Origin of the sequence: Nocardia sp. NPDC004568 (assembly GCF_040609955.1) — a bacterium.
In the GTDB taxonomy this organism is placed as follows: domain Bacteria; phylum Actinomycetota; class Actinomycetes; order Mycobacteriales; family Mycobacteriaceae; genus Nocardia.
Genome location: NZ_JBEXLL010000046.1, coordinates 1 through 55,258 on the forward strand (window position 1 = coordinate 1; position 55,258 = coordinate 55,258).

The following is a 55,258-nucleotide window of genomic DNA, read 5'->3' on the forward strand; positions in this document are numbered from 1 at the left end:
AAAAATACGGGCACAGCTGGCGAACTTCGCCACCAGAGTCCTCGGCTCCCCCCGTACCGGGGTGATCGCCGAGCCCTGACCGAGAATCAGGCGACTTCCGATGGGCAGGACTTCTCATAAATGATCGTTTTTGGGGAGCTTCGGGTGGACGGGGGCCTCGTTGCGCGGGCACGGAAGTACGAAACCGTCGTGGACAGACCATCTGGCCGGGTAAGACCGGCACAAGGCGGTGTCCATCAACCGATGCATTTATGGACACTTACTGCGGCAATAATCGCTGCTCAGCGATGATTTAGGCGCGAATTTCGTCCAAGAACGCCCCATTGATGGATGACAGACTGGGCATGCCGTTTCGCCGGTGTGGGCCCAGTCGGTTCTCATGGAGGTCATCGGGACGCCAGGTCTGGTCGTAGAAGGCGGCCTCGGTGCCGTAGAGGCGTAGCGCGACGAGGAAGTGGCGACCGGGGATGGTTTTGATGTAGGCCGCGGCGGCGACGTCGGCGGGCTGTCGGGGGCCGAACCAGATGTCGATGGGGCCGTCGTTGTTGTGCGGGATGTCGTAGTAGCTGTTGGTCGAGGGGAGCAGCTGGTCGGTTTCGGGCATGGTGCCGTCGGTGATGTTGTAGGCGGTGGTCGCCCAGAACAGCCCGGCCGGCACGTCCACCGGCAGGTGCAGTTTGTAGGTGTGACTGCCGTGCAGGAATTCTCCGTCGGCGTCGTGGTAGCTGAACGGGTATTTCGATCCGGCGCCGGTGGAGTGGATGTTCATCGCGGGGCCGAGGAGTAGGCGTATTGGATGAAGCGTGCGCGGGTGTTGATGTCGAGGTAGGTGTCCTGCACCCATTCGGCGGTGCCGCCGGCCCAGGCGATCTGCCAGTGGCGGTCGTTGTAGTAGTAGTTGTGGTTGTCGTCGCGGCGAGCTGGGCCAGGGCGAGGATCATCCGCGGCGCGTCGGTCACGGCCCGTTCCAGCGCGGCGCGCTGCCAGTCGTCGGGCCGGAACGGCCGGCCTTTGATGATGCCGATCGAGGCCAGAACGCCGCGGGGTTCGGGCTCGATCGCGGAGGTCGGTTCGTAGTCGACGAACTCGGCGAGCTTGGTCCAGTAGGTGAAGTCGGTAGGGTACATCATGTTCAGGCGGCGGCCGCTGGCGTCGGGGAACTGCATGGCCGGCACGTCTTTCTCCGGTGTCCAGAGTGGAAAGACCCGGGTTCGTTCGGCAACCTCGAATCCCGCGGCCGGATCCGGGTGCCCGTCGCCTTCCCCCAGATCCGGATAGCTCATCGAGTAGATGACATCGGCGTTGGGTGTGGGAACCCTGTTACGCGAGTCCATCCGGTCCTTCCCGACCGGCAGGATGTTGTAGCCGCGGCCGAATGCCTCCTCGGACCCGTCGCGCATCCCGATCACATTCAAGGCGGGCTGCATGGTCATGTAAGCGTGGACCGCGCGCTGATAGAACAGCTCCGCACGCAGCGCCTCCTCCTCTACCGCTGGCAGCCAGTTCCTGCCGTTCAGTTGTCGCACCAGAGGTGAGGTGGTCTCCGGGTCGATCGCGTCGGTCGTGTTCGTGGACTCGGGCATGCCCGCCTCCGGTCGATGCGACGACAGCTACGGGACCCACACGGGGGTGGGCAACAGATCCGGCACCCGAAAAGTCACCCCCGGCCGCAGCGTCTCCTCCGCAGAAACACGCGCGGGTGCGACCGTCGTGGCCGGCGCCGTCTCAGCGAAGACACTGTTCATCAACCGATCTTGGGCTCAATCGGTCAGTGCATCACCGCGTGGATGATCATGTCGGCGTGGAGGGTTCGGTGCGGGACTACGGGTTGTCACCCGCTGGTCAGGACGAGTTGTGGAGACGGTGGCGGGCCGGTGAGTCGCTCAGTTCGATGTCGCGGTCACTCGGGATGCCGCTGCAGCATGTGCGCCGGTTCCTGGCTCAGACCGGAGAAGTCCGAAAGCGACCCCGAGTCCGTCAGGGCCGGCATCTGACGCTGGCCGAGCGTGAGGAGATCTCACGGGGCCTGGCTATGGGCTGCTCAGCGCGCATGATCGCGATGTCGCTGGGCGCTCGCCCTCGCACGAAGCGATCTACCTGGCACTGTTCGACCTGCGGCGCAGGGCGATCGACCGCACTCTGACACAGCGGTTACGCACCGGACGCCCGATGCGACACCCGAAACGAGCCCGCAAACCCGACGGGCGAGGCGTGATCCGAGAACTCGTGCCTATCAGCGAACGTCCGGCCGAGGTCGAAACCCGCCAAGTCGCCGGTCATTGGGAAGGTGATCTGGTGATGGGCTCGCGGCCGTCGGTGCTCGCCACGCTGGTGGAGCGGACCAGCCGGTTCACCGTCCTGGTGGCGCTGCCCGACGGCACCGAAGCCGCGCAGGTCACCCCGCACCTGACCCGGGTCCTGCTCGGTCTGCCCGCGTCGATGTGGCGGACCTTGACCTAAGACCGCGGCCGCGAGATCGCCGGCCACCGGGCGATTACCGCGGCGACGCAGGCACCGATCTACCTCTGCAAACCGCGCAGCCCCTGGCAGCGCGGCACCAACGAGAACACCAACCGACTGCTGCGCCAATACCTACCGAAGAGCGCTGAACCGCGCCGATTCGACCAGACCGATCTCGATGCCATCGCCTGCGAACTCAACCATCGACCCCGCAGGATCCACGGATACCGCAAGCCCTGCCGAGGTCTACGCTGAACACCTGAACAGCGGTGATGCACTGACCCTTTGAGACCGCCATCATTTCTTGAACACTCGGGCCGGGCCTCAGTTTCGCTTTCCAAGGACGAGGTCGAGTTGCTGGTCGACGAGTTCGAGGGCCAGCTCGGCTGTTCCGTGGCCTTGGATCATGCCTTGGGCTATCCCGGCGATCGCGGCCGCGATGAGTTCGGCGACGAGTTCGATCCGATTCACCGGCGGTTCGAGTTGGGGCGCTCGCCGGAGTTGGTCGGCGAGGATGGACACCAGAAGGTTCGATGCCGTGAGGGTTTCCTCGGGAGTGATCCCCTGGCCGGTGACCGATCCGGTGCCGAACGCGCCGAGAACGATGGTTTCCTCGCGACGCTGTTCGTCGAGAGGTAATAGCTCGGTCAGTACCGCGTGAATGGCCTCGCGGGGCATCACCTCACCCAAGGCGGTCCAGCGCTGCGCGAATCGGGTACCGACGTTCTCCATCACCGATCGGTGGGTCGCGAGCAGGAGATCCTTCTTGGTTCCGCAGTAGTACTGCACCAGGCTCACCGAGAAGCCGGCTTCGACAGCCACCGATTGGAAAGTGACGGCGTCCAGGCCGCCGCGGACGATGAGCCGCCGCACCGCGCTGGTGATCTGCCGCCGTCGCAGTTCGTGATCGACCAATCGTGGCACCGGCTCGCTCCTCGTCGCTGATATGCGGAACTTCCAGCTTCATAGTATGCCTGTATTATCTAACATAGTATGTACATACTATAAAAACTTGGAGGAGTGAACTCATGCCGAAACTCGGACGATTCACCAGCGACGAGGCGAAAGCCGACTTCCTGCGTATCTACGACTCGTGGGCGCAGCGGTGGCCGATCCCCTCGACCGTCCTCGACGTCGAAACATCGTTCGGGACGACACATGTACGTAAGTCCGGCAGCGGGAAGGGCGCCCCGGTCCTGCTGCTGCCCGGCACCTCGGGCAACGGACTGGTATGGCAGCGATTCATCGAGGACTTCGCCCGCGAACGCGTGGTGTACACACCGGATGTCATCGGGTGGCCCGGCCGCTGCGTGCAGACCGCACCCGTGCGCGACGGCGCCGACGTGGCGAAGTGGGTGATCGAGACCCTCGACGGTCTCGGCGAGAGCCGAGTCCACCTGGCCGGCAATTCGCTCGGTGCCTGGATGGCCACCATGGTCGGGGTCTACCACTCCGACCGCTTGGCCAGCCTCACCATGTTCGAACCCGGCGGGGCCACCTTCGCCAAACCGAAATGGAGCCTTCTGCTCAAATTCCTTGCCGCCGGCCTGCGTCCGACCCCCGAGCGAATGCGCAAACTCAACGCGTGGCTGACGCCCCGAGCCGAGCTCACCGACGAGGAGTTCGCGATGGCGATGGCGGCCTTGAAATTCCGGCCCGGCATGCCGTGGGACCGAGTCGTCACCGACGAAGAGCTGGCGGCCATCACCGCGCCGACGCTGGTGCTGTTCGGAGCCGAAACCGTCGTCAACGATCCCGAAGTCGGGGCAGCCCGCGCTCGGAAACACATTCCGACGGTCGACGTGCAGATCTACCCGGGCATCGGGCACGACCTGCTGTGGGCGAACCAAGAAGCGATCATTCCCCGCTTCCTGAACTTCGCCGACCACCACGATCCAGTTCGAAACTGACCACAGGATGCCCGAGACCCCCCTGCTGTCCGCGCCCGGAGGGGAGACGCGGACACGGCGACCAGTGTCCACAAAGACGTATTCATGAACAGTTCCTGGGCTCCATATATCGCTGACCAGCGTTGATGTCGACGCAGAGTGTCCAGGAATCCGAGCGGTGGAGTGCTCGGTGTAGGGGTCGGACCGGGCGCCCTGTGCGCATCCAATCGACCACCTTCCACCACGCGTAGTGGTCGAGGTAGCTGAAGGTGCGTTTGGACACCCCGTGCTGGAAATAGCCGCACCATCCCCGCAGGACAGGGTTGAGCCGGTGCAGCAGGTCGGCGAGCGTTCGATGCTTGTGTCGGCGCGTCACCATCCTGACCTTGTCGATCACCGACGCGAGCGCCTTCTTCGACGGCCAGGTGTAGACGTATTGCTTCGCCGTGCCTCTTTTGGTCTGCCGCTGGATGCGGAAACCCAGGAACTCGAACCCGTCATCGATGTGGCAGATCTTGGTCTTCTCCGCCGGCAAGCGCAAGCCCATCGGCGCGAGCACTGCCGCGACCTCGTCACGCAGCGCTTCGGTATCGGCCCGGCTGCCGTGGACCATGACGACGAAATCGTCTGCATAGCGGACGATCTTCATCGTGGCCCCACCGGCCCGGCGATACTTGGCGCGTGTCCAATACGGTCCGAGCGCTTCCCATTTGGCGGCGAAATGCTCGTCCAGAACGGACAAGGCGATATTGGCCAGCAGTGGTGACAAGATCCCGCCCTGCGGAGTTCCGGTGGCGTTGCTCCGGAAGGTCAGGTCCTTCGACAGGATTCCCGCCTTCAGAAACAACTTCACCAGGGCCAGAACCCGTTTGTCGGAGACTCTCGCCCGCATCCGCGCCATGAGCGCGGTGTGGTCGATCTCGTCGAAACACGCCTCGATGTCGCCCTCGAACACCCAGTGGTAGGCACGAGTGCCGCTGGCGAGGTAGTGAATCTCGGCGATCGACCTCGCCCATATCGAGGCGGCGAAAGCGTTGCGGCGCGGCAGCATCGGTGTCGTTCGACCGGCACCGGAACCCGAGATCGAGCAACGCAACCTGGGCGACTACGACACCGCACTCGGCATCGAAGGCGGGGTGGCGTGATGCCCGGCCGAACCAGAACCGCCCCGAAACCTCCACCACGACGCGCGATTTCGCTGCGGAACTGAGCTTTCTCACCCGAGCGTTGAAAGCGCCGTCGCTGCGCGAAGCCGCGCAACGGCTGCCCGAACGCGCCCGCGCCGAAAACTGGACCCACGAGGAGTTCCTCGTCGCCTGCCTGCAACGCGAGGTTTCCGCCCGCGAATCCCACGGCGGTGAAGGACGAATCCGCTCGGCCCGCTTCCCTCACCGCAAATCCCTCGAGGAGTTCGACTTCGGTCACGCTCGCGGCCCCAAACGCGACGTGATCGCGCACCTGGGCACCCTGGATTTCGTCACCGCGAAAGAGAACGTGGTATTCCTGGGGCCGCCCGGAACCGGCAAAACCCACCTCGCGATCGGACTGGCCATCCGAGCCTGCCAGGCCGGACACCGAGTCGCGTTCGCCACCGACACCGAATGGGTCTCCCGCCTGGCAGAAGCCCACCACACCGGCCGCCTGCAGGCCGAGCTGACCAAACTCGGCCGCTACCCACTACTGGTCGTCGACGAGGTCGGCTACATCCCGTTCGAGAACGAAGCCGCGAACCTGTTCTTCCAGCTCGTCTCGTCCCGCTACGAACGCGCCTCGCTGATCGTGACCAGCAACAAAGTGTTCGGCCGGTGGGGCGAGGTCTTCGGCGACGACGTCGTCGCCGCGGCCATGATCGACCGCCTCGTCCACCACGCCGAGGTCATCGCATTGAAAGGCGCCAGCTACCGGCTCAAGGACCGCGACCTCGGCCGCGTCCCCACCGCCGGCACAACTGAAGACTGAAACCACCAACCCAACCGGCCAAGTGGTCCAGATTGAACTTCCGTCAGATGGTCCGGCTGGGCATACCTCGCCGCAGCTCACACCGCACAGACCGACCTGTCACATCAACGAGGCTCAGCCAGGTGAAGAGAACTTCGAACATCGGCGCAGCCGACTTCGAACATCGACACGGGAAAGCCCAGGTCGGGCGAAAGCGGTGACTGTTCAAAAAACACGTCGTAAAGTCCAGTTGTTCAACAACCTCGGATCACCTTTTTATGTACGATTATCGGATGGCGGACACCGATGCGCTCGAACCACTCTCGCTCGATGGCAATGCCCTGGATCCGATCGGCGGAGGAGGAGCCCTGATCGGGTACGCCCGCGTCTCGACCCGCGACCAGAACCTCGATCGGCAAACCCGCGGGTTGAAGGCGGCCGGCTGCGAGAAGGTGTTCGCCGACAAGAAGTCCGGCAAGGACGTCGAGCGCGAACAGTTGTCGGCGTGCCTGGACTACATGCGCGCCGGCGACACCCTCGTCGTCGCTTCCCTGGATCGGCTCGGCCGATCCCTGCAGGACCTGATCTCGATCGTGGCCAATCTGCGCCGCCGCGGTATCGGGTTCCGGTCCCTGCACGAAGCCCTCGACACCACCACCCCCGGTGGCCGGCTGGTGTTCCACGTCTTCGCCGCCCTGGCCGAGTTCATCCGCGAACTGATCGTCGACGGTACCCACGAAGGCCTCGTCGCGGCCCGGGCCCGCGGGCAGCGCCTGGGCCGGCCACCGGCCATGAGCGAGGAGCAGGTCCGGCAGGCACGTGCGTTGTTGACTCGGCCGGATGAGTCGGTGTCCTCGATCGCGCGGCTGCTGGGGGTCTCGCGGACCACGCTGTACAAATACCTGCCCGAGCTCACCGCGGGGGCGAAGGCTATGTCGTAACGGCGTTGTGCCCGGCTGCGGCCGGCGATGAAGTTCTCGGACGCTCGTCAGTCGGGCCCTCCGCCGCCACCGCATCCGCCACTGTCTCCGCCACCGCATCCGCTGAAGCCACCATCGAAGCTACTGCTGCCACCGTGGTCAGATACGGATTCCCACCGGGGGGAGCCGTCAGTGGAACCGAGCGCCCGGCGAAGGCGCAGCACAGACGCGATATGGTGGGGGCTTTCGCTCAAGAGTTCGGCGATTTCCGCCACGCCCAAGCCTTCCTTGGTATGGAACTCTCTGATGACGTCGTCCATCTGCCACCTGTAGTGGGCCCGGTTCTCAGGCATGCGGGCGGCTTCGAGTTCAGCATCGATCGCGTCGGACTGCAAAAAGAAGTTCCGTCCAGAATGAGGGTCCGAGTAGGTGCTTTCAAATTCCCTACGTGCCCTGAATCGGGCAGCTTGGCGCTTCTCCAGGGACCAGGTATGCCGCTGGGGAAACAGGATTATCCGAAGCCACTTCCCGATCGCCCAAGTGCCAGGCTTCCATCCGATCGGACCCGGGAACCATGCCAGGAACTCTTCGTATGCCCGCGCCTCACCGTCGTCCTGCGCCTTGCGGAACTGCGCCCAGAGGAGCTTCCGTTCTCCGGTGAGCCGTTCGATCGCAGGCTCGTCCGGTTTCATTCTCCGAGGAGCATCAAGATTTTTGCGCGCCTCCTGGTAGCGCTCTCGAAGTTTGAGGGCACGGTACGACCATTCAGAGTCGTATTCGTATTCGTATTCGTCTTCGGTCACAAGTTTCATTCTCGACCCGCGCGCCTACTGAACCGTCCACTTATCTGGAGAGCAGCGGTGTCGTAGTCGGGGTCGGCTGCCCCGTAGCGTGCCGTAGGAGTCCGGACGGGCTGACTCGTGAACCGTCTGTCGCCTTCGCGGTTGACTTGCCCGCGATCTGTCTACCCGTCCGGTCTCCGTTCACGGTCTGACTCGACAGAGGTGTGACGACAAGCTGCTGTGAGAGGTTCTTGAAGTCGACATGTCGGCCGTAAATTCCCCATCCGATGAGACGAGGAACCGAATCCGATGATGCTGATCGGGATCGATCCGCACAAGTCCAGCCACACCGCGACAGCGGTCGATCCCACGACGAATTCCGACCTCGGATCGGTCCGTGTCGATGCGGGCTTTGCAGGCTATCGGCAGCTCCTGAAGTGGGCGCGGCGATGGCCCCAACGCCGGTGGGCCGTGGAGAACGCCGAGGGACTCGGCCACCACCTCGCGCTGTGGCTGGTTGCGATGGGCGAGATGGTCGTGGACGTGGCGCCGGCCGCGACAGCGCGGGTCCGGCAGCTTTCACGCGGCGGTCGCCGGAAGAATGACCGTATCGACGCTGCCGCGGCGGCTTGCGTCGCGGCGCTGCACGGGGATGCGCGTCCGGTGCACGCGGAAACTCCTGCCGACTCGCTGGCGCTACTCGACGAGCGTCGCAAGAACTCGTCCAGCAACAGGACTCGATCGGTGAACCAGCTTCCTGCGTTGCTGCGCGAGTTGTTGCCCGGCGGTGCGCCGACAGACCTGACTGCAACGAAAGCCGCCATTATCCTGCGCGGCCTGCGTGTGCGTTCGGCGAGGAGCAACCAGAAGCTTTTCGCCTCGTTCTTGTGCATGCTGGTCCGCCAGGTGTAGCCGGGGACCTGCTCACGAATCTCGGCCAGAGCCCGGGTGGCGATACCCCGCCCCCAGAGTCGTTCCCGGACGTCGATGCTGTCTATGTAGCCCCCATCGGCACTCGTGGCATATCCGGTAGCGCCGAGCAGTTGTTGGGCGCCGATGCCGTGCGGATCATGCTGGCGGCCGCCCTGAACCACCCCACACCCGACCGTGCACCCCTCGACGCGCGTGAGGTCGCCGCCCAGGTGGTGAGCCGGGTGGCCGAGACCCGGGCGACCTGGCAGATCAACCACCTGCGCGCCGAGACCGAACGCCGGATCCGGTGCCCGGCTGCAGGTGCGTAAACATCGCAATCATTAATAGGATTGCCGTAGGGTACGCCCATGGATTTCACGTTGGGTGCGACCGCCGCGAAGCTCCGCGGTGAGCTACGCCGGTTGATCGCCGACGAGGTCCCCGCCGACTACCTCGGCGCCTTCACCGACGATCCCGCGGACCTCGCCGTCGCCCAGCGTTTCTGCGCGACCCTGGCCGACCGCGGCCTGCTCTGCCTGGCCTGGCCCGCGGAGTTCGGCGGCCGCGGCGCGTCGATCTGGGAGCGGACCGTGGTCCGCGAATAGATGTGGGCGCAGCACGAACCCCGCGGCGCGCATTACATGGGCGTCAACTGGGTGGGGCCGACCATCATGCGGCACGGCACGCCGGAACAGCAGCGCACACACCTGCCCCCGATCGCGCGCGGCGAGGTCGTCTGGTGCCAGGGCTTCAGCGAACCCGAGGCGGATTCCGATCTGGCCTCGTTGCGCACCACCGCGCGCCCCGACGGCGACGGATGGGCCATTTCCGGCCAGAAGATCTGGACCTCCTACGCCTCCATGGCCCAGTGGTGCTTCCTGCTCGCGCGCACCTCGAACGCCGGGCGCAAACAGCATGGACTCACCGTTTTCCTGCTACCCATGACCGATCCGGGCATCACGGTCCGGCCGATCGCCTCCATGCTGGGGCCGCACCATCTCAACGAGGTCTTCTTCGACGGTGCGCGTGCCACCGAAGCCGATGTACTCGGCGAGGTGGACCAGGGCTGGTCGGTGGTTCAGGAAGTGCTGGCATTCGAACGTGTCGGCATCGCCCGCTACGCCCGTTGCGATCGGCTGCTGCACGCCGCGCCCGAGGTGCTCGGCGAGAGCTGGGACGAGATCCCGGAGACCCTGCGGGGACGCTGGGCTCGCATGCTCACCCGGTGCCGCCGCGCGCGGCTGCTCGCGTACTAGTGCTCCGACCGGAAGCGCGGCCACGACCGTCGTCGGTGGGGCGGCCGCCGGGGTGGAGAGCCGCCATCGGGTGGCGGCGCCGCGCCCGGCGCGCCTCCACGGCCATCGGCGATTCCGCGTCGATGACCGGATCGGCGCCGGAGTACCACCCCGGCCCGGGCAGTGGAGTCCGCGGTGGCGGCGCACCACCGCCGGGGTTGTCGCGGTCGGCGGAGGAGGACAGTGTGAGGACATCGAACAGGCCGGTCGAGGCCGCGCACCAGGTGCGGATCGAACTCGCTCCCGAGGCGCGCGAGTTCGGTCGCGAAGTGGTGCGCGCGCTGGGCGCGGCGGGCGGGGACGAGTTGGCGAGGCGGGCCGAACAGGACCCGCGTGACCGGCAGCGGCTGGTCGAACCCGTGCTCACCGGCCTCGGCGCCTGGGAACTGGCCCCGCGACGGGATGCCGTCGAATTGGAGGCGGCGGCCGCGCTGTGCCGCGGTGCCGGATGCTGGGCGACGCCCTACCCGGTGGCCGAACGACTGGCTCGGCCGGAGGGCCCGGACCACGACGGCCTGCTCCTGGTCGCGGGCACGGAGCCCGCGGCACCGGTGGCGGGACTGGATCTGCGTTGGGCGACCGTGACCGCCACCGGCGCACGGGGTTCCGCGCGACCGTTGCCGCCCGACGGCGCGGTCCGGGACTCGGTATTCGTCACCCCGCTCGAGATCCGGCCACTCGACGGTGACGGCAGTGCGGATCTCGCGCTCGCGCTGACCCTTCCGTGCTGGACACTGCTGGGAATGCTGGACCGGGCCCTGGAACTCGCTCGTACGCACGTGTCACTGCGCGAACAGTTCGGGCGGCCGCTGGCCCAGTTCCAGGGGGTACAGTTCCAGCTCACCGACGCCGAGGTCGAGCGGCGGGGAGTCGACCTGCTGGCCAGATACGCGCTGTGGAGTATCCAGACCGGTCGCCCGGAGGCGGTCGACGACGCGCTGGCGTTACGGCTGGCGGCGCTGGAGGCCGCCGATATCGTGTTCCGGACCGCGCACCAGTTGCACGGCGCGGTCGGGTTCTGCGAGGAGACCACGCTGTCGTGGCGGTCCCGCTACAGCCTGCCGCTGCGCCGGCTCCCGTTCGGCGCGGTGACCACCGAACAACTGTTGACCGGCCGCATCGGCCGGCGCGGCCTGGCGGGTCTGTTCTCCGATCCGGTGGGAGTGTGAGGCACCGTGCTATACGACCTGCCCGATGTGCTCACCGTCACCGCGGAGGGCCCGGTGCGCATCGTCACCATCGATCGGCCGGCGGAACTCAATGCCGTGAACGCCGACCTGCATCGGGCGCTGGCGCGGGTCTGGCGGCAGCTGGCCGCCGACCCCGAGGCGCGGGTGGTGATCCTCACCGGCGCCGGTCGAGCGTTCAGCGCGGGCGGTGACCTGGACTGGATCGCCTCCTTCGTGGACGACCCGGTGGCCCGGGACGAGAGCATCCGCGAGGGCGCGGAGATCATCGAGGAGTTGCTGCGCTTCCCCCTGCCGGTGATCGCCGCGGTGAACGGCCCGGCCGTGGGTCTGGGCGCGAGTATCGCGATCCTGTGCGATATCGTCCTGATCTCCGAACGCGCCCACCTGGCCGATCCGCATATCGCCGCGGGGCTGGCGGCCGGTGACGGGGGCGCGGCCCTCTGGCCGCTGCTCACCCCAGTTCTGCGTTCCCGTGAGTACCTGTACACCGGCGACCGGATCGATGCGGCCACCGCGGTGGATCTCGGTCTGGCCAGCCGGACCGTACCGCCGGAGGAACTGGCGGCCGCGGCCCGCGCACTGGCCGAGCGGCTGGCCGGGCTGCCGCAGCAGGCGCTCAGCAGTACCAAACGGGTGGTGAACATGTATCTTTCGCAGGCGCTGGCCGGTCCGCTGCAGGCCGGTTTCGTCGCCGAAGTTGGTGACCATGCAATCGGCCGACCACAAGACGCGGCTCGCGGCGCTGCGCGAGCGGGCACGCCGATGACGCGGCGGCGACCGTGACCGACAGTGATCTTCGCGGAATTCCGGGATACCGTGCGGCAGTGGTGCCGGGCCAATATCCCCGCCGAGTGGCGGACCGCCCAGACCGGTGCCACCGCCGCGGAATTCGTCGCGTTCCAACGGGAGTGGTTCCAGCGGTTGCGGGCCGCCGGGTACGCCGTACCGCACTGGCCCCGGGAATACGGTATGCCGATTCCGGAGCAGATCGTGCTCTACCAGGAACTCGCCGCGCACGACGCACCGCGGCTGGTCCTGGCATTCGTGGCGATCCACCATGCCGCGGCCACCCTGCTCGCCGGTGGCACTGCCGAACAGCGGCGACGCCATCTGTCCGCGATCCTCGACGGAGAACTGTGGGTGCAGGGATTCTCGGAACCGGGCGCGGGCTCGGATCTGGCCGCACTGCGCACCGCCGTCCGGCGCGACGGCGACGACTATGTGGTGACCGGGCAGAAGGTCTGGGCCAGCGGCGCCCAGTACGCCGACTGGTGCCTGCTGCTGGCGCGCACCGATCCCGTCGCCCCCCGACGACACGGAATCTCCTATTTCCTGATGGATATGCGGACACCCGGGATCGTGGTGCGGCCGATCCGCCAGGCCACCGGTGAATCGCATTTCTGCGAAATCTTCCTGGACGAGGTGCGTATACCGGCCGCGAATCTGATCGGCGCCGAGAACCGGGGTTGGCAGCTGGCCCAGCAGACGCTGGGCGCCGAACGCGGCCTGACCATGCTGGAGCTCGCGGAACGGCTGGGCCATGCCGGATTCGGGTGGCTGGTGCGGGAATGCCGTAAGCCGGACGCGTTCGGGCGGCGCCCGGTCGACGACGGGTATATCGCCGATCGGCTGGCCCGGCTCGAGGTCGAGTTGACCGGCCTGCGCGCGCTGTGCCGCGACCTCGTCGAACGTCACGACACGGGCACCGTCGGCCCGGCCGACGCGTCCGTGGTCAAGTTGTACTACAGCGAACTCCTGCAGCGGATGACCGATTTCGGGGCGGAGATCTGTGGCCTGCCGGGGCAGACGGTCCTGCGCAAACCCATGTCGGGCGGCTGGGAGTCCGGCGCCTGGGTGCTGGATTTCGTCGGCTCGTGGGAGTGGACCGTGCCGGGCGGCAGCAGCGAGATCCAGCGCACCATCATCGGGGAACGGGGTCTGGGTCTGCCCAGGGAGCCGGCGGGAACGTGATGAGCGGCGAATTCACCGAATTCCACGAGGAAATGCGCACCGTGGCCCGGGAACTGCTCGGCAAGAGCGGCACCGGGGGCCGTGTCGACTGGCCCGGACTCGTGCGGGCCGGGTGGCCGGGTGTGGCGGTGGCGGAGGAATACGGGGGAGCCGGGGCCGGTCCGGCCGAGGTCGGCATCCTGCTGGAGGAAGTGGGCCGGGCGGTCGCGCGCACCGCGTATCCGAGTGTGGCCTCGGCGGGTATCGGCGCCCTGACTCTGCTCGAGCCGAACGCCCACCGGGACGCGGTGCTGCGCGAAACCGTCACGGGCGCCGCGATCCCCGTCGCGGCGCTGGGAGGAAATATGGTGCCGGCGGCCGGCGGCGAAACGGCTTGTGCCGGCACCGGAGGCATAGTACCCACCTTCGATATCACTCAAACCATCGAGGGCTTCGAAATCTCCGGAGACGCGGATTTCGTGCCCGACGCGTCGGCGGCGACCATCCTGCTGATCCCCGCTCGAGCTCCCGACGGCTCCGTGCGGGTAGCCGTCGTCGAGCCCGGTGCGCCCGGCTCAGGTATCGAGGATCGCCCGGTGGTGGACGAAACCCGGTCGCTGGGACGAGTGGTGGCGCGGGGCGTACTCCTCGCAACGCGCCACGCTCGACCGCACGTTGTTCGGTTCCCCGGCCGACCACCGCCGCGAACTCGCCGACCGCTACCGCGAGGAAACGCCCGTCCCGGCACCGTCCGTGGGGGAGTGACCGGAATCGAGTAGACCGTCGACCACCCGGTGCACCTTCGCGACGCTGTCCGGCTCGCCGAAGCGCAGGGCGATATTGGCCGCGTTGAGTACGGCGTCGATCTGGAAGACCGCCAGCTCCGTGTCGTCGGCGCCGCGGCCCCCGGCGAGCTCGAACTCCCGCGCGAGCGTGCGCAGCCACGCACCGTGTCCGCGCCGCAGTGCGTCGCGGATCGGACCGGGTCGGCTGTCGAACACCGGGAGGTTCGCGCCCCAGAAGCATCCGCCGGGGAACGGGGGTTGTGCGGCGTAGTCGATCCACCGATCGATCAGCGCGCGCACTCGGGGCGCACCGCACGCGAAACAGTCATGCTGGCAACGGAAATGGGCCGGTCGGCCGCGCTGCGGGCAGCCCGGCACGCCTCGGCGCGGGCCTATCACAGCGCGGACGCGCAGGAGGGGCCGGCGGCGTTCGCGGCGAAGCGGTCGCCGCGGTGGGCAGGGGAGTGAGCGGCGCCCCTGCCGGCGCCGCCCCGGGGTGGCGATGCGGCTCGTGGATCGGGAGTATGCGCGGGCGGGATGTCCGGAAGGTGCCGGCCATCGCGCATCCACCGCAGTGTGACGGCCGGGTCGGCAGCGTACGACGGCCTCATCGAGACAATGACCTCGGGCGAACGCGGGGACGCATCGTATCCGCCGGTTTTCGTGCGGACCGCATTCACGTTCATCGATGGTCCATTCATCACACCGATGCTGCCGCGCGCTCGGACGTCGGCACTGTTGCCCGTCCCCGTCGCGCCGCTTTATAGTGGATGCGAATTCGGGTTGCGTGAAATCTACTTCATCCGCTCACAGCTCTACAACCGATCGGGAGTAAGCTGTATGGCCGATATTCTTTTCGTGGTGACCGGGGCGAGTTATTGGACCCTGAACGACGGCACCCGGCACCCCACCGGGTATTGGGCCGAAGAGTTCGCCGCCCCCTATCGCGCACTGACCGACGCCGGTCATCGGATCGTGGTGGCCACCCCGGGCGGGGTCGTACCCCATGTCGATGTGATGAGCCTGCGACCGTCGATGGCCGGTGGCGAACAGCTCGCCCGGGACCTGGAAGAGACCCTGCGGTCGGCCGAAGAGTTACGCCGCCCGATCGAGCTGGCCGATGCCCGCCCGGGCGACTACGACGCCGTCTACTACCCCGGCGGACACGGTCCCATGGAGGACCTGTGGCGAGACGCCGATTCCGGCAGACTGCTGACCGCGGCGCTCGCCTCGGGTAGGCCGCTGGCCATTGTCTGCCATGCCCCGGTGGCGATCCTGGCGACCAGACGAAACGGCGTCTCGCCCTTCGCCGGATACCGCGTGACCGCGTACACCAATGACGAAGAGGACGCCGTCGGGTTGCGTGCGAAAGCGTTCTGGACGGTCGAGGACGAACTGGTGAAGCTCGGCGTGGATTTCACCCGCGGGGAGATCTGGAAGCCGTACACGGTCGTCGACCGGAATCTTTTCACCGGCCAGAACCCGGCGTCCGCCGGGCCGCTCGCCGACAAAGTCCTCGAGGTACTCGCCTGACGCGATGCATTCGCTCGGCCGGGTCGTCCCGCGTGCGGGAATATCCGCGAGGTGCTCCGGAAGCGTCGATCCCGAGCAGGAAAACGACAGGAGACGGTGACCATGCGTGGAGTCGTCATGTACGCCCCCGGCGACATCCGGGTCGAGGACCGGCCGGACCCCGAGATCGTCGAGCCCACCGACGCGGTCATCCGCATCGCCGCCACCTGCATCTGCGGGTCGGACCTGTGGCCCTATCGCGGCGTGGAGCCGGTCGAGGGCCCTGCCCCGATGGGGCACGAGTACATCGGCGTCGTGGAGGAGGTCGGTCCGGAGGTGGCCGATATCGCTGTCGGCGACTTCGTGGTCGGATCATTCTTCGCCTCCGACAACACCTGCGAGATCTGCCGGGCCGGATATCAGAGCCGCTGTGTGCACAACATCCCGATGGGCTCGATCGGCACCCAGGCCGAGCGGGCCCGCATCCCGCTCGCCGACGGAACCCTGGTGGTCGTCCCCGGATCTCCCGGCCCGGATCGCTACCCCGGTCTGCTCGCGGCCTCCGACGTACTCGGGACCGGTTGGTTCGCCGCCGTCGCCGCCGAGGCCGGCCCGGGGAAAACGGTGGTGGTCGTCGGCGACGGCGCGGTGGGCCTGCTGGCGGTCCTGGCCGCGAAACAACTCGGCGCCGATCGGGTCATCGCCATGAGCCGCCACGCCGACCGGCAGGCTCTGGCCCTCGAGTTCGGCGCGGACGAGCTCGTCGAAGAACGCGGCAAGGCCGGGGTGGCCCGGATCAGGGAACTCACCGGCGGGCTCGGCGCGCATTCGGTGGTCGAGGCGGTCGGCACTCAGGAATCGATGATGCAGGCCATTCGCGCCACCCGTCCCGGCGGGCATGTCGGCTATGTCGGAGTGGCCCACGGTGTCGAACTCGACGGTATGCGGCTGTTCTTCTCCAGCGTCCATCTGCACGGAGGTCCGGCCCCAGTGCGCCGTTTCCTGCCCGAGCTGATCGGCCTCATCGTCCGCGGCGATATCGACCCGGGAGCGGTCTTCGATCTCACCCTTCCGCTGGAGCAGGCCGCGGAGGGCTACCGCGCGATGGACGAGCGTCGCGCCACCAAGGTCCTGCTCACGGTCTGACAGCGGGTCCGATCACTCGTGCGGTGGTGGTCGGACCCGTCGTTGTCCGGCGTCGTCGGGGCACCCCCGATCGGGATGCGCACCTCGGTTCCCGCCTCTGCCGGGCCGGTGGCACCGGTGGTCAGCCCTCCGTGTCGTCGACGATCTCGATCGCCCACTCCGGGCAGGCGTCCTTGGCGGTCAGCACCGCCTCGTACAGATCCTCCGGGATGTCCTCGGCGACCGCCTCGGCGTAGCCGTAGTCGTTGAGCGCGAATACCTCCGGACACAAAGTGGTGCAGATCCCGTGCCCCTTGCAGGAGTCCTCGTCGACGATGACCTTCATGTGGCTCACCCTTCCGTCCGGTCGAATTCCAAGTGCAGCGCGGTGATCCCGCGCAGGATGAAGGTCGGCAGATACTGGTATCTGCGCGCGTCGGCCGGGCCGTGGGCGCTCTCGTCGATACGGATATCGGTGGTGCGCTCCAGCAGGCGTGTGAACGCCACCTTCGCCTCGGTGCGGGCCAGGGGAGCGCCGGGGCAGGTGTGGATACCGCGGCCGAAGGCGATGTGGGAGCGAGCGTTCGACCGCTTCGCGTCGAAGACACTCGGGTTCTCGAAACGCCGCGGGTCGCGGTTGGCGCCGCCGTTGGCGAGCATGAGGACCGTACCCGCCGGGACCTCCACACCGCCGACCGTGGTGGTGGTCTTCGCCAGCCGGAAATCGCCCTTGACCGGGCTTTCCATCCGCAGCATCTCCTCGATGAAGTTGTTGATCCGTTCCGGGTCGCCACGCAGCCACGCCTGCAGTTCCGGGTCCTCGGCGATCAGCTTCATCCCGGAGGACAGCAACCGCACGGTGGTTTCCTGGCCGGCCGAGAAGAGGTTGGCGGCCACCCGGACCACATCGATCACCTCCGGTTGGCTGCCGTCGGGGAAGGTGGCCTCCGCGAGACTGGTCAGCACGTCACCTCGCGGGTTCTTGCGACGGTCCTCGATATAGGTGGAGAACTTCTCGTAGAGGAATTCGATCGGGTTGTGTTCCATGGCGTGGTCGGAGCTCGTGCTGCCGACGGTGCCGGTGCGGTGCGGATCGCGCTGCAACGCGTTGAGGAACTCCTCCTGGTCCTCCGGCGGCACGCCGAGCAGGTCCGCGATCACGTAGAGGGTGAAGGGGCCCGCGAAACCGCGAATGAGTTCCCCTGTCCCGGGCGCCAGGTACTCGTCGAGCATCGTGTCGGCCAGATCCCACATCGCCTCTTCGTTCTCCTTGAGGCGTTTGGGGGTGATCAGCCGCATGAGCAAACCGCGGTGAGCGGTATGGGTCGGCGGGTCCAGGGCCGGGAGCTGGTCGCTGAACGGCAGCGAATCGCGGTGTTCGGCGATGAGGGCGTCGGCGTCGGAGTTCTCGTCGAGGGGGACGGGAAAGCCGGGGAACGGCCCGGTCACCGAGATGCAGGAGGAGAAGCGCTCGGCGTCGTTGAGGACTTCCAGTGCCTCGTCGTAGCCGGTCACCATCATGACGTTGTGGTGCTTCTCGCGGGTCACCGGGCACTGTTCGCGCAGGGCGTCGAAGTACGGATAGGGATCGGCGACCAGCTCCTGCCCGAGGAAGAAGTCCAGATCCTCGAAGTTTTTCACGTGACGGGTTCCCTTCGCTCGGCCGGCACCCACCGCCACGAGCAGCTCCGCCGGTTGACTTTCGCAATTGAGAATAGAACTCTCATCTGTGAATATGAGATTTCCACACGGTGTGCCGTGCGTCAACCGGAGGACCGGCGAACATGACCCTTGATCTCACCGCTGACCAGCGGCTCTTCCAGCAGACAGCCCGGGAATTCCTGGCCGGAACCGTTCCGGTGCCGACAGTACGCGCGCTCGCCGAGGCCGGGACCGGATTCGCGGATCGGTGGTGGCGCTCGGCCGCCGAACTGGGCTGGACCGCCATGCTCGTCGCGGAGGAGTACGGTGGCGGCACCGTGTCCGGGCGCCCGATGACCGAACTGGCGCTGATCGCAACGGAACTCGGCCGGGCCTGCGCGCCGGGGCCGTTCGTCACCACCAACGCGGTACTCGCCGGGCTGGCGAGCGCGGCCGCGGATCTCGGCGAGACGGTCACCGGGATCGCGGCGGGCGCCCTGATCGCCTCCTGGGCCGTCTACCAACCCGGACGCGGTCTCGATATCGTCGACGCGCTGGCCGGCCGCGAAGCGCCCACCGACGGCGAATGGGCACGTGCCGTCCGGGACGGCGCAGGCTACCGGCTCACCGGGGTGAAGGACCGCGTCGAAGCCGGGGACCGCGCCGATATCCTGCTGGTGACCGCGCAGAGCGCGGACGGTCCGGTACAACTGCTGGTGCCCACCGATTCGCCGGGCGTCACCGTCACCCCCACCTGGACCTTGGACCTTGTCCGCCGTACTGCCCGCGTCGAATTCGCCGAGGTGGCGGTACCCGCGGACGCCGTGGTGCACACCGGAGCCGCCGCGGCCGCCGCCGTCCGCGCCCAGTTGCACACCGCCGCGGTACTGACGGCGGCGGAGACGGTGGGCGCCACCGGCAAGGCGATGGAGGCGACTCTGGTCTGGCTCACCGACCGCTTCACCTTCGGTCGTCCGCTCGCCTCGTATCAGGCGCTCAAACATCGGATGGCCGACAACAAGACCTGGTACGAGGCCTGCCGGGCGACCGCCGCCGCCGCGGCGGCGGCCTGTGACGACGATCCGCTGTCCGCAGCGGAAGCGGTGAGCGTCGCGAAATCCTATGTCGGCGCGAAAGCTCCGGTGATCGGCCAGGACTGTGTGCAGTTGCACGGCGGCATCGGGGTCACCTGGGAACACGATCTGCATCTGTATCTGCGGCGGATCGGACTGGGCCGCGCGCTCTACGGCACGCCCGAGGAGCATCGCCGCCGGATCACCGACCTGCTCGTCACCGCCGCGTAGTGCGACCGATCTCTCCTCCGGAAGGCAGTACTCCTATGACGACCGAGCTCGAACCCGTAGCCGAGTTCCGCGAACGCGCCCGGGTCTGGTTGCGCGGCAACCTCCCACCCGCACCACCGGACCAGGGCCCGCCCGACAGCAAAGAGGAGTGGGACCGGGCACGGCAACTGCAGCGGATCCTCCACGACGGTGGTTTCGCGGGTATCTGCTTCCCGGAGGAGTACGGCGGCCTCGGTCTTACCCCCGCCCATCAGCAGGCGTTCACCAAGGAGTCCTACGCCTACGAGATGCCGGTGATCCTCAATGTGCCGACGCTGTCCATCTGCGCGGCCACTCTGCTCGACCTGGGTACCGAGGAACAGAAGCGGGAGCATCTGAGCGCGGTGCTGCGCGGCGACGAGGTGCTGGTGCAGTTGCTGTCCGAGCCGCGCGGTGGTTCGGATCTGGCCGGTCTCACCACCCGGGCCGAGCGGGACGGCGACCGCTGGATCCTCAACGGCTCGAAGATCTGGAGTTCGGGCGCCTACGCGGCGGACTACGGGTTGTGTCTGGCCCGTACCAACTGGGAGGTGCCCAAACACCGTGGGCTCACCCTGTTCCTGGTGCCCATCGCGGCCGCGGGGGTGACCGTGCAGCGGATCAAACAGGTCACCGGATCCACCGAGTTCTGCCAGGAGTTCTTCGACGATGTGGTGCTCGGCGACGAGGCCGTGATCGGCCGGGTCGACGACGGCTGGGGGGCCGCGTCCCGGCTGCTCTACCACGAGCGATCGGCGATCGGCGGGACGTCGCCGTACCTCAGCGGCGCCCGGCCGCATATCGGCGGCGAGGAGTCCCCGATCCTGGATATCGCCCGGGACAGTGGACAGCTCGACGATATCCGGGTCCGCGAGGATATCGGTGAGGCGCGGGCCATGCAGGTGGTGCGCGATCAGCTCATCGACCACATCACCCGTGGTGTGCTCGCCGGGGAGCTGCCGCCTGCCGCCGGTTCCATCACGCGCCTGTTCAGCGCCGAGAACTCATGGCTGCAAACCGATCTGGCGGTGAAGGTCGCCGGCGCGGCCGCCGCGACGTACGCCCCCGGCGATCCGGTCGACACCGCGCGTATCGGCACCGACTTCCTGTTCCGCGCCGCCTGGAGTCTGGCGGGCGGCAGCACCGAGATCGCGCGCAATGTGATCAGTGAACGGGTGCTCGGGATGCCGCGCGAGTACGCCGCCGACCGGGACGTGCCGTTCAACGAGGTGAAACGTGGACGGTGACGCCCGAGCGAGGACACGGAGGTAGCGATGCGGTTCATCTTCCACTATCCCGAAACCGGCGGCGTGGCAGGCGATGTGCTCGACCCGGGGCCGCTGGGCGAAGTCGCGCGAGCGGCCGAGCGGGCCGGATTCGCCGGATTCTCGCTCAGTGAGCATCCGGCGCCGGGCGCCCGCTGGCTGGGGGCCGGCGGGCATCAGACCCTGGACCCCTTCGTGTCTCTCGGCTACGCGGCGGCGCTGACCGAACGGATCCGCCTGATCACCTACCTGTCGGTGGCGCCCTACCGGAATCCGATGCTGCTGGCCAAAGCGGCGGCCACCCTGGACAAACTGTCCGGCGGCCGAGCCGTCCTGGGGATCGGCACCGGGTACCTGAAGGGGGAATTCCACGCGGTCGGAGTGGATTTCGAGGAGCGCAACATCCTGTTCGACGAAGCCCTGGACGTGCTGCCGCTGCACTGGAAAGGCGAGGCGTTCAGCTATACCGGGAAACATTTCAGCGCCCGCGACGTGCAGGCCCGGCCGACCCCGATCCAGCAGCCCATCCCCATCTGGATCGGCGGTAATTCCGCGTTGAGCCGGCGCCGGGTGGCCCGGGCGGCCCAGGGCTGGATCCCGATGTCCGGGGGCGCCGAACTCAGCGGCACCGCCCGGACGCCGGAGCTGGGCACGATCGCGGAGCTGGCCCGCAAGATCGCCGAGGTGCGGTCGGCGGCCGCGGGCAGCGGCCGTACCGGCCATATCGACCTGGTGTATTCCTACAACCACACCGGGCTCACCGGCCCCGGCACCGATCCGGGAAGCGTTCGACGAATTGGCGCGGGCCGGGGTCGACTGGATCACCGTCTCCACCCGCGCCGGTGTACACGACACCCTCGACCCGGCGGTCACCTTCGATTTCCTGGCGTCCTTCGGCGCGGACTACATCGGTTAGCGAGGCGGATCGCAATGGGCTGGTTCGAGGAACGCGGCGGTCTCGCCGGGACGGTCGCGGTGGTGACCGGCGGGGCGGGCGGTCTGGGCCGGGCGATCGTGGCGGATCTGGTCGCGAACGGTGTACATCCGGCGGTAGTGGATCTCGACCCCGCCGGGTCGCGGAGCTCCGGGATTCGCCGGCCGGGCAGGAGGCCGTCGTACACCACGGCGATGCCCGCGACCCGGCGGTCCTGACGGCGCTGTTCGACGCCGCCGACGCGCGGTGGGGACGCCTCGACACTCTGGTGAATGTGGTCGGCGGCACCTTCCGCGCTCCCTTCACCGAGACCGGCCCGAAGGGCTGGGACGCGCTGCTGCGGACCAATCTGACCCATGTCCTGCACGCCTGTCATCTGGCCGTGCCGCGCATGCGCGCCGGGGGCCGCGGCGGCAGCGTCATCAACATCACGACGATCGAAGCGCATCGTGCCGCACCGGGGTTCGCGGTGTACTCGGCGGCGAAGGCCGCGGTGGAACAGTTCGCGCGGACGCTGGCCGTAGAGGTGGCCCCGGACGGAATCCGCGTGAACAACATCGCCCCCGATTTCGTGCCCACGCCGAATCTGGAACGCATCGGGACCGGTGACAACGCCATGACCGATCCGGACGGCGTGAAAGTGGCCATCCCCATGGGCCGGGCCGGGCACCTCACCGATATCTCGCAGTGTGCGGTGTTCCTGGCTTCCCGGCTGTCGTCCTACCTCACCGGGACCACCCTGCATCCCGACGGCGGGACGTGGGCGTCCGCCGGGTGGTTCAACTGGCCGGCGGAAGGTTGGGCGAATCACCCGCCGTTGCGGGTGCTGCGGGCGAGCGACGACGCGTAGTGACCGGGCCGGCGTGCCCGCTCGGTTCGTGGGCGCGCAGGCCCGGCGTGCCCGCCGAGCGCACGGTGCGATGGTTCGGGGGTGCCGGCGAGGAGACCGCACGGCGTCCGGTGGTCCGTGCCGACCGGCATCGTATATACCGCGCAAGTTGCACCGAGCGACACCGAAATCGGTGGACCGCTTCGTCGACATCCTCGACCGCGGGACGCCGATCCGTATCGTCCGCTCGGTCGGCCGCGGCGGTGCCGCCGGGGCGATCGGCCACCGCCGGCCGGTCGGGAAGAACCACGGGGCGCCGTCAGTCGTTGCTGTCCGGTGCCGGATCCCGGGGGAACGCGGTCAGGATGCGCAGTGCGTTGAGGAAACCGCGGCGGTCGGCGGCGGGCAGCTGCTCGAGAACCTGTTCGTTCTCACGCGCCTGGATCTCGGCCTGCACCGCGGCCGCGATCCGGTGGCCCTCCGCCGTCAACTCCAGCAGCCGGGCCCGGCGGTCGGCGGGGTCGGGGGTGCGTTCGATGAGGCCGCGGTCCTGGAGGTCGTCGAGGACCGCGATGATCCGGGTCTTGTCCGCGCCGATCTCCTGGGCGAGTACACCCTGCCCGCGTGCGGTACCCCGGCTCAGCGCGATCAGGACCGTGTAGGCCCACATGGTCAGTCCGTGGGCTTCGAGGATCGGGCGTTCCAGGGCGATGAGGGTGCGGGTCAGCGGCGCGAGCATCGCGGCCAGATCCGGTCGGTCCGTGGTTCCCATGAGTAGAACCTACCCATTCGAAAATAATAAGCGTTGACGTATGATAAGCGTCTGCGTACTGTTGCGGTCATGACCACAGACCTCGTCGAACTCGACCGCCGAGCGGTGCTCACCACCGTGACCACCGCCGAACTCGTGACCCCCGACCAGCTCGGCCTGCCCACCCCGTGCGCGGGATGGACAGTGGGCGATCTGCTGGCGCATATGGCCGCCCAGCATCGCGGCTTCGCTGCCAGCGCACGCGGTGACGGCGCCGATCTCGCGCACTGGCGGCAGCGGCCACCGGGACCACACACTCCGGCCGAGTACACCGAATCCGCGGCCGAGGTACTGCGGGCCTTCGCCGAGCCCGGGACGACCGAACGTCTCTTCGCGATGCCGGAATTCGGGCCGGATGTGACGGTCCCGGGGCAGCAGGCCCTCGGCTTCCATCTGGTCGACTATGTCGTCCACGGCTGGGATCTCGCGCGAGCCCTCGGCGTGGGCTACGAACTGGACGAGGCCGCGGCCGGCCCGGTGCTGCGTATCGCCGAGTCCGTCCCCGACGGTCCGGAGCGCGAACAGCCCGGATCCCCCTTCGCCCACGCACTGCCGGATGGCGACCCGGGCACGCCGCTGGACCGGATCCTGCGACTGCTCGGGCGCTCGCCCGCATGGCCGAAAAGCGCGTAGCGCGCCGCCGGAAGGCGCAGCGGGCTCGTGCGGTTACGCACCGGCGAGCTCATTGCGCCACACCGGGCTGTCCACATAGTGATTGTCGTAGAGTGCGGAGCTCGCGCGGATATCCGCCACGCTCGACGCACCGCGATGAACCCGCTCGAGCAGCCGGTAATAGTCGAACCGGTGCAACCCCGGAGTGAAGACCACGAGCAGTTCGGCTTCGGTATCCGCGGCCGGGGCGAACGCGTGCGGGACTGTGGGCGGCACGGTCAGGAAATCGCCCTTGTCGAGCCGCACGATCTCCTCGCCGAGCAGGATTCGCACCGAACCGTCCAGGACGAGGAACATCTCGGTGGCGGCAGTGTGGAAATGCGCCGGCGCACCGGGGGAACCCTTGTGCAGCGTCGCCTTGTTGGCGGTCAGCGCGCCGCCGGTGGCGCCGGCGTCGGCGAGCAGTGTGATCAGGCTCAGCGCGCCGTCCTGGAGGGTCTCGGCCTCGTCGGAACGAACCAGGACGGGAGCGGTCTGCGCGGAAGCGGTCATCGGAACTCCGTGGATCTCGGCGGGTGCGGCACCCGTTGGTGACCGCTACAGAGTCGACGGAGCGGGCTCGCCGGGTGTGACATTCCCACCGAAGCGGCTTGTCGAGGGGCCACCGGAGTCCAGCGGCCGTTATCACCGGCTCTGTCCGTTGCTCACCGTGGTCCGCCCGACCCGACCGCCGCGCGGATGGCCGGATCGAGCAGGCCGAGGTCGCTGCCCAGCCGGTCGGCGAGTTCGCGGGCCACGGCGACATCCTTGCGCAGGAAATCGCCCACCGACTCCGCGAACGCCGCCACCGATCCCTTGGCCGCCACACTCAGTACCGCACGCCCCGAACTGCTGGCATGGGGCAGGGCGGAAAGGACCTCGGCCTCGGTGAGGCCCAGTTCCCCCGCCAGCCGCACGGCCTCGGTGACCAGGCCGATCTGGGCGGCGAACAGCGAGTTGTTGACGAGTTTCACGCGCTGCCCGTTACCTAGTTCCCCGACCCACAAGACCGGATCGGCGTACGCGGCCAGCACGGGTCGCGCCCGCGCGGTCGCGTCGGCCGAGCCGCCCAGGAAGACGGTGAGGGAACCGTCGGCGATATTGTGTGGACCCCCGCTCACCGGGGCGTCCACCACATGGCGTCCGGCAGCGGCCGGGGCGGCGGCGATCGTCGTCGCGGTGTCGGGGCTGCCGGTGGTGTGCAGGATCAGGACCGCGCCGGGCGGCATCGTCTCGAGCAGTCCGCTGTCCAGGCATACCTCGCGGACCTGCTGATCGGTGAAAACACAGATCACCACCGCCTCGGCGTCCCGGCCGGCCTCGGCCGCCGAGCCGAGCGCGGTGGCGCCGGTCGCGGTGATCGCGGCGCGGGCGCCGGGAGTGCGCCCGAGCGCGTGGACACTGTGCCCGGCGGCCGTCAGGCGCCGGATCATGGGGGTCCCCATGCGGCCGGCGCCGATGAATCCGATACGCACTCGGTTCTCCTTCGTTCGAAAGTCCGGCCTGCCGGGCCTCCCCTCCGCGGTGGGGCCGGCGGTCGTGCGGACGCCCCGGTGGCGCCGGGGCCGCCGGTTCCGGCAGAACCGCGGTGCCGAGGGGTCAGCGGGGGCGGCCCATCAGGGCGAGCGTGGCGTCGGCGGTATCGAGTACCACGCCGGGGGCGATCTGTGCGGCATCGGCCATTTCGCTGATCAGCCGGACGTCCTTGCGCAGTAGATCACCGGCGTGTGCGGCGATCTGGTCGAGAGTTCCACCGCCGGCCAGGATGCGGCCGAGCGCGAAGCTGTTCCCGCTGCCGTTGCCGATCACCTCGCCGAGCCGGTCGGGGCTCACGCCCAGCCGGACGCCCAGTTCCAGAGTGCTCACCGCGGTGGCCATATGCGCGGTGAACAGGAGATTGTTGAGCAGTTTGGTGGTCTGCCCGGCGCCGACACCGCCCAGGTGCACGACCGGGTTCGCGTACGTCTCGAATACCGGCCGGCAGCGTGCCAGGGTGTCCTCGTCGCCCCCGGCCATCACCAGCAGCCGCCCGGCCGCGACGGCGGGAGCCCCGCCGCTGACCGGTGCGTCGATGAGCGAAACACCCTGGGTGGCGGCTATTTCGGCCAGCTCGCGGCAGGTGTCGGGATGGACCGTGCTGTGGATCGCGATCACCGGCGCCGCCGCGCGCCCGGCTGCGGAGGCGGCGAAGCCCGCCAGCACCCCGTCCGCGCGTTCGAGGATTTCGCGCACGTCGGCGTCACCGACCACGCACAGACACACCAGATCGCTGTCGGTGGCGAGCTCCGCGGGAGTACCGGCGACTTTCGCCGCGGTATCGGCATACGGTTCGGTGGTGGCGGGGCGGCGCGCCCACAGGGTGGTCCGGTACCCGGCCTCGACGATTCGGCGGGCCATGGGCCCGCCCTGACTGCCCAGTCCGATGAATCCGACGCGCATGATGTTCCTCTCTCACGTAGTTCAGGAATCGGCGTCCGCCGACTCCGGTTCCGGGGTGGCCGGTCGCCAGAACGCCGCCAGCAGACCGGCGGTGGCGACCACACCGACCCCCAGCGCGAGGGTGCCGCCGCCCCAGCCGGTGAGTTCGATCCCGGCGGCGTGGTCCAGCGACAACCATCCGGGTCCGAGGATCCCGAGCGCCAGTGCGACGACCGCGAGGACCAGGACGTACTCGTAGCCGTTCCTGAACACGAAGAAGCCGTTCTTCCGGTGCGCCAGCAGGGCGGCGACCAGCATCACCGAGATCACCGCCGCGGCGGCCAGCGGGGTGAGCAGCCCGACGACCAGCAGTGCCCCCGCGCCGATCTCGGTGATCACACTGAACCAGGCCTGCAGGACGCCGTGGCGTAACCCGAGTCCGCTGAACCAGCCCGCGGTGCCGGCGATCTTGCCGCCGCCGATCCAGTGGTTGACCCCGTGCGCGATCATGGTGCCGCCCACGACCAGACGGAGCAGCAGCAGTGCGATATCGGTGACGTCCATTCGGTTACCTTTCCGGCCGCGCGGCCGCGCCGCCGTCGAATTGCAGGGCAGGGCCGGAGAACTCTCCGGTCCCGCGGGCGATGATGCACTCTTCGGCGAAAGCCAGCACAGTGAGGTGGTAGGCCGGGGCGGTGCGGCCGAGGCTCATGTTGTGACCGGTGTTGGGCACGAGGTTCACCACGACCCGCGGCGATCGGGTGAACAGGCCGCCCACCGCGACCATCTCCGCGGGGTCGTTGCGCCAGACCCGTTCGTATTCACCCAGGCTGTATCGCACCGGCACACCGATGGCGGGGGCCAGACCGAGGAATTCCCGCGCGGCCCAGTCGTGCAGCGTCCGAGATTCCAGATGCGAGCCCTGCGCGGAGACGGTGCCGCCACCCAGAACGTCGTCGGGGTAGAGGCGGGACGGCTCCCAGATCAGCCGCCCCACCCCGCGTGGCCGTCGGCCGGCCACCCGGTCGGCGCCCCAGAGCAGGTCGTGGGCGGCCTGCTGGTGGCGGCGCCCGGTGCCGGCGAGTTCGAGTCCGAGCAGGTCGGCGCCGCGTCCGTCGGCCGCCATCCGGACCGCGAGTTCGCAGCCCGCCGAATGCGCGAGCAGAAAGACGCCGGCACCGCGGGGTAGGCCGGCCAGAAGCGCGTCGACAGCGCCGTAGACGAGGTCCACCCGGCGCTGCGGCGGGTCCAGGCGCCGCGCGTGCGGAGCCGAACTGCGGAACCCGGGACGGTCCAGCGCGAGCACGGTGTAGCCGAGCCGCTGCCCGGTGCGCAGCAGCGAGTACTCCGGATGCCCGGGGCAGTCGAAATACCGGGAATCCACGGCGCCGCCGTGCAGGGCGACCACGACCGCCCGCGGGTCGGGTGCCTCGGCCAGCAGTCCGGATACCGGAATCCCGTCGACTCCGGGCACTTCGGCGACCACCGGCAGCGGGCCGGTGGATTCGGCCGGGGTCAGCTCGGACCCGGTCAGCGTCACCGCGCGCCCCGGGGCATCAGGATTCGCTCCGCAGCAGCACGGCACCGCCCGGGGTGAGGCCCCCGCTGGACACCACCGCCACCTTCGCGTCGGGCACCTGCCGGTCCCCGGCGGCACCGCGCAACTGGACGATCGCCTCGTGCATCAGCCCCATCCCGTGGGTGCGGCCGTGCGAGAGCTGGCCGCCGTGGGTGTTCAGCGGCAGGATGCCGTCGCGGGCGATGTTCCTCCCACCCTCCAGGAAATCCTTGGCCTCCCCGATCTTGCAGAAGCCCAGCGCTTCGATCCAGGACAGGCAGTTGATGGTGAACCCGTCGTACAGCTCGGCGACATCCACATCGTCGGGTCGTAGCTCGGTGCGGGTCCACAGATGGGCGGCGGGCCCGAGGACCTGCGGTTCGTGCGTCAGCGTGCTCTGATCCCATTCGATTCGTTCGACGATCTGGGTGCCGACCGCCTCGACTCGGATGGTGGGTACGGGCAGATCAGCGGCGGCCTCCCGGGCCGAGACGATCACCGCGACGGCGCCGTCGCAGGGGACATCGCAGTCGTAGAGTCCGAACGGTGTGGTGATCGGCCGCGCGTTCAGATAGTCGTCCATCGTCATCGGGTCGCGGTAGACCGCGCTCGGGTTCAGCGCGGCGTTCGCGCGCTGGTTCAGCGCGATCCAGCCGAGGGTTTCGCGGGTGGTGCCGTAGTCGTGGAAATGCCGCTGCGCCTTCTGCGCCAGCGTATGCGCGGCGGAAGTGGAACCGAACGGATGCATCCAGCTCGCGGTGCGGCCGCCGCCGGACGCGGGAATCATGCCCCGCTTCAGCAGCTCGTGGAACGTGGCCTCCCAGACCGTGCGGAAACACAGCACATGGGTGGCCAGACCCGCGTGCACCGCGAGCATGGCCGCGATCACCGACCCACCGGGCCCGAAGGTCTCTATTCCGCCGTTGTGCCAGGTGGGCCGGATACCGAGCGCGGACTCCAGCGCGGTGACCCCGCCCTCCCCGAAACCGCCGAGATTGCCGCCGCCCGGATACGACGACAGCCCGTCGATATCGTCGAGGCTCAGGCCCGCGTCGGCGATCGCCTGCTGGCAGGCGTCGACGGTGAGTTCCAGCGGTGGCCGCATGAGCCGCCGCCCGATCCGCGACATCCCGATTCCGGTGAGCGCGACACTGTCCTCGAACTTGTCGCGCGGTCGCCTCGTGGTGACGTGCTGGGCGAACTGATCGGCGGGTATCTCGTCGACCGGAAGCGGGGCCGGGCCGGGTCGGCGCGCGGCGGGCCGGAACAGCGGCAGCCACACATCGTCGTCCTGCTGGAACACCACCTCCAGCCGCATGCCCAGGGTCAGCTCGCCGGGATCACAGTCGACGATATTGGTGGTCAACCGGACCCGCGGATCGTCGTCCAGCGCCACCGTCGCCACCACGTACGGCGGTGGGAGACCCGGTAGGCCGAATCGGTGGTTGACGGTGAACGAGGCCAGTACCGCCGTGCCCGAGACGATCCGGGGCGCCAGCTCGCGGCTCCGGCAGTAGCGACAGATCGGCTGCGGCGGGTGGATCAGGGCCGCGCATGCCCGGCACTCCTGGATCCGGAGGTTCCCGTCGGCGCCCGATGTCCAGAAGAACTCGGTGTCCAGGGACAGCAGCGGTAGCGGCCGCCCCGATCGGGGTGCCGGTTCCTCGCCGGTCGTCGATGACATATCGCCTCCTCGTGGCGTCGGTGCCGGGGCCCGGTGCCGCCGGTAGCGACCTCGTCCGGTGTTCCGTCCCCCGGGCGGGCCGCGCGGCCGCCCGTCCGGGGCGGAATCGTGTGGTGCGGGGCCGCGTCAGATCCGCGCCGCGTCCTTGCGGACGGTCACCGGCTCGGCGAGCCGCTGTTCATCGCAGATGGTCTGCAGTTTCTCGAGTGTCTCGGTGAGCCCGGGTCCCAGCGGCGTCCCGGGGGTGAAGGTGGCCGGCAGGTGCCGCATCCCCTGGATCACCGCGATGGTCTCGTAGTGCACGGTTTCCTCCGGGATACACCGGAAGTCCGGTAGCCGATCCAGCACCGCGACCAGCATCCGCTTGTACACCGCGCGAGCCACATTGGATCCGATGCACCGGTGGATGCCCAATCCGAAACTGAAGTGCCGGTTGCCTTTACGGTCCAGCACGACCGTATCGGGCCGGTCGAACACGGCCGGGTCCCGATTGGCCATGGCCCAGGACAACCACAGTCGTTCGCCTTCGGCGAATCGTGTGCCGGCCAGTTCGACATCGGCGTTCACCGTGCGGCCGTCACCGGGCGCCGGGGTGAAGTAGCGCAGGAACTCCTCGGTGGCCGAATCCAGTAGCTGGTCCCGTTCCCGGCTGAGGGTTTCCCGGTCGCCCGGATGCTCGGACAACCATTCCAGCGAATGCGCGGTGAGTGCGGTGGTGGTGTCGAACCCGCCGCCGATCAGCAGCCCGAGCATGCCCAGGATCTCGATATCGGACAGGGGCTCCCCACCGAGCGTCGCCTCGGTCGCGAGGGCGTGGACGAGACCGGGCCGCGGATTCGCCCGGATCTCGGTGAGATTGGTGTAGAGGTCCAGGCCCATCTCCTGGTGCATCCGGTGTACCCGCTCGAACCCGGGGGACCCGGGAGGGGTGTACACCGTGGCGTGCGCGGGTTCGCTGTAGACCGCCCAATTGCGCAGCGGTACGCCCAGCATGGCCAAAGTCAGTACTGCGGGCACAATATTGGCCAGGTCGTCGACGAAATCGATACGGCCCGTCATTATCTTCTCGTCGAGCGCGGCACGGACCAGTTCGTCGACGAACGGTATCCACCGCTGCACCGCGGCGGGCGAGAGATACGGGTTGAGCACCGCCCGCAGTTCGCGGTGCTCCGGGTCGTCCATCTCGAGGATGCCGTTGCGAATGGCGGCCTGGTTGGTGGAGGGGATGGTGATGCCCTGATACCCGCGCCGCACACCGTCGACGTCACGGTCGTTGGAGACGTACGGGCACCGGGCGAGTTCGAAGACCTCCCGGTTGCCCGCGGCCACCCAGTAACCGTCGTGTCGGTCGGTCCAGGCGATCGGGCACTGCCGGTGCATATGCTCGGTGATCGACTGGAACGATTCCCGGTAGCCGGGGCCGTAGCGGTCGAAATCGAGCCGGGGATGCAGGCGGTCGGTGGATTCGGCGGCGGACATCGGTCCCCCCTTGTGCTATTCGGTGAGCGAGATGGCGCGCTCGGGGCACGAGTGCACGGCCTCGCGCACCCGGTCCTCTTGATCGTGGGCGACATTTTCGTCGACCGGTGAGGAATGCCCGTCGATTTCACTGAGTTCGAACGCTTTCGGCGCGATCATCGAGCACAGGGTGTGCCCCTGACAGCGTTCCTGATCGACATGAACCTTCACGGTTGTCACTTCCCTTCGGATGCGGTGGGCGGATACCCGGGGCTGTCAGGTGTTGCGTCCGCCGTTGACGCCGATGATCTGGCCGGTGATGTAGCCGGCCTCCTCGGAAATCAGGAAAGCGCAGGTGGCGGCGATGTCCTCGGGTTTGCCGACGCGCCGCACGGGGGTGCGCTGGATATGGTCCTCGACGGTGCCGCCGAGCAGCCGTCGTTCCTCGGAGCGGCGCAGCATGGGGGTGTCGATGAAACCCGGTGGCACCGCGTTCACCGTGATCCCCGACGGGCCCAGTTCCAGCGCAAGGGATTTCGTGAGTCCGTTGACCGCGGATTTCGACGAGACGTAATGGGACATGAACGGCTGGCCCGACTGCGCGCTCGACGAGGAAATGTTCACGATGCGGCCCCAACCGGCCTCGATCATATCCGGCAGGACCGCCTGGATGGTGTGGAAGACGCCGTGCAGGTTCACCTCGATGACGCGCTGCCATTCCGTGAAGTCGATGTTCTGGAACCGCTTGAATCCGTCGACTCCGGCCGCGTTCACCAGCACGGTGACGGGTCCCAGTTTTTCGCGTACGGCCGCCAGGGATTCGGCGATGCTGTCCGGATCGGTCACATCGGCCCGGTAGGCGAAATCGTCCTGCGCGGCCGCCTCGCGGTCCAGGGCGGCCACATGGAATCCGTCGCTGCGCAACCGCTGCGCGATGGCCAGTCCGATGCCCGAGGCGCCGCCGGTGACAACTGCGGTTTTCACGCCTGCCTCTCCTCTCCCGCGCCCACCGGCGCAAGAACATGCATTCCGAATAAGGAGAACCGTACTCTCGTGCGGTTCGGGTCCGCAAGATCGGCGAGAGCCGTGCGGGCGTGGCCGGTCCGCGGAGTGTTTCGGATTGCTCCAGCTCACCGAATCGCCAGCCGGACCACCCTTGCCAAATGTACTATTCTCTTCAAACGAGAATGCAATTTTCATAACTTTCGAGGAGGCGGGATGTCAACGCAGGAAGAGGCGGTGGCTGCCACCCAGCGGTTGCTCATCGACGGGCAGCTGGTCGAGACCGGGGCGACCCTGGCCTCGCTCAATCCCGCGAACGGGGAAGTGGTCGGCCACGCGCCCGAGGCCGGTGTCGCCGAGGTCGACGCCGCGGTGGCCGCCGCCCGCCGTGCGTTCGACACCACCGACTGGTCGACGAACCACGAATTCCGCGCGCGCTGCCTGGAACAGCTCTACCGGGCGCTGCAGGACAATGTGGAGGATCTGCGCGCCCTGATGATCGCCGAGGTCGGCGCGAGTTACATCCTCACCAAGGGCAATCAGCTCGAGACCCCGTTCGAGATCGTCAAGTACTACGCGGGGGTGCTGAGGGACTACACCTGGACCGAGGACCTCGGACCGGTCGAGATCCGCGGTGCGCACCATCAGCGCTGGGTGGAGAAGGAGGGCGCGGGCGTCGTCGCCGCCATCGCCGCCTACAACTATCCCTACCAGCTGGCCTTCGCCAAACTCGCGCCGGCGCTGGCCGCGGGCTGCACGGTGGTGCTCAAAGGTGCCCCCGACACCCCGCTCATCACCCTGGCACTGGGTGAGCTCATCGCCGAGCACACCGATATCCCGGCCGGGGTGGTGAACATCCTCGCGAGCTCCGATGTGGCTGTCGGGGAACGGATGACCACGCACCCCGACGTCGACGTCGTCTCGTTCACCGGCTCCACCCCGGTCGGCCGCAAGATCATGGCCGCCGCGAGTACCACTCTCAAGAAGGTCTTCCTCGAACTCGGCGGCAAATCCGCGGCCATCCTGCTCGACGACGCCGACTACAACCTGGGTGCCATGTTCGCCGCCTTCAGCATCTGCTCGCATGCCGGTCAGGGCTGTGCGATCACCACCCGGCTGCTGGTACCCCGCGCCGATCACGACAAGGTCGCCGAACTGGTCGCCGCCAATCTCGCCGACATCACCTACGGCGACCCGGCCGACCCGAAGAATTACATGGGCCCGCTGATCAGTGAACGCCAGCGCGACAAGGTGCACGGTCTGGTGGAGCGGGCGGTCGCCGCGGGCGCCACTCTGGTGGCCGGCGGCGAGAAGGTCGATCCGGGGTACTTCTACAAGCCGACGCTGCTGGCGAATGTCGACCCCGACAGCGAGATCGCGCAGGAGGAGGTGTTCGGGCCGGTGCTGGCACTGATCCCCTACGACGATATCGACGACGCCGTGCGGATCGCCAACAACTCCATCTACGGCCTGTCCGGCGGTGTCTTCGGCGCCGACGCGCAGCGGGCGCGGGCCGTGGCCCGCCGCATCCGCACCGGCACCTTCAGCATCAACGGCGGCAACTACTTCCACCCGGACGCGCCCTTCGGCGGCTACAAACAGTCCGGTGTCGGGCGGGAGATGGGTGTCGTGGGCATGGAGGAGTTCATGGAGAGCAAGACCATCGCCGAGGTGGTCCCGGCATGAGCGGGTCAGGCATGAGCGGGTCGGGCCCGGGGGCGGCCGCGCCCGGTGGGCACGGGAGCAAGCCGCTGGAGGGGATCACGGTTCTCGAGGTCGCGATGTACGGGTTCGTGCCCTCGGCGGGCGCGGTACTCGCCGACTGGGGGGCGAACGTGATCAAGGTCGAGCACGCGGTCACCGGCGATCCGCAGCGAGGCCTGCGTCAGATCGGCAAGTTCAAGGTGGAGGGCGATCCCAACCCGAATATCGAGCACGCCAACCGCGGGAAACGCAGTATCGGCGTGGATATGTCGAATCCGGCCGGCCGTGAGGTCATCCACGAGCTGGCGCGCCGGGCCGACGTGTTCCTCACCAGTTTCCTGCCCTCGGCGCGGACGAAGTTCGGCATCGACGTCGACCATATCCGCGCGGTGAACCCGAAGATCGTCTATGCCCGGGGCAGCGCGCTGGGCCCGCGTGGTCAGGAGTCCGATCGTGGCGGCTACGACATGACCGCATTCTGGTGCCGGGGCGGCGTGGCGGCCACCATCACCCCGGAGGGTACCGACGGGATGATCCAGCCGCCCGGTCCGGCGTTCGGCGACACCATTTCCGGGACGAATCTGGCCGGTGGCATCGCCGCGGCGTTGTTGATGCGGGAGCGTACCGGGGAGCCGTCCGTCGTGGATGTCTCGCTGCTGGGCAGCGGACTCTGGTCGCTGGGGCATACGGTCGCGCTGTCGGCGTTCCAGGGGGAACCCATGCTGGCGCCCCGGCCCGGAGCCCACGGCGCGATGGCGAATCCACTGTCGGGCCTCTATCGCACGGCCGACGACCGCTATCTCTCGTTCGTCATGTTGCAGCCCGGCAAGTTCTGGGCCGATGTCTGCCGGCACATCGACCGTCCGGAGTTGGCCGAGGATCCCCGCTTCGCCGACGCGGCGCAGATCGCCGCCAATACCGAGGCCGGGGTGGAGATCCTGCGCGAGGCCATCGCGCAGCGGACGCTGGCCGAGTGGACCAGGAAATTCGCGACGCTCGAGGGCCCCTGGGCTCCGGTCCAGGACTCGTACCAGGTGGGGCAGGACGATCAGGTCCGTTCCAACGAGTACATTCTCCCGGCCGGGGAGCTGGAACTGGTCTCCAGTCCGGTGCAATTCGATGTCACGGCGCCCGAGTTGCGTCCCGGGCCGGAGTTCGCCGCACAGACCGAGGAGGTCCTGCTCGAGCTCGGCTGGGACTGGGACCGGATCATCGAACTGAAGACCAGCGGCGCGGTGGCCTGACCGATAACACACGGCGGCGCCGGAACCGCGCGGGTTCCGGCGCCCCCGTCTGTCCGTTCAGCTGCTCTCGCAACCGATTCCGTTGCCGTCGCGGTCCAGGTCGTACTCGTCGGGTCCGATCACCCGTACCAGCCCGGTGTAGGCGGGCCCGTTGCCGCTGCCACCTTCGCAGTCGACATCACTGGTGATGGGCACGCAGGGGTCGTAGGAGGCGTGGCACCCGGCGGGTGCAGCATCGGCCGGGGCGGCTGCCATCAGGCCGAACGAGCCGGCGGCGAGGGCTGCGGTGCCCAGGATGGACAGGGTTTTCATCGAGGTTTCCTTCAGCGGGACGGGCGAGTCGCTGAAGTTTTGCACGGGCCCGGCCGGGCTGGCCCAGATTTAATGGAAAAGTGACCTATTAAAATAGTTACCGGATACTTACCGGAACGCAGGGCAACCGCGCTCTCGGGCGGGAATCCTCGCGTGGGCCCGGATGTTGTTCCGGGCGCATCCGCCCGCCCATCCCCGGAGGCTGCTCATGACCACACCGCGCGAGCACGAACTGATCGATCCCGCAACGGATTTCGGTGCCCATGTGGCCGAGCGGCTGGACCACGAGCAGATCATCTGGCTGACCACCGTGGGCCCCACCGGCGCCCCGCAGCCCAACCCGGTGTGGTTCCGCTGGGACGGGCGCAGCTTTCTGATATTCAGTCAGCCCGACCGCCCCAAGCTGCGCAATATCGCCCGTAACCCGCGGGTGGCGCTGCACTTCAACAGCACCGAGAGCGGGGGAGAAGTGGTGGTCTTCGGCGGTGCGGCCGAGCTCGAGCCTCCGGTCGACGCGGACGAGATCGCGGCCTACCTCGATAAGTACGAGTCGGGGCTGGCCGGGCTGTCCATGACCGGTGATCAGTTCCGCGCCGAGTACTCGGTGCCCCTCCGTGTGGTGCCCGATCGCTTGCGCGGCTTCTGACCCGGTCGGACCTCCGGGCCCGGCCGGTCCGGCCGCAATGCCGCCTACCGGTACCGGGAGGCGCCCGCCGGGGCACATCGGGTTCCGGGTGCGGTCTACGCGCTGAAGACCACGCTCTCGAACGCCGACTGCTGCTCCGGGGCCGAGGGGGCGCCTTCGCAATTCGGCCCGGGGAACGCGGCCACCCGCAAACCTTCGGTCCGCCGGATGCAGGGGTGCGGTCGAGACCGCCGGTCACCGCACTTCTCCCGGAGTGTCGCGGCGGTATCGGCGGGTATCGATGCCGCGCCGGGACCGCGCCACCCCGCAGGGGATCATCCCGGCCGTTCCGGATCCTCGGGCGGTAGATGGCGGAGGTAGTCGCCGAGCCGGCCCGCCGCCTGCAACATGGCCAGTCCCTGGGCGGTGAGCCGGCGCTGCCAGGCGGTGAGTGTGGTCGCCAGGGCGTCGGTGCCGCCGGCTGTCCGGACCTGTTCGACCACGACGGCGATACGGTTCAGCCCGTAACCTCCGCGCCGGAGCAGGTGGGCCAGTTCGGCGTCGCGGATATCGGGCGCGCGGTAGATCCGGTAACCGGTGCCCGGGTCGCGCTCGGGGGTGAGGATGCCCGCGGCTTCCCACGCGCGCAGGGTGGCCGGGGTGATGCGGAGGTGGTGTGCCAGCTCGCCCACGGTGCGGTCGGTAGTTGCCCGCGAACGGTCGGGGTCGTGCCCGGTGGGCAGCTGGGCGATGGCCCGCCGGACGGTCTCCAGTGTTTCGCGGTCCCGGAGCAGTTGCTGGTGGCCGCGATCGATGAGTTTCAGGGCGTGGTCCAGGTCGCCGGTGTGCAGTTCGGTCATGATCCGGCCGGCGAGCGCGTGCCCGTATGCCGCGACCAGGGCGAGAAAGGCGCGTAGGGCGGCCGAGTGGACCTCGGTGTAGATCCGGTAGCCGCTCGCTGTGCGTTCGGCGGCCGGAAGGTATCCGTCTCGTTCGTAGTTGCGCACCGCCTGGGTCGAGAGTCCGTGCTCGCGCGCGAGGTCGGCCGGTCGCAGGGTGATCATCGGTTTGAGACTTTACCGCCATACCATCGTGTGAATGCGTCGTAAGTGTCAACTGAGCCTTCAAAGATACGATCGAAGAAATGAACTTCGACATCGACACCTTCCTCACCACCTCCCCTGAGCTGCTGGCATTCGGCGAACCCACTCACCTGGAACCCGCCTTCGCCTGGACCCGCAACGAGCTGTTCGCCGAACTGGTCCGGCGCGGCTATCGCTCGATCGCCCTGGAAACCGACCGGGTGGCCGCGCTCGCCGTGAACGACTACGTCCAGCGAGGTACGGGCTCCCTCGACACGGTGGTGGACGAGGGTTTCTCGCACGGGTTCGGTGGTCTCGCCGCCAACCGGCAGCTGGTCGCCTGGATGCGGGAATACAACGAAGGGCGCAACGCCGCCGAGCAACTGTCGTTCCACGGCTTCGATATCTCCGCCGAGACGATGAGCGCGTACAGTCCGCGGTGCTACCTCGAATACGCCCGCGACTACCTCGGTCTCGACCTCGACCTGGCCGGCCTGCTCGGTGCGGACGAACGATGGCACCGTACGGAGGCGGTCATGGACCCGCAGGAGTCGATCGGTGCGACCGAGGCGGCCGGCGCGCTCCGAGTGCATGCCGACGATATGCTCACCGAGCTCTATCTGCGGGCGCCGGAGCTGATGGAGAAGACCTCACGGGCCGAGTGGTTCCGGGCCGAAACGCATCTCACCGCCGGACTCGGGTTGCTGCGGTACCACACACTGGCGGCCCGGCGCGTCGACCAGGCTGCCCGCTGGACCCGCATGTGCGCTGCCCGGGATGCGCTGATGGCGCAGAACCTCCTCGATATCCGCCGCTTCGAGGCCGACCGGGGCCCGACGCTGGTGTTCGCCCAGAACGCGCATCTGCAACGGAACCCGAGCCATATGACCATGGGACCCATGGAACTCGACTGGCACAGCGCCGGTGCCGTCGTGCACTCCCTGGTGGGCACGGACTACGCCCTGATCCTCGGCAGCCTGGGCCGCGACGAGACCTTCGATCTGCTCGAGCCCGGACCCGACACCTACGAGGGGTTCCTGCAGACCCGGATCCCGGACCGGGGCCTGATCACGCCCAGCGAGATACCCACCGCTCGCATCCGCGACGACCACACTGTGGCGCACGGCTACTTCCCACTCGACCGCGCCTCGATCGACGGCGCCGACGCGATCCTGCACATCCATGACGGCGCCGGCTACCGGGGGCCGGGGGAGGGTGATCCGCGACCGTGGGTGCCCGCGAACCCGGCGTGATCGACGGTCGGCGGGGCGGGGCCGGCCCGCGCCGCGGCCCCGCCCACCGGCGGCCGACGACCGGAACCGGGTGCGATCCGATGATCACGTCCGTGCGGGGCGAACCGAAATCGTGCCGCAGGAGTCCTGTCCCCCAGAGGATCTGTCGTAGGCGTCCGCCGCACTGCGGCGATGCCGCCGGGCGGCCGACGGTTCACCGTAGCCCGTGATGGGGTGAACGGCCGACCGCCTCCCGGACTGCGTGGCGTCCGGGAGGCGGTGTACCGGCGATCGCGGCGGGCTCATGAGGGAACGCCCGGCCCCGGCCGGGGCTCAGCTCGCGTGCTTGGCCGCGAAGCGCTCCGCGTACTCGGCGCGGGTCGTGGTCGAAAGGTCCACGTCGGTGGCCGCGGCGCGCAGCGCGCCGACCGTCGCCTGCTCCCGGGGGGTACGGGCGAACGGATCCCAGTTCAGGAAGCGGCAGGCGTTCTGCCAGGTGATCTTGTCGATATCCGAATCGTCGGCACCGGCACCCTCGAGCTCGGCGAGTACGAACTCGGGAGCGCCCGGCCACAGTGAATCCGAATGCGGGTAGTCGCATTCCCAGGCGATGTTGTCGATGCCGATCTCGTGCCGCAGTTTCAGCGAGGTGGGGTCGGTCACGTAGCAGGCGAGTACGTGCTCCCGGAACACCTCGCTGGGCATCTTACCGCCGAAATCGCGGCGCAGCCAGCGCTGATTGGTGTAGTGCCGGTCGGAACGGTCCAGGAAGAACGGGATCCAGCCCACCCCGCCCTCGGACAGGGCGACCTTGAGTTTCGGATAACTACGGAAGGCCGGACCCCACAGCAGATCCTGGGTGCCGATGAGCGAGATACTGGGCGCGAGGACCATCAGGTTGTCGATCGGCGCGTCCGGCGCCAGCTTGAGGACGCCGAAACCCTGGCCGATGTGCAGGTTCATGACGGTGTCGTTATTGCTGAGCGCCTGGAACACCGGACCCCAGTAGTCGATGTCGTGATAGCTGGGCAGGCCGTCGATATGCGGCAGCTCCGGCATGGTCACCGAATGGCAACCCTTGGCGGCGACGCGGTTGATCTCGTCGACGGCCAGCTGCGGCTCCCACAGCGGCAGGATGGCGATGGGAATGAAGCGATCGGGATAGGCGCCGGCCCACTCCTCGATATGCCAGTCGTTGTAGGCGGAGATCATCGCGACGGTGATCTCGTCCATCCCACCGCGGCTCAGATGTCCGGCGCTGAACCCGGTGAAGGTGGGGAAGCACATCGAGCCGAGGACGCCGTTGGCGTCCATATCGCGTACCCGGTCGTGGATATCGTAGACGGCGGGCCGCATCTCGGCGTATCCGGCGGGGTCGTAACCCCATTCCTCCGGTGGCCAGGAGACGACCGCGTTGAGGCCGGTGACACCGGTGGGCCGGTCCCGGTAGATCCAGCGATCGATTCCCGAGTCGTCGACGACGACCTTGGGAACGTATTCGGCGTACTTCTTCGGCACGTGGTTGTCGAACATATCGCGCGGCTCGACCACATGGTCGTCGATGCTCACCAGAATCATGTCGTCGATATTCACCGGACTCCTCGCTGTTCATGGTCGACGCTCGGGCACTCCGAGATGCGAGATTGTTAATCTGCCAATAAGAGAATGTCACTCTCGTTGAGGATAAACGATACACCTGGCTTCCGGATGGGTCGAGATCCGCGTAGTGCCGGCGGATCCTCGGTTCCAGGGCAGGGTGCTTTCCGCCGGGGCGACGTGGTGGGGGTATGCGGGAACGGCGGACCGCCGGGTGGGGCTGCCTTGCCGCGACCGGGCGACGAGAGCCTCTGCGTCCGGGCGGTGCCACCGAGTGGCGATCGTGCCCGGCCGGGATGTCGGACGCCGCGCCGGCCGCCGCCGGGCGCCGGGTGGCGGGCGCGAAGGCGTGGTGATCGAATCCTGATGCGCCGGTTACGGCGTCGATACCGCCGAGCCGTCGAAGTATCGACGTACCAGAAGAGTGAAGCAGCGATTGGGAATCATATCGTTTCAGCTCGCTGACTCGCACGGTACGCATACCACGGGGGAACCCTACTGATTCTCGCGTTCGCGTTCCCGCGTGATGTTCCCACTGGTGAATGCCTGTGCCGGTTGCTGCCGGCCGTCGTTCAGGGCACGTCGATCACCTCAGGCGATCCTTCATGACCTTGCCGGTGGCATTCAACGGCAGCTCGTCGAGAAACACCACGGTGCGCGGAACCTTGTATCCGGCCATACGCGTCCGGCACCAGGCGATGAGTGTCTCGGCGTCGATGTCGGCATCACGGTTGTGCACGACGAACGCCTTGCCGACCTGGCCCAAGCGCTCGTCGGGGACCCCGATCACCGCCGCCTGGGACACCGCCGGATTCTCCAGCAGAAACCCCTCGATCTCGGCCGGGTAGGCATTGAACCCGCCGACTATGAACATATCCTTCTTGCGCCCGATCACCGTCAATCGGCCACCCTCGTCGAGGCTGCCCAGATCGCCGGTGTGCAGCCACCCGTCGTTGTCGATCGCGGCGGCGGTGCTCTCCGGGTCGTCGAGGTAACCCTGCATCACGCTGTAGCCGCGGATGAGCACTTCGCTGTCCTCGGCGATCCGCAGTTCGACGCCCTCGCACGCGGTGCCCGCGGTGGTCGCGATCTGCTCGAAGGTGTCCCCGGGGCGCGAGGCGGTGGCGGTGCCCGCCTCGGTGAGGCCGTAGCCGGTCATGATCGACCTGAACGGGAGTTCCTCACGGACCCGGCGGATGAGGTCGACCGGGATGTCGGCGGCGCCGGTCACCGCGGCACGCAATGAGGAGATATCGCGCGCACCCCGGTAGTCCAGTAGTGAGTGGTACAGCGTCGGCGGGCCCGGAAGCATGGTGATGCGTTCGGTTTCCACCAGCTCGATCACCCGCTCCACGTCGAACACCGGCACCGGCAGCATGGTCGCGCCGCGAACCAGCGAGGCCACGATGCCCGCCTTCAAACCGAAGGTGTGGAAGAACGGGTTGACCATCAGATAGCGGTCGCCGTGGCGCAGGTCGGCCAGGTCGCACCATTCCGAATACAGCCGCAGGGTCTGCAGATGGTTCATCATCACGCCCTTGGGGCGGCCGGTGGTTCCGGAGGTGTAGATGATGTCGGCGATATCGGTGCCGTCGACCTCGCGTTCGAACGGCGCACCGGCGGTGAGGAAATCGGATCTCAGATCGTAGACCGGCACCCCGGGCGGCGCCGGGTAGTCCGCACCGAGGAAACCCTTCTGCACCAGCAGGGCCTTCGCTCCGCTGCGGCGGATGACGTCGGCGGCTTCCTCGGCCTTGAACCGGGTGTTGACCGGCACGAGCACCCCGCCCGCGGTCAGCAGGCCGAGGGCGGCGACGATCCACTCCGCGGAGTTGGGCGCCCAGACGGCCACTCGGTCGCCCTTGCCGATCCCTGTTTCGGCGAATGATCCCGCGGCCCGGCGGATCCGGTCCACCAGTTCGGTGTAGCTCCACCGCAGGTCCCCGTCCACGACCGCTTCGGCGTCGCCGAAACGGTCCGCCGTGGACAGGGCGAGCTGCGGGATGGTTTCCCAGGTCATGCTGTGTCCGTTACCGCGCTCAGACCCCGAGCAGCCGGGCCAGGTTGCCGCCCATGATCTCGGCCTGGTTCTCCAGCGGCATGTCCTTGATCTCGTGGATGTAGCGCGCCGGTTCGGCCAGGCCCTCCGGATGCGGCCAATCGGACCCGAACAGCACATGGTCGGCACCCATGACCTCCGACAGCCGCACCAGGTCTTCTTCCCAGAACGGGCTGACGTAGAGGCTCTGCTTGATCGCCTCGATCGGGTGGCGGAAACCGAAGCCCTCCGGCGCTTTCTTGTAGACGTCGGACAGCTGCTGCAGCAGCGGCTCGAGCCAGGCGGACCCGTTCTCGATCACGGCGATCTTCAGGTCGGGGAAGCGGTTCAGCGCGCCGTGGCACACCCAGGAGGCGACGGCATCGGTGACCGGGCGCCACTGATTGGTCATGGCGAAGGTGTTGGTCTGGAACGGCAGCATCTCCTTGTCGTTGCCGTCCCATTCGGCGTCGAAGCGGGAATAGCCGCTGTCGGAGGAGTGCATCGTGACCAGCACATCGAGTTCGACGACGCGCTTCCAGAACGGATCGAACTCCGGCAGCGCGAACGACCGCATGCCCTTGAAGCCGGGGACCGGGGCGGGACGTACCAGAATGGCCTTGGCGCCGTGTTCGACGACGGCCCAGTTCAATTCGGCTATCGCCCGCTCGACGATCGGCAGGGTGATCACCGGCACGGTGAAGATCCGGCCGGAGTGCACGAAACTGCCGTCCTGGCCCCAGTCGTCGAGCATCCAGCGGTTCAGCGATTCGATCACCGCGTGGATCAATTCGGGGTGATGGCGCATCCGCTCCTCGACCAGGCTGGCCAGCGTCGGGAACATCAGCGCGCGCTGCAGCTGGAGATCGTCCATGACCTTCAGCCGGGCCTCGGGATTGCGGAAGGCGTCGATCGCCTTCATCGACTTGCCGAAGATCTCACGCCGGCTCTTGCCCTCGGGGTTGCCGCGCTTGAAGTACTCCTCCATAGCGCCGGGACGGGCCACCACCTCGAAGGTGGGATTGGGGATGTACTCGCTGATCTGGCCGAGTACCGCGATCTTGGTGCGGCCGTTGATCTCGACGTACTGGATGGCTCCCGCGTACCGCTCGGGCAGGTGGCGGGTGAGCGCTTCCTTGGTCTCGTAGAGATGGTTGTCCGCGTCGAAGAGCTGGTACGGCAGCTCGACTTTGCTCATGAAATCCTCCTTGGCTATTTATGAGAATCGTATTCTCATAATGGTTCGGTCGCAACGGCCTCGTCGCGCGCTGCGGTCAGCTCCCGCCGGATGACGAACTTCTGGATCTTTCCGCTGGGGGTGCGTGGGAAGTCGGCGACGATATGCAACTCCTCGGGCCACTTCTGCTTGGCCAGCCCCGCCCGGGCGAAATGCGCGCGCAGCCCCTCGATATCGGGGACCGGGTGCCCGGGCAGGCAGCGCACCACCGCGGCGGTGCGTTCGCCCAGGCGTGGGTCCGGCACGGCGACCGCGACCCCCTCGGCCACGCTCGGCAGCGCGAGCAGCACTTCCTCCACCTCGAGCGCGCTCACGTTCTCGCCGCCGCGAATGATGATGTCGGACAAGCGATCGGTGATCGTGAGGTAGCCGTCCGCGTCGACGGTGCCGATATCGCCGGTGTGATACCAGCCGTCGGCGTCGAAGGCGCGGGCGGTGAGCTCGGGATCGGTGTAGCCCAGGCACAGATCGGGGCCGCGGCTGACGATCTCGCCGTCAGCGGTCAGCCGGAATTCGACGCCGGGTAGCGCGTTGCCGTCGGTGAACAGGCGCTTGTCCGCCGGTGCGGTGGACAGTGAACCGGTGATGGACGGATGTTCGGTACTGCCGTAGGAGCGGAACACGGTGATGCCGAGCCGCTCGAGCCGGGTGCTCACGGCCGCCGGTACGGCCGCGCCGCCGAGGCCGGCATAGCGCAGTCGCGCCAGGTGCTCGGGTGTGTAGTCCGGATGGTCGAGCAGGCTGGTCACGAAATAGCTCACCCCGCCGCCCACGCAGATGTTCTCACTCGCCATCAGTTCGAGCACCCACCCGGGGTCCCAGAGGTCGAGCAGATGGATGGGGGCGCCGTCGAGCACCGGGATGAGCAGGGCGTTGAGCATACCGATGAAATGGCCGACCGGTGCCGAGGTGAGTTGATTCCCCCGGTCGGCCGGGTACATCCCGGCCAGCTGCCGGACCTCGTAACCCAGGGTGTTGTGGCTGTGTACCACACCTTTCGGTGCGCTGGTGGTGCCGGAGGTGAAGGCGACGCAGGCCGGGCCATCCGGGTCGGCGCGGAGCACGCCCGGCATCGGCTCGGGCGCCAGCAGGGCGTCGAAATCCCGGTCCACCACACCCACCACCGGTACCGCCGCGCACAGGTCCGGGTCGAATTCGTGGTGCCCGAACCGTTCGCAGGTGATGAACACCTTCGGCGCGACCGCGCCCAGGATGTAGCCGAGTTCGCGGCGTCCGTAGAAGTGCGCGATCGGAACCACCGTGGTGCCCAGCAGTGCCGAGGCCCAATAGGTGGCCGCCGCCTCCATCCAGTTCGGCAGTTGGAACGCGACGATATCGCCCGGCCCCACGCCGCGGCGGCGCAATCCGGCGGCCAGCCGCCGCGCGGTCCGTTCGACCTCGGCGAAGGTGCCCGCCCATGGCCGGACCCGTGAATGTACCCGGAAGGCGGCGCCGGGCGCCGCGGCCAGGCCGCGGGCCAGCAGTTCACCGAGTGTCTCGTCGGTCCACCAGCCGGCCTCGCGGTAGCGCCGGGCCAGTTCGGCGGGGACCTCGCGCAGGGGTGCGACGGACGTGGTGCGTGTCCACGTGGGGTCTGTGCTCTCGTGCCGGGGCTGCGCCATCTCGAACTCCCGATCCGACCGCCGGAGTCCAGCGGAAAGTATATGGTTCTCTGGGTAAGAGAATCATATTTCCGTCGAGGAGAACAAGTCGATGATCGAGCTCGAGATCGCGGACGGTCTGGCCGTCGTCACCATCAACCGGCCGCATGTGCGCAACGCCATCGCGTTGGACACGATGGACGAGCTGGACAAGGCGATCGACGGCGCGGCCGGTGCCCGGACGCTGGTGATCACCCGTGCGGGGGACCGGGCGTTCGTCTCCGGTGGCGATCTCGAGGAATTGGCCGCGCTGCGGACCGTGGAACAGGCCGCCGCCATGGCGAACCGGATGCGGGAGGTCTGTGACAAGATCGCGAGATTCCCGGGGCCGGTACTCGCCGCGCTGAACGGTCACGCGCTGGGCGGTGGCGCGGAGGTCGCGGTCGCCGCGGATATCCGGATCGCCGCGGACGATATCGAGATCGGCTTCAATCAGGTGGCGCTGGCGATCATGCCGGCCTGGGGTGGGGCGGAACGGCTGGCGCGGCTGGTCGGCCGCGGCCGGGCCCTGCTGCTCGCGGGATCGGGGCAGATCCTGTCGGCCGCGGACGCCGAACGGGCCGGTCTGGTGGACCGGGTGTTGCCGCGCGCCGACTTCGACGCCGGTTGGCGGGCGCTGGCGCGATCGCTCGCCAACCCCTCGGCCGGAGCGATCAAGCGGGTGGTCGACGGCGCGTCCCCGCAGGAGGCGGTGGCGGCCTTCGCCGAACTCTGGGTGGCCGACGCGCACTGGGCGGCGGCCGACCGGGTGATGAACCGCGGGAAGTGAAGCCCGGATGAGCCGCCGGCTAGACCCCGTCCTCGAGGAAACCGATCTCGCGTTCGGCGAAGGCGAGGGTTTCCGCGTGGCCCGCCGTCATACCGAGCGCCTGTTCCAGGACGACCATCCGCGCCGCGCTGGTCATCAGCACCGAAAGCACCTCGGCGGGAAACCTGCCGGTGTCCACGCCGTAGCCGTTGAGCAGCCGGGCCAGCGCCTCGGTCTGCGCCGCGCGGAACCGCTCGGAATAACGCACCACCTCGGCGCGGATCGCCGGTTTGTGATTGGCCAGGCCGACGTACTCCATGGTGAACCGGGCGGCGGTGGTATCGGTGCTGAACTCCCACAGCGCGTGCAGGGGCCGGTCGGACTTCAGGACCTGCGCGAGGGTTTCCAGGCCCTGTTCGGCGCGGCGCCGGAACACCGCCAGGAACAGGTCGTCCATCGAGCGGAAGTAGTAGTGCACCAATTGCGGTTTGAGCCCGGCGTGTTCGGCGAGTCGGCGCGAGGTCACCGCGGCCCAGCCCTGTTCGAGCATGAGCTGTTCGGCCGCGTCCATCAGGACGCCGCGATTCTTGGCCTCGGGCGCGCCGAGCCGGCGGGGTGATGACATGGTCAGGCCTCCTCTTGGCTTGTATTCCCACGCCGGTCGCGAGATCACCGGCGATCGTATCCGGCGCTCGACGACTGTTGACGCGCTCCCTCCAGCCATGCTAAGCATGTGCTCAGCATCACATCTGAGCGCTCGCTCAGCATGCGCCCGGGATCTGTGCCGGGGTACGGCCGCGGGCTCGGATGGAGTGTGTGACGGCGCGAGGAGGCGGCTGTGGGCGATCCGGAGCAGCAGCGCGCGCCTCGGACGGCTTCCGGCGGCGACAGTCCGCGAAAGCCGCGGAGCGACCGAGCCGTATCAACCGGTGACCCACGGTTGGCGACAAGATTCTGTTCATATCAGGAGGTTCCCGTGACCGATTTCGATACGGTCGACTACTTCACCGATCCCGCGCTGGTACCCGATCCGCACCCGTACTACGACCATCTGCGCGCCAAATCCCCGGTGACCCGGGAACCCAACTACGGCGTCTGGGCGGTCACCGGCTACGAGGAAGCCATCGACGTACTGCGCGATTCCGACACCTTCTCCTCGTGCATCGCCGTCGGCGGCCCCTTCCCGCCGCTGCCCTTCACCCCCGAGGGCGACGACATCACCGGCCAGATCGCCGCGCACCGCGAACAACTCCCGATGCACGAGCACATGGTCACCATGGATCCGCCCGACCACACCGCCGCCCGCTCGCTGCTCAACAAACTGCTCGTGCCCTCCCGGCTGAAGGAGAACGAGGAGTTCATGTGGAAACTCGCCGACCGACAACTCGACGAATTCATCGACGCCGGCAGATGTGAATTCCTCTCCGCCTACGCCAAGGTCTTCACGCTGCTCGTGATCGCCGACCTGCTGGGGGTGCCGGAGGAATATCACGAGGAACTGCGCATCAACCTGGCCGGCGGGCCGACGGTGGGCTCGATCGACAAGGAGATCGTGCCGGTCAATCCGCTGGAATGGCTGGACAACCTGTTCAGCGAACTCATCTCCGACCGGCGCTCCAATCCGCGCGACGATGTGCTGACCTCGCTGGCCCAGGCGAAGTATCCCGACGGGTCGACGCCCGAGGTGATCGAGGTGGTGCGCACCGCGACCTTCCTCTTCGGCGCCGGGCAGGAGACCACCGCGAAACTGCTCGGCAGCGCCATGCAGTTCCTGGCCACCCGCCCCGACCTGCAGGACGCGTTGCGCGCCGACCGCAGCCGTATCCCGGTGTTCATCGAGGAGACGCTGCGCATGCAGGCGCCGGTGAAAAGCGGTTTCCGGCTGGCGAAGAAACCGGTGGAGATCGGTGACGTGCCGCTGGAAGCGGGTTCGCTGGTGATGGTCTGCCCGGGCGCGGCCAATCGCGACCCGCGGCGGTTCACCAACCCGCACGAGTTCGATCTCGACCGCCCGAATTTCCGGGAGCACATGGCTTTCGGCCGGGGTGTGCACACCTGCCCGGGCAGTCCGCTGGCCCGGGTCGAGGGCCGGGTCTCGCTGGAACGGATCCTGGACCGGATGCGCGATATCCGGATCGACCCGGAAAAACACGGCTCCCCGGACAACCCCACCTTCGACTTCGAGCCGACATTCATCCTGCGCGGCCTGACCGATCTGCACATCACCTATACCCCGAAGCCTTGAGAAAGCGCGATCGGCAACACAATCCGGCCGGTCACCGCGACCGGAACGAGGAAAAGAGGAAGTCATGACCGGACGGGTCGAGGGCAAGGTCGCCTTCATCACCGGCGCGGCCCGCGGCCAGGGCCGCAGCCACGCGGTGCGGCTGGCCGAAGAGGGCGCCGACATCATCGCCGTCGATATCTGTAAACCGATCGACACGGTCGAGATCCCACTGGCCACCCCGGACGATCTCGTCGAAACCCAGGAGCTGGTCGAGGCCACCGGCCGCCGGGTGGTGACCGCCGAGGTCGACGTACGCGATTCGGCCGCCCTGAAGGCCGCGCTGGCCGAGGCGGTCGGCACCCTGGGCCGGCTCGACATCATCGTCGCCAACGCCGGGATCGCCAGCGGCGGCGCCACACTGGCCGAGACCGACGAAGAGGTCTGGCAGGACATGATCGACGTCAACCTCAGCGGTGTGTGGAAATCGGTCAAGGCCGGCGTTCCGCACATCCTGGAGGGCGGTCGTGGCGGGTCGATCGTGCTCACCAGCTCGGTCGGAGGACTCAAGGCCTACCCGCAGACGGGACACTACGTCGCCGCCAAGCACGGTGTGGTGGGACTGATGCGGGCCTTCGCGGTGGAACTCGGGCAGCACAGTATCCGGGTCAACTCGGTGCATCCGACGCACGTGAGTACCGCGATGATCATGAACGAGAAGACCTTCAAGATGTTCCGCCCGGATCTGGAGAACCCGACCGCCGACGATATGGCGCCGATCTGCCAGCTGTTCCACACCTTGCCGGTGCCGTGGGTGGACCCGATCGATATCAGCAACGCGGTGCTGTACCTGTCCTCCGACGAAGCCCGCTATCTCACCGGTGTGACGCTGCCGGTGGACTGCGGGTCGATGCTGAAATAGCCGATCCGATCCCGCGACCGCGGGCCGGGCGGGGGTACCGCCCGGTTCCGGTAGGCCCCGTCGGAGTCGGAGTCGGAGTCGGAGTCGGAGTCGGAGTCGGAGTCGGGGTCGGGTTCGCCGGACGCGGCGGCGCCGCTGTGCGGTAACTCTGCTGCCCTCCGGTGGTCGGTGCCTCACCCGTGACCGTTCGACCCGGACCGGGCACGGGACCGCACCGGCGTGCCGGACCACGGCCGGTCGATATGCCATGATCGGTTGTCATGCGTGGTGGGCGGATCGGCCGGTGGACAGTTGTGACGGCGGCGCTGACGGCCGCGGTGGGATGCGGTGCGCGGGCCGAGCCCCCGCCGGTTTCCCCGCAACTGGGCGCCGCGTTCACGCTGGCGCCGGGCGAAACGGCCCGGCTGGACCAGGATCGGCTGACGGTGACGTTCGGCGAGGTGCCCGCCGACAGCCGGTGCCCGGCCGGGACCGACTGTGTCTGGGAAGGCGACGCGACAGTGATCGCCGAGGCGGCGGCGGGCGGGCAGAGTTCCCGCCACGAACTCCATACGAACCGGCGGTTTCCCACCGGGGCGACCGTGGGCCGTTACCGGATCGAGCTGGTGGCGCTGCGGCCCTCCCGGCCGGGGATCGGCATGGTCCCGGCGCCGGACTATCGCGCGGAACTGCTGGTCACCGCGCAGTGATGCCGGAGGGGCCGGTCACCGATCGCCCGGCGGTCGTGAACCCCGGAAAGCGGCTCGCCCCGCGCAGTCGGTGTACGGACCGGATCAGTCGGTGGGCAGGGCCCGGCGCAACTCGGTCACCGCGATCCGCGCGGCCTCGGCGATCGCCGCGTCCACGGCGGGCAGTGCCGGGTCGGCGCGGGCGGCCCGGGTGAACACGGCCACGGCGACGGGATGTTCGCCCGGAAACTCCACCACGGCGACCTCATTGCGGATGATGCCGATGGTGCCCGTCTTCCCGGCCACCGCCACACCGCGATGGGGGAACCCGGCCGCGATCCGGTGCGGCCAGACCTGGCGGCGCATGACCGCGCGGGCGAAATCCGTCTGCTCCGCCGACAGCACCTCTCCACGCCAGAGCGCGGCCAGCAGCCGGGTCATCTCCGCCGGGGTCGTCGCGCTCGTGTACGCCGGATCGTAGGCGGCGACCGTCCAGGCCTCGTCGTTGTCGGCCAGCGCGGCGAATGCCTCGGCGGTGCTGTGGGTGTCGGTGTCGCGGACCAGGCTGCGCTGGATATCGGCGGTGCCGCCGACCAGCCGGGTCCGATCCAGTCCCAGCGATTCCAGCAGTTCGTGTACCGCGGCCAGGCCTACCTCGCCGAGCAGCAGATCGGCGGCCGCGTTGTCGGAGACCGTCATCATCGAGGTCGCCAGATCGCGCCGGCTCATGGTGACCGGATCGTGCAGGGCCGAGATCCCGGTGGGGCCGGGCGTGCATTCCGACGGGGTGAGGGTGAGCCGCGCCAGCGGGTCGAGACGGCCGGCGTCCACGGCGCGGCAGTAGGCGAGCAGCAGCGGGAGTTTGTAGACCGAGGCGGTGACCACGCGCTCGGTCCCGCCGATACAGATCTCCGCGTCGCCGCCGTCGCAGCGGCGCGCGTGCAGTCGGCCGGTGCACCCGGCGTCGGCGAAGACCGCGCGGATCCGCTCGACGGTGGTCATCGCAGACGCTCCCGGTAGAGCACCCGGTCGACCGCGTCGGCTTGGTCCTCGGCGCCGGTCCGGTGGATCACCCGGCAGCGCAGTGCCACCGCCTGGGGGGCCATTCGCAGCCAGGACACACCCGGGATATCGGACGGCGGTGTGGTGGTCAGCCCGAAACTCGCCCCCGCGGCGACCGCGGCGAGTACCGCGCGATCGTCGTGGACGGTGACCGTCTGCGCGTCCAGGCCACGTTCGCGCAGCAGGTCGCGGACGGTATCGGCGGCCGGGGGATTCGCGGCCCGGGGATACGCGGCGTGGGTCAGATCGGCCAGCATCGGGAAGGTGGGTCGCTCGGTGGCCGCGCTGCGGTGGTCGGCCGGAACGACGATCCAGCGCGGAAGTTTCACCACCGACCGGGCCTCCACCCCGTCCACGAGCGCTGGATGTTCGATCACCGCGAGATCGCACAGACCGGACCGGACGGCCGCCACCAGATCCACCGTCGTGCCGGTATCGGTGGATACCGCTTCGCCGGAGGTGTTCCCGGTACGCAGCGCGGTGACACAGGCGGTGACGATCCGGTCGGGCAGAGCGGAGGTGGCGCCCCAATGCACCGTGCCGCGCGTGCGGGCGATCCGCTGCGCCTCGGCGAGCAGCCTTTCCGCGTCGTCGACCAGCAGGCGGGCCCGGGGCAGCAGTTGCCGGCCCGCCGCGGTGAGCACCGCCCCCTGGCGGGTCCGGTGGACAAGTTCGACGCCCAGCCGGGTCTCCAGCCGCCGCAATCCCTGGGACAGCGGTGGCTGCGTCATATCCAGTACCGTCGCGGCCCGTCCGAAATGACCTTCGTCGGCGATCGCGACGAAGTAGCCGAGGTGGCGGATCAGGTCCATAGCGATATTGAACCAGCGGCTCGCGAGACGGCTTCCGAACTGCGGATTTCTGGGCCATTTCGAGCGTTGAAACCGTACTCTACCTGCGCCTATATCAAATGTGACTGGTGTGCGGGAGTGTCGGATATTGGCGAGCGCCGATCGGCCGGTGTCTGCTGCGGGAGTGAAACCGAACCGATCCGCATACCGCATCCCGTCGAGTCGGCGATCACTGGCCCTCGCGCTGACCGCGGTCGCACTGTCCGTCGCCGCCTGCGGGGACGGCGACACCGGCGCACCGGCCACGCCCGCCACGGTCACCGCGCAGCGGACCGCGGACCTGAGCAATACGCTGATGACGCTGCAGGCGAAATACAATGTGCTCTTCGGGATCGCCGCGGTCGATACCCGGGGCGGGCGGACCTTCGAGTGGAACGCCGACGATCGGTTCGCGATGTGCTCGACCTTCAAGGTGTACGCGGTGGCCGCGATCCTGCGGCTCGCCGAACGCAAGGAACTGGACCTCAACGACAAGGTGCCGATAACCCGGCAGGACCTCGTGATGAACTCACCGGTCTCCTTCGATCACCTCGGCGAGCTCATGAGTTACTACGAACTGAGCCGCGCCGCATTGGTGCGCAGCGACAACACGGCGGCGAATCTGCTGCTGCGCCGGCTCGGTGGACCGGCCGCGGTCACCGCGTTCGCGCGTTCGATCAATGATTCGCAGACCCGGCTGGATCGCTGGGAGCCCGAGCTCAACGAGGCGCGCGCCGGCGATCCCCGCGATACCAGTACCGCGTCCGCCTTCGCCGCCGGCTACCGCAAGCTGATCCTCGGTGACGGCTTGAGTACCGAGTACCGGCGCATGCTCACCAGCTGGATGCGGTCGAGTGTCACCTCGCGGCAACGACTGCGCGCCGGTCTGCCGGTCGGGTGGGTGGCGGCGGACAAAACCGGCAGCGGCGCCTACGGCACGGCCAACGACGCCGGTGTGGTGTGGAGTCCCACCGGGACATCGCTGGTGCTGGTGATCTTCAGCCGCTCGACCACCGGGTACCCGATGGCCGCGGGCGCTGATGCGGCGCTCGCCGACGCGGCGGCGGCGGTCCTCGGCACCATGTCGCAGTGAAGCCGGTGCCGTGGCCGGCCGCCGCGGTCACCCGCCCACGCGAGGACCACGTCCGGGGTGACCAACCCGGGCAGGGGAGTATCCGGCCGGCCGCGCGCGAGGGTGGTGAGCGCCGAGAGCGGATCGGTGTCCCTCTCGATTTGTCCGCCCTCGAGAGTGGCGAGGCAGGTGCCGCAGGACCGCCGAGGCCGGAGTAGGGCAGGTCCTCGCGCCGGGTGAGGGCCGCGTCCAGGATCGTGTCCTCCCACGGCATCGTGAATTCCGGGGGCGCGCCATATCCGGTGAGCCTGGATGCCCCGGTCGGCGAGCGGATTCACCGACGTGGATGTCGCCGCGATCGTGGCCCGCGCCGTCACCCGAGGTCCGCGCGGACGGTCGCCGGTCTACTCCGGTTCGACCAGTAGTCCTACGGAGGCGGCGAAGGCCGGGGCGAGGTCGAGCAATTGGTCCGGGGTGACGATCGCACCGCGCAGGGCGGTGACCCCCTCGGCGACCCGCAGCGCTTCCGCGCCGCGGAAATCCACCTTCGTCAATCGCGCGTCCCGGACCACCAGAGCCGAGATCTCCGAACCCGGGAACTCGACCTCGTTCAGTTTCGCGCCGCCGAAATCCACGTGCCGGAGCACACAGTCGACGAACCGGACCTTGGTCAGCGCCGCGCCCCGGAAATCGACCGAATCGAGTTTGCAGTTGTGGAACTCCACCCGGCGCAGTTCGGCGCCGCTCGCCCCGACGCCGGACCAGGCGCCCTCGACGATCTCGGCGTCCATCCAGGTCGTATCCGCCAGCTCGGTGCCGGTGATCCGCACCCCGTGCAGCCAGACCTCGGTGAACCGCGACCCACGCGCCGTCCCCCCGTCCAGCTGCGCGGACCGGAAGGCGCACTGGTCGAACACGGTGTGGCGGATATCCGGTTCGGACAGGTCGGTGCCGTCGAAGCGGAGGCAGTCGTATTCGCCTTCCACCGCTACCGCACCGGCCGGTTCCAACAGGTTCGCGAACGGCAGGTCGGTCAGTTCCCGCGGCATGGCACCCTCACGAGATCGCAATCGACGGACACGGCGGACTTTCGGGACGCTACACCCCGCGGTACGGGCCTCGGCGCTGTGCCGTGCGCGGGATGCCCGCGGCGAGGGCGGCCGGATCGCCGAAGCAGGTGGAGGCGACGCGGAGGATCGGTCGGCGCGGGAGTTCGCCGTCGAGCCGGGTCGGTGGGTCAAAGTCCTCGACATCGAGGCGGATCAGCGCTATCGGCCGGGTCGGTTGGGAGTCACGCGGAATGTTGCAGCAGGAGGCTCGCTTTCAGGGCGGCCAGTCGATCGGGCTCGCGGCGGGATGGAGTCAGCGGCGGGTCACGGCGCCGAGCCGGCTGTTCGGTGCCAACGGGCTGCGCACCGGCCCCGACGGCCGGATCTACATCGCCCAGGTGACCGGAAGTCAGATCAGCGCGCTCGATATCGACACCGGGGCAATCGAAACCATCAGCGCCAAGGGCGGTGACATCATCGCCCCCGACGACTGCGCGTTCCATCCCGACGGCACCCTCTACGCCACCGAGGTGATGGACGGCCGGGGCAGCGCCCGGCACGCCGATGGCACCACCCGGCTGCTGCGCGCGGATCTGCCCAGCGCCAACGGCATCACCGTGTACCGGGGCAGATTGTTCGTCAACGAATGCCGGCCGGGCGGCCGCCTGATGGAACTCCCGCTCGACGGCGGCGCCCCGTTACCTTTTTCGTGGGCCCGGAACCGGGCCCACGGTCGCCAGGCCCGGTATGACTTCTTGCCCCTGTCTCTTCCATGATCCGGGGGGTGGTGTCGCCGGGTCCTGGAGGCGTCGACGGACCGCTGATGGGGACAGGGCCGCTGGTAGGTCTCTTCGTAACGTGGGTGCCGGGCGTTGACGCCAGATCCGGCGACCGTTCAGTGAGCGTTTCGATGCGATTGAGGACCGAGCAAGGTGACACAACCCTATGCCGTGTTCTGCGGCGTTGACGTGGGAAAAGGCGAACATCACGCGGTCGGGCCCGACCCGGCCGGGAAACGGTTGTTCGACAAAGCTCTGCCCAACGATGAGTCCCGGCTGCGGGCAGTGTTCGACAAACTCGCCGTTCACGGCCGGTTGTTGATCGTGGTCGATCAGCCCAATACGATCGGCGCCCTGCCGGTGACCGTGGCCCGCGCCTGCGGCCATGATGTCGCCTATCTGCCCGGGTTGTCGATGCGCCGCATCGCCGATCTATATCCGGGCCAGGCCAAAACCGATGCCCGCGACGCCCACATCATCGCCGACGCGGCCCGCACCATGCCACACACGTTGCGCCGGGTCGATATCGGTGACGACACCCTGACCGAGCTCGGTGTTCTGGCCGGGTTCGACGACGACCTGGCCGGTGAGGCGACCCGCACCAGCAACCGCATCCGCGGCCTGCTCACCGGCGTCCATCCCGCCCTCGAACGCGTCCTCGGCCCGAGAGTCGCGCACCCAGCAGTGCTGGAGATCCTGTCTCGCTGCGGCGGGCCCGAAGGGATCCGGGCAGCAGGCCGGCGCACACTCACCGCCATCGCCACCAAACACGCGCCGCGCATGGGCGCCCGCTTGGTCGAGGAGATCCTGGCCGCGCTGCCCGCGCAATCGGTCACCGTTCC

At 68.3% G+C, this 55,258-nt stretch carries 52 protein-coding genes and 7 pseudogenes; 32 read left to right on the forward strand and 27 right to left on the reverse strand.

Going from position 1 to position 55,258, the window contains the following annotated elements; translation table 11 throughout:
* Window positions 1–292 precede the first annotated feature (292 nt).
* Window positions 293–769 (reverse strand): DUF1214 domain-containing protein, encoded by a 477-nt coding sequence (locus tag ABZV91_RS20365; protein WP_355243833.1) that lies wholly within the window; start codon window positions 767–769, stop codon window positions 293–295.
* Between the two features lie 1,140 nt (window positions 770–1,909).
* Between ABZV91_RS20365 and ABZV91_RS20370 the strand changes: the two genes are divergently transcribed.
* Both ABZV91_RS20370 and ABZV91_RS20375 read left to right on the forward strand, forming a co-directional pair.
* A complete protein-coding gene (locus ABZV91_RS20370) occupies window positions 1,910–2,143 on the forward strand; it encodes a helix-turn-helix domain-containing protein (protein WP_355243961.1) in 234 nt (77 codons plus the stop codon).
* Window positions 2,038–2,715, forward strand: a pseudogene (locus ABZV91_RS20375) (IS30 family transposase). Before ABZV91_RS20370 ends, ABZV91_RS20375 begins: the two are co-directional and overlap by 106 nt.
* A 69-nt stretch (window positions 2,716–2,784) precedes the next feature.
* On the opposite strand, the gene ABZV91_RS20380 reads toward ABZV91_RS20375, so the two are convergent.
* Entirely contained in the window at window positions 2,785–3,384 is a 600-nt protein-coding gene (locus ABZV91_RS20380; RefSeq protein ID WP_355243836.1) for a TetR/AcrR family transcriptional regulator, read from the reverse strand.
* 104 nt (window positions 3,385–3,488) lie between these two features.
* On the opposite strand from ABZV91_RS20380, the gene ABZV91_RS20385 reads away from it, so the two are divergent.
* Complete coding sequence (locus tag ABZV91_RS20385) at window positions 3,489–4,370, forward strand: alpha/beta hydrolase (protein ID WP_355243839.1); 882 nt, start codon at window positions 3,489–3,491, stop codon at window positions 4,368–4,370.
* Between the two features lie 82 nt (window positions 4,371–4,452).
* Here the strand turns inward: ABZV91_RS20385 and ABZV91_RS20390 are convergent, their stop codons facing one another.
* Entirely contained in the window at window positions 4,453–5,400 is a 948-nt protein-coding gene (locus tag ABZV91_RS20390) for a reverse transcriptase domain-containing protein (protein ID WP_355243842.1), read from the reverse strand.
* Between ABZV91_RS20390 and ABZV91_RS20395 the strand changes: the two are divergent.
* The 3 genes and pseudogenes from ABZV91_RS20395 to ABZV91_RS20405 all read left to right on the forward strand — a co-directional run.
* A pseudogene (locus tag ABZV91_RS20395) lies at window positions 5,363–5,494 on the forward strand (IS21 family transposase); the annotation flags it as partial. The gene ABZV91_RS20390 and the pseudogene ABZV91_RS20395 sit on opposite strands and share 38 nt — an antisense overlap.
* A 25-nt stretch (window positions 5,495–5,519) precedes the next feature.
* Window positions 5,520–6,308 (forward strand): annotated as a pseudogene (gene istB / locus ABZV91_RS20400) (IS21-like element helper ATPase IstB); the annotation flags it as partial.
* A gap of 272 nt (window positions 6,309–6,580) precedes the next feature.
* Window positions 6,581–7,228: a recombinase family protein gene (locus tag ABZV91_RS20405; RefSeq protein WP_355243845.1), complete on the forward strand. Its 648-nt coding sequence runs from the start codon at window positions 6,581–6,583 to the stop codon at window positions 7,226–7,228.
* A 47-nt stretch (window positions 7,229–7,275) separates the two neighbouring features.
* Here ABZV91_RS20405 and ABZV91_RS20410 read toward each other — a convergent pair whose 3' ends face one another.
* Window positions 7,276–8,010: a hypothetical protein gene (locus ABZV91_RS20410; protein ID WP_355243848.1), complete on the reverse strand. Its 735-nt coding sequence runs from the start codon at window positions 8,008–8,010 to the stop codon at window positions 7,276–7,278.
* Window positions 8,011–8,298: 288 nt separating this feature from the next.
* Between ABZV91_RS20410 and ABZV91_RS20415 the strand changes: the two genes are divergently transcribed.
* The 7 genes and pseudogenes from ABZV91_RS20415 (at window position 8,299) to ABZV91_RS20445 (ending at window position 14,115) form a co-directional block, all read left to right on the forward strand.
* Entirely contained in the window at window positions 8,299–8,901 is a 603-nt protein-coding gene (locus tag ABZV91_RS20415; protein WP_355243851.1) for a transposase, read from the forward strand.
* A 131-nt stretch (window positions 8,902–9,032) separates the two neighbouring features.
* A complete protein-coding gene (locus ABZV91_RS20420; protein WP_355243853.1) occupies window positions 9,033–9,230 on the forward strand; it encodes a hypothetical protein in 198 nt (65 codons plus the stop codon).
* A 39-nt stretch (window positions 9,231–9,269) separates the two neighbouring features.
* A pseudogene (locus ABZV91_RS20425) lies at window positions 9,270–10,154 on the forward strand (acyl-CoA dehydrogenase family protein); the annotation flags it as partial.
* A 266-nt stretch (window positions 10,155–10,420) separates the two neighbouring features.
* On the forward strand, window positions 10,421–11,365 hold the full coding sequence (locus ABZV91_RS20430) for an acyl-CoA dehydrogenase family protein (RefSeq protein ID WP_355243963.1): 945 nt from the start codon (window positions 10,421–10,423) through the stop codon (window positions 11,363–11,365).
* 6 nt (window positions 11,366–11,371) lie between these two features.
* Window positions 11,372–12,152 (forward strand): annotated as a pseudogene (locus tag ABZV91_RS20435) (enoyl-CoA hydratase/isomerase family protein).
* 23 nt (window positions 12,153–12,175) lie between these two features.
* A complete protein-coding gene (locus ABZV91_RS20440) occupies window positions 12,176–13,357 on the forward strand; it encodes an acyl-CoA dehydrogenase family protein (protein ID WP_355243856.1) in 1,182 nt (393 codons plus the stop codon).
* Entirely contained in the window at window positions 13,357–14,115 is a 759-nt protein-coding gene (locus tag ABZV91_RS20445) for an acyl-CoA dehydrogenase family protein (protein ID WP_355243859.1), read from the forward strand. The genes ABZV91_RS20440 and ABZV91_RS20445 overlap by 1 nt, the downstream gene beginning before the upstream one ends.
* On the opposite strand, the gene ABZV91_RS20450 is transcribed toward ABZV91_RS20445, so the two are convergent.
* Window positions 14,056–14,421 (reverse strand): hypothetical protein, encoded by a 366-nt coding sequence (locus ABZV91_RS20450; protein ID WP_355243862.1) that lies wholly within the window; start codon window positions 14,419–14,421, stop codon window positions 14,056–14,058. The two genes, ABZV91_RS20445 and ABZV91_RS20450, sit on opposite strands and share 60 nt — an antisense overlap.
* Window positions 14,422–14,448: 27 nt before the next feature.
* Between ABZV91_RS20450 and ABZV91_RS20455 the strand changes: the two genes are divergently transcribed.
* The 3 genes from ABZV91_RS20455 to ABZV91_RS20465 all read left to right on the forward strand — a co-directional run bounded on the left by ABZV91_RS20455 (window position 14,449) and on the right by ABZV91_RS20465 (window position 16,779).
* Window positions 14,449–14,589, forward strand: coding sequence for a hypothetical protein (locus tag ABZV91_RS20455; RefSeq protein ID WP_355243865.1), 141 nt, complete (start codon window positions 14,449–14,451; stop codon window positions 14,587–14,589).
* Window positions 14,590–14,961: 372 nt separating this feature from the next.
* Window positions 14,962–15,654 carry a type 1 glutamine amidotransferase domain-containing protein gene (locus tag ABZV91_RS20460; protein ID WP_355243867.1) on the forward strand — a complete coding sequence of 231 codons (693 nt, stop codon included), beginning with the start codon at window positions 14,962–14,964 and terminating at the stop codon, window positions 15,652–15,654.
* A 102-nt stretch (window positions 15,655–15,756) separates the two neighbouring features.
* A complete protein-coding gene (locus ABZV91_RS20465) occupies window positions 15,757–16,779 on the forward strand; it encodes a zinc-dependent alcohol dehydrogenase family protein (RefSeq protein WP_355243965.1) in 1,023 nt (340 codons plus the stop codon).
* Between the two features lie 121 nt (window positions 16,780–16,900).
* Here ABZV91_RS20465 and ABZV91_RS20470 read toward each other — a convergent pair whose 3' ends face one another.
* Both ABZV91_RS20470 and ABZV91_RS20475 read right to left on the reverse strand, forming a co-directional pair.
* The gene (locus tag ABZV91_RS20470) at window positions 16,901–17,104 is read right to left on the reverse strand and encodes a ferredoxin (protein ID WP_355243870.1); all 204 of its coding nucleotides are present in this window, start codon (window positions 17,102–17,104) and stop codon (window positions 16,901–16,903) included.
* A gap of 5 nt (window positions 17,105–17,109) precedes the next feature.
* On the reverse strand, window positions 17,110–18,399 hold the full coding sequence (locus ABZV91_RS20475; RefSeq protein WP_355243873.1) for a cytochrome P450: 1,290 nt from the start codon (window positions 18,397–18,399) through the stop codon (window positions 17,110–17,112).
* Window positions 18,400–18,542: 143 nt separating this feature from the next.
* On the opposite strand from ABZV91_RS20475, the gene ABZV91_RS20480 reads away from it, so the two are divergent.
* The 4 genes and pseudogenes from ABZV91_RS20480 (at window position 18,543) to ABZV91_RS20495 (ending at window position 22,770) form a co-directional block, all read left to right on the forward strand.
* Window positions 18,543–19,703, forward strand: coding sequence for an acyl-CoA dehydrogenase family protein (locus ABZV91_RS20480; RefSeq protein WP_355243876.1), 1,161 nt, complete (start codon window positions 18,543–18,545; stop codon window positions 19,701–19,703).
* 35 nt (window positions 19,704–19,738) lie between these two features.
* Entirely contained in the window at window positions 19,739–20,968 is a 1,230-nt protein-coding gene (locus tag ABZV91_RS20485; protein WP_355243879.1) for an acyl-CoA dehydrogenase family protein, read from the forward strand.
* Window positions 20,969–20,995: 27 nt separating this feature from the next.
* A pseudogene (locus ABZV91_RS20490) lies at window positions 20,996–21,649 on the forward strand (LLM class F420-dependent oxidoreductase); the annotation flags it as partial.
* Window positions 21,650–21,828: 179 nt separating this feature from the next.
* Window positions 21,829–22,770 carry an SDR family oxidoreductase gene (locus ABZV91_RS20495; protein ID WP_355243882.1) on the forward strand — a complete coding sequence of 314 codons (942 nt, stop codon included), beginning with the start codon at window positions 21,829–21,831 and terminating at the stop codon, window positions 22,768–22,770.
* A gap of 298 nt (window positions 22,771–23,068) precedes the next feature.
* Here the strand turns inward: ABZV91_RS20495 and ABZV91_RS20500 are convergent, their stop codons facing one another.
* Entirely contained in the window at window positions 23,069–23,521 is a 453-nt protein-coding gene (locus ABZV91_RS20500; protein WP_355243885.1) for a MarR family winged helix-turn-helix transcriptional regulator, read from the reverse strand.
* 69 nt (window positions 23,522–23,590) lie between these two features.
* On the opposite strand from ABZV91_RS20500, the gene ABZV91_RS20505 reads away from it, so the two are divergent.
* A complete protein-coding gene (locus ABZV91_RS20505; protein WP_355243888.1) occupies window positions 23,591–24,193 on the forward strand; it encodes a TIGR03086 family metal-binding protein in 603 nt (200 codons plus the stop codon).
* A gap of 33 nt (window positions 24,194–24,226) precedes the next feature.
* Here ABZV91_RS20505 and ABZV91_RS20510 read toward each other — a convergent pair whose 3' ends face one another.
* The 9 genes from ABZV91_RS20510 to ABZV91_RS20550 all read right to left on the reverse strand — a co-directional run bounded on the left by ABZV91_RS20510 (window position 24,227) and on the right by ABZV91_RS20550 (window position 32,313).
* Window positions 24,227–24,724 (reverse strand): cupin domain-containing protein, encoded by a 498-nt coding sequence (locus tag ABZV91_RS20510; RefSeq protein WP_355243891.1) that lies wholly within the window; start codon window positions 24,722–24,724, stop codon window positions 24,227–24,229.
* Window positions 24,725–24,876: 152 nt separating this feature from the next.
* Window positions 24,877–25,686 carry an NAD(P)-dependent oxidoreductase gene (locus tag ABZV91_RS20515; protein WP_355243894.1) on the reverse strand — a complete coding sequence of 270 codons (810 nt, stop codon included), beginning with the start codon at window positions 25,684–25,686 and terminating at the stop codon, window positions 24,877–24,879.
* A 124-nt stretch (window positions 25,687–25,810) separates the two neighbouring features.
* A complete protein-coding gene (locus ABZV91_RS20520; protein ID WP_355243897.1) occupies window positions 25,811–26,650 on the reverse strand; it encodes an NAD(P)-dependent oxidoreductase in 840 nt (279 codons plus the stop codon).
* Between the two features lie 21 nt (window positions 26,651–26,671).
* On the reverse strand, window positions 26,672–27,193 hold the full coding sequence (locus ABZV91_RS20525; RefSeq protein ID WP_355243899.1) for a DoxX family protein: 522 nt from the start codon (window positions 27,191–27,193) through the stop codon (window positions 26,672–26,674).
* Between the two features lie 4 nt (window positions 27,194–27,197).
* Window positions 27,198–28,169: an alpha/beta hydrolase gene (locus ABZV91_RS20530; protein WP_355243902.1), complete on the reverse strand. Its 972-nt coding sequence runs from the start codon at window positions 28,167–28,169 to the stop codon at window positions 27,198–27,200.
* A gap of 16 nt (window positions 28,170–28,185) precedes the next feature.
* A complete protein-coding gene (locus tag ABZV91_RS20535) occupies window positions 28,186–29,871 on the reverse strand; it encodes an OB-fold domain-containing protein (protein WP_355243905.1) in 1,686 nt (561 codons plus the stop codon).
* A 126-nt stretch (window positions 29,872–29,997) separates the two neighbouring features.
* Window positions 29,998–31,350, reverse strand: coding sequence for a cytochrome P450 (locus ABZV91_RS20540; protein WP_355243908.1), 1,353 nt, complete (start codon window positions 31,348–31,350; stop codon window positions 29,998–30,000).
* 15 nt (window positions 31,351–31,365) lie between these two features.
* Complete coding sequence (locus tag ABZV91_RS20545; RefSeq protein WP_063130116.1) at window positions 31,366–31,560, reverse strand: ferredoxin; 195 nt, start codon at window positions 31,558–31,560, stop codon at window positions 31,366–31,368.
* A 45-nt stretch (window positions 31,561–31,605) separates the two neighbouring features.
* Window positions 31,606–32,313, reverse strand: coding sequence for an SDR family NAD(P)-dependent oxidoreductase (locus ABZV91_RS20550; RefSeq protein ID WP_355243912.1), 708 nt, complete (start codon window positions 32,311–32,313; stop codon window positions 31,606–31,608).
* A 234-nt stretch (window positions 32,314–32,547) separates the two neighbouring features.
* Here ABZV91_RS20550 and ABZV91_RS20555 point away from each other — a divergent pair, with 234 nt between their 5' ends.
* Window positions 32,548–34,017 (forward strand): aldehyde dehydrogenase family protein, encoded by a 1,470-nt coding sequence (locus ABZV91_RS20555; protein WP_355243915.1) that lies wholly within the window; start codon window positions 32,548–32,550, stop codon window positions 34,015–34,017.
* Between the two features lie 11 nt (window positions 34,018–34,028).
* Window positions 34,029–35,279 carry a CoA transferase gene (locus tag ABZV91_RS20560; protein ID WP_355243967.1) on the forward strand — a complete coding sequence of 417 codons (1,251 nt, stop codon included), beginning with the start codon at window positions 34,029–34,031 and terminating at the stop codon, window positions 35,277–35,279.
* Window positions 35,280–35,336: 57 nt separating this feature from the next.
* On the opposite strand, the gene ABZV91_RS20565 is transcribed toward ABZV91_RS20560, so the two are convergent.
* Window positions 35,337–35,591 (reverse strand): hypothetical protein, encoded by a 255-nt coding sequence (locus ABZV91_RS20565; protein WP_355243918.1) that lies wholly within the window; start codon window positions 35,589–35,591, stop codon window positions 35,337–35,339.
* A gap of 208 nt (window positions 35,592–35,799) precedes the next feature.
* Here ABZV91_RS20565 and ABZV91_RS20570 point away from each other — a divergent pair, with 208 nt between their 5' ends.
* Window positions 35,800–36,237, forward strand: coding sequence for a TIGR03667 family PPOX class F420-dependent oxidoreductase (locus ABZV91_RS20570; protein WP_355243920.1), 438 nt, complete (start codon window positions 35,800–35,802; stop codon window positions 36,235–36,237).
* A 314-nt stretch (window positions 36,238–36,551) separates the two neighbouring features.
* On the opposite strand, the gene ABZV91_RS20575 is transcribed toward ABZV91_RS20570, so the two are convergent.
* Window positions 36,552–37,280, reverse strand: a complete 729-nt coding sequence (locus tag ABZV91_RS20575; protein ID WP_355243922.1) for a TioE family transcriptional regulator — start codon at window positions 37,278–37,280, stop codon at window positions 36,552–36,554.
* Window positions 37,281–37,360: 80 nt separating this feature from the next.
* Here ABZV91_RS20575 and ABZV91_RS20580 point away from each other — a divergent pair, with 80 nt between their 5' ends.
* Window positions 37,361–38,551, forward strand: coding sequence for an erythromycin esterase family protein (locus ABZV91_RS20580; protein ID WP_355243925.1), 1,191 nt, complete (start codon window positions 37,361–37,363; stop codon window positions 38,549–38,551).
* 312 nt (window positions 38,552–38,863) lie between these two features.
* Here ABZV91_RS20580 and ABZV91_RS20585 read toward each other — a convergent pair whose 3' ends face one another.
* The 4 genes from ABZV91_RS20585 to ABZV91_RS20600 form a co-directional block, all read right to left on the reverse strand.
* Window positions 38,864–40,123: an amidohydrolase family protein gene (locus ABZV91_RS20585; protein ID WP_355243927.1), complete on the reverse strand. Its 1,260-nt coding sequence runs from the start codon at window positions 40,121–40,123 to the stop codon at window positions 38,864–38,866.
* A 589-nt stretch (window positions 40,124–40,712) separates the two neighbouring features.
* Entirely contained in the window at window positions 40,713–42,146 is a 1,434-nt protein-coding gene (locus tag ABZV91_RS20590) for a FadD3 family acyl-CoA ligase (protein WP_355243930.1), read from the reverse strand.
* Between the two features lie 19 nt (window positions 42,147–42,165).
* On the reverse strand, window positions 42,166–43,362 hold the full coding sequence (locus tag ABZV91_RS20595) for an amidohydrolase family protein (protein ID WP_355243933.1): 1,197 nt from the start codon (window positions 43,360–43,362) through the stop codon (window positions 42,166–42,168).
* A 35-nt stretch (window positions 43,363–43,397) separates the two neighbouring features.
* Window positions 43,398–44,960 carry an AMP-binding protein gene (locus ABZV91_RS20600; protein ID WP_355243970.1) on the reverse strand — a complete coding sequence of 521 codons (1,563 nt, stop codon included), beginning with the start codon at window positions 44,958–44,960 and terminating at the stop codon, window positions 43,398–43,400.
* Window positions 44,961–45,114: 154 nt separating this feature from the next.
* Between ABZV91_RS20600 and ABZV91_RS20605 the strand changes: the two genes are divergently transcribed.
* A complete protein-coding gene (locus ABZV91_RS20605; protein WP_355243936.1) occupies window positions 45,115–45,831 on the forward strand; it encodes an enoyl-CoA hydratase/isomerase family protein in 717 nt (238 codons plus the stop codon).
* 19 nt (window positions 45,832–45,850) lie between these two features.
* On the opposite strand, the gene ABZV91_RS20610 is transcribed toward ABZV91_RS20605, so the two are convergent.
* Window positions 45,851–46,435, reverse strand: a complete 585-nt coding sequence (locus ABZV91_RS20610) for a helix-turn-helix domain-containing protein (RefSeq protein ID WP_355243939.1) — start codon at window positions 46,433–46,435, stop codon at window positions 45,851–45,853.
* A gap of 351 nt (window positions 46,436–46,786) precedes the next feature.
* Between ABZV91_RS20610 and ABZV91_RS20615 the strand changes: the two genes are divergently transcribed.
* The 3 genes from ABZV91_RS20615 to ABZV91_RS20625 all read left to right on the forward strand — a co-directional run bounded on the left by ABZV91_RS20615 (window position 46,787) and on the right by ABZV91_RS20625 (window position 49,645).
* Entirely contained in the window at window positions 46,787–48,055 is a 1,269-nt protein-coding gene (locus ABZV91_RS20615) for a cytochrome P450 (RefSeq protein ID WP_355243942.1), read from the forward strand.
* A gap of 64 nt (window positions 48,056–48,119) precedes the next feature.
* On the forward strand, window positions 48,120–48,956 hold the full coding sequence (locus tag ABZV91_RS20620) for a mycofactocin-coupled SDR family oxidoreductase (RefSeq protein WP_355243944.1): 837 nt from the start codon (window positions 48,120–48,122) through the stop codon (window positions 48,954–48,956).
* Window positions 48,957–49,216: 260 nt separating this feature from the next.
* Complete coding sequence (locus ABZV91_RS20625) at window positions 49,217–49,645, forward strand: hypothetical protein (protein WP_355243947.1); 429 nt, start codon at window positions 49,217–49,219, stop codon at window positions 49,643–49,645.
* Between the two features lie 84 nt (window positions 49,646–49,729).
* Here the strand turns inward: ABZV91_RS20625 and ABZV91_RS20630 are convergent, their stop codons facing one another.
* Together ABZV91_RS20630 and ABZV91_RS20635 are read right to left on the reverse strand one after the other, a co-directional pair.
* A complete protein-coding gene (locus ABZV91_RS20630) occupies window positions 49,730–50,626 on the reverse strand; it encodes a serine hydrolase (RefSeq protein ID WP_355243950.1) in 897 nt (298 codons plus the stop codon).
* Complete coding sequence (locus tag ABZV91_RS20635) at window positions 50,623–51,498, reverse strand: LysR family transcriptional regulator (RefSeq protein ID WP_355243952.1); 876 nt, start codon at window positions 51,496–51,498, stop codon at window positions 50,623–50,625. Before ABZV91_RS20635 ends, ABZV91_RS20630 begins: the two co-directional genes overlap by 4 nt.
* 163 nt (window positions 51,499–51,661) lie before the next feature.
* Here ABZV91_RS20635 and bla point away from each other — a divergent pair, with 163 nt between their 5' ends.
* The gene (gene bla, locus ABZV91_RS20640) at window positions 51,662–52,609 is read left to right on the forward strand and encodes a class A beta-lactamase (protein ID WP_355243954.1); all 948 of its coding nucleotides are present in this window, start codon (window positions 51,662–51,664) and stop codon (window positions 52,607–52,609) included.
* 383 nt (window positions 52,610–52,992) lie between these two features.
* Here the strand turns inward: bla and ABZV91_RS20645 are convergent, their stop codons facing one another.
* The gene (locus tag ABZV91_RS20645; protein WP_355243957.1) at window positions 52,993–53,637 is read right to left on the reverse strand and encodes a pentapeptide repeat-containing protein; all 645 of its coding nucleotides are present in this window, start codon (window positions 53,635–53,637) and stop codon (window positions 52,993–52,995) included.
* 251 nt (window positions 53,638–53,888) lie between these two features.
* Between ABZV91_RS20645 and ABZV91_RS20650 the strand changes: the two are divergent.
* Window positions 53,889–54,335: pseudogene (locus ABZV91_RS20650) on the forward strand (gluconolaconase); the annotation flags it as partial.
* Between the two features lie 234 nt (window positions 54,336–54,569).
* Window positions 54,570–55,258, forward strand: a 689-nt coding sequence (locus ABZV91_RS20655; RefSeq protein WP_355243959.1) for an IS110 family transposase, incomplete at its 3' end; no start/stop codon positions are given.

Coding starts and splice junctions, on each gene's coding strand:
- ABZV91_RS20415 (WP_355243851.1), top strand. CDS start 8,299: ATGATGCTGATCGGGATCGATCCGCACAAGTCCAGCCACACCGCGACA.
- ABZV91_RS20500 (WP_355243885.1), bottom strand. CDS start 23,521: ATGGGAACCACGGACCGACCGGATCTGGCCGCGATGCTCGCGCCGCTG.
- ABZV91_RS20510 (WP_355243891.1), bottom strand. CDS start 24,724: ATGACCGCTTCCGCGCAGACCGCTCCCGTCCTGGTTCGTTCCGACGAG.
- ABZV91_RS20590 (WP_355243930.1), bottom strand. CDS start 42,146: ATGACCTGGGAAACCATCCCGCAGCTCGCCCTGTCCACGGCGGACCGT.
- ABZV91_RS20565 (WP_355243918.1), bottom strand. CDS start 35,591: ATGAAAACCCTGTCCATCCTGGGCACCGCAGCCCTCGCCGCCGGCTCG.
- ABZV91_RS20645 (WP_355243957.1), bottom strand. CDS start 53,637: ATGCCGCGGGAACTGACCGACCTGCCGTTCGCGAACCTGTTGGAACCG.
- ABZV91_RS20445 (WP_355243859.1), top strand. CDS start 13,357: ATGAGCGGCGAATTCACCGAATTCCACGAGGAAATGCGCACCGTGGCC.
- ABZV91_RS20370 (WP_355243961.1), top strand. CDS start 1,910: ATGCCGCTGCAGCATGTGCGCCGGTTCCTGGCTCAGACCGGAGAAGTC.
- ABZV91_RS20455 (WP_355243865.1), top strand. CDS start 14,449: ATGCTGGCAACGGAAATGGGCCGGTCGGCCGCGCTGCGGGCAGCCCGG.
- ABZV91_RS20480 (WP_355243876.1), top strand. CDS start 18,543: ATGACCCTTGATCTCACCGCTGACCAGCGGCTCTTCCAGCAGACAGCC.
- ABZV91_RS20470 (WP_355243870.1), bottom strand. CDS start 17,104: ATGAAGGTCATCGTCGACGAGGACTCCTGCAAGGGGCACGGGATCTGC.
- ABZV91_RS20460 (WP_355243867.1), top strand. CDS start 14,962: ATGGCCGATATTCTTTTCGTGGTGACCGGGGCGAGTTATTGGACCCTG.
- ABZV91_RS20570 (WP_355243920.1), top strand. CDS start 35,800: ATGACCACACCGCGCGAGCACGAACTGATCGATCCCGCAACGGATTTC.
- ABZV91_RS20620 (WP_355243944.1), top strand. CDS start 48,120: ATGACCGGACGGGTCGAGGGCAAGGTCGCCTTCATCACCGGCGCGGCC.
- ABZV91_RS20520 (WP_355243897.1), bottom strand. CDS start 26,650: ATGCGCGTCGGATTCATCGGACTGGGCAGTCAGGGCGGGCCCATGGCC.
- ABZV91_RS20465 (WP_355243965.1), top strand. CDS start 15,757: ATGCGTGGAGTCGTCATGTACGCCCCCGGCGACATCCGGGTCGAGGAC.
- ABZV91_RS20580 (WP_355243925.1), top strand. CDS start 37,361: ATGAACTTCGACATCGACACCTTCCTCACCACCTCCCCTGAGCTGCTG.
- ABZV91_RS20540 (WP_355243908.1), bottom strand. CDS start 31,350: ATGTCCGCCGCCGAATCCACCGACCGCCTGCATCCCCGGCTCGATTTC.
- ABZV91_RS20610 (WP_355243939.1), bottom strand. CDS start 46,435: ATGTCATCACCCCGCCGGCTCGGCGCGCCCGAGGCCAAGAATCGCGGC.
- ABZV91_RS20595 (WP_355243933.1), bottom strand. CDS start 43,362: ATGAGCAAAGTCGAGCTGCCGTACCAGCTCTTCGACGCGGACAACCAT.
- ABZV91_RS20625 (WP_355243947.1), top strand. CDS start 49,217: ATGCGTGGTGGGCGGATCGGCCGGTGGACAGTTGTGACGGCGGCGCTG.
- ABZV91_RS20630 (WP_355243950.1), bottom strand. CDS start 50,626: ATGACCACCGTCGAGCGGATCCGCGCGGTCTTCGCCGACGCCGGGTGC.
- ABZV91_RS20560 (WP_355243967.1), top strand. CDS start 34,029: ATGAGCGGGTCGGGCCCGGGGGCGGCCGCGCCCGGTGGGCACGGGAGC.
- ABZV91_RS20525 (WP_355243899.1), bottom strand. CDS start 27,193: ATGGACGTCACCGATATCGCACTGCTGCTGCTCCGTCTGGTCGTGGGC.
- ABZV91_RS20405 (WP_355243845.1), top strand. CDS start 6,581: ATGGCGGACACCGATGCGCTCGAACCACTCTCGCTCGATGGCAATGCC.
- ABZV91_RS20390 (WP_355243842.1), bottom strand. CDS start 5,400: ATGCTGCCGCGCCGCAACGCTTTCGCCGCCTCGATATGGGCGAGGTCG.
- ABZV91_RS20485 (WP_355243879.1), top strand. CDS start 19,739: ATGACGACCGAGCTCGAACCCGTAGCCGAGTTCCGCGAACGCGCCCGG.
- ABZV91_RS20635 (WP_355243952.1), bottom strand. CDS start 51,498: ATGGACCTGATCCGCCACCTCGGCTACTTCGTCGCGATCGCCGACGAA.
- ABZV91_RS20505 (WP_355243888.1), top strand. CDS start 23,591: ATGACCACAGACCTCGTCGAACTCGACCGCCGAGCGGTGCTCACCACC.
- ABZV91_RS20535 (WP_355243905.1), bottom strand. CDS start 29,871: ATGTCATCGACGACCGGCGAGGAACCGGCACCCCGATCGGGGCGGCCG.
- ABZV91_RS20555 (WP_355243915.1), top strand. CDS start 32,548: ATGTCAACGCAGGAAGAGGCGGTGGCTGCCACCCAGCGGTTGCTCATC.
- ABZV91_RS20605 (WP_355243936.1), top strand. CDS start 45,115: ATGATCGAGCTCGAGATCGCGGACGGTCTGGCCGTCGTCACCATCAAC.
- ABZV91_RS20385 (WP_355243839.1), top strand. CDS start 3,489: ATGCCGAAACTCGGACGATTCACCAGCGACGAGGCGAAAGCCGACTTC.
- ABZV91_RS20575 (WP_355243922.1), bottom strand. CDS start 37,280: ATGATCACCCTGCGACCGGCCGACCTCGCGCGCGAGCACGGACTCTCG.
- ABZV91_RS20365 (WP_355243833.1), bottom strand. CDS start 769: ATGAACATCCACTCCACCGGCGCCGGATCGAAATACCCGTTCAGCTAC.